Annotated in this window: 55 protein-coding genes (2 of these 55 only partly in view); 34 read left to right on the forward strand and 21 right to left on the reverse strand. The window is 61.6% G+C overall.

What is annotated here, in order from left to right; translation table 11 throughout:
* The 20 genes from PVV54_RS12410 to PVV54_RS12505 all read left to right on the forward strand — a co-directional run.
* On the forward strand, positions 1-987 hold the 3' portion of the coding sequence (locus tag PVV54_RS12410; protein WP_274910221.1) for a major capsid protein. It extends 18 nt beyond the left edge of the window; 987 of the gene's 1,005 nt are visible here — the last part of the coding sequence; its start codon lies beyond the left edge, outside the window; the stop codon is at positions 985-987.
* A 10-nt stretch (positions 988-997) separates the two neighbouring features.
* Complete coding sequence (locus PVV54_RS12415; protein ID WP_274910222.1) at positions 998-1,456, forward strand: Bbp16 family capsid cement protein; 459 nt, start codon at positions 998-1,000, stop codon at positions 1,454-1,456.
* Between the two features lie 10 nt (positions 1,457-1,466).
* Positions 1,467-1,646, forward strand: coding sequence for a hypothetical protein (locus PVV54_RS12420; RefSeq protein WP_274910223.1), 180 nt, complete (start codon positions 1,467-1,469; stop codon positions 1,644-1,646).
* A gap of 56 nt (positions 1,647-1,702) precedes the next feature.
* Complete coding sequence (locus PVV54_RS12425) at positions 1,703-2,338, forward strand: hypothetical protein (protein ID WP_274910224.1); 636 nt, start codon at positions 1,703-1,705, stop codon at positions 2,336-2,338.
* Positions 2,338-4,659 carry a hypothetical protein gene (locus PVV54_RS12430; RefSeq protein WP_274910225.1) on the forward strand — a complete coding sequence of 774 codons (2,322 nt, stop codon included), beginning with the start codon at positions 2,338-2,340 and terminating at the stop codon, positions 4,657-4,659. Before PVV54_RS12425 ends, PVV54_RS12430 begins: the two co-directional genes overlap by 1 nt.
* Positions 4,640-5,116, forward strand: coding sequence for a hypothetical protein (locus PVV54_RS12435; RefSeq protein ID WP_274910226.1), 477 nt, complete (start codon positions 4,640-4,642; stop codon positions 5,114-5,116). Before PVV54_RS12430 ends, PVV54_RS12435 begins: the two co-directional genes overlap by 20 nt.
* Entirely contained in the window at positions 5,104-5,577 is a 474-nt protein-coding gene (locus PVV54_RS12440) for a virion core protein, T7 gp14 family (protein ID WP_274910227.1), read from the forward strand. The genes PVV54_RS12435 and PVV54_RS12440 overlap by 13 nt, the downstream gene beginning before the upstream one ends.
* A gap of 4 nt (positions 5,578-5,581) precedes the next feature.
* Positions 5,582-7,687 carry a hypothetical protein gene (locus tag PVV54_RS12445; protein WP_274910228.1) on the forward strand — a complete coding sequence of 702 codons (2,106 nt, stop codon included), beginning with the start codon at positions 5,582-5,584 and terminating at the stop codon, positions 7,685-7,687.
* Positions 7,684-9,438 carry a hypothetical protein gene (locus tag PVV54_RS12450; protein WP_274910229.1) on the forward strand — a complete coding sequence of 585 codons (1,755 nt, stop codon included), beginning with the start codon at positions 7,684-7,686 and terminating at the stop codon, positions 9,436-9,438. The genes PVV54_RS12445 and PVV54_RS12450 overlap by 4 nt, the downstream gene beginning before the upstream one ends.
* On the forward strand, positions 9,438-12,017 hold the full coding sequence (locus PVV54_RS12455) for a hypothetical protein (protein ID WP_274910230.1): 2,580 nt from the start codon (positions 9,438-9,440) through the stop codon (positions 12,015-12,017). Before PVV54_RS12450 ends, PVV54_RS12455 begins: the two co-directional genes overlap by 1 nt.
* 422 nt (positions 12,018-12,439) lie before the next feature.
* On the forward strand, positions 12,440-12,730 hold the full coding sequence (locus PVV54_RS12460) for a hypothetical protein (RefSeq protein ID WP_274910231.1): 291 nt from the start codon (positions 12,440-12,442) through the stop codon (positions 12,728-12,730).
* A gap of 8 nt (positions 12,731-12,738) precedes the next feature.
* The gene (locus PVV54_RS12465) at positions 12,739-13,137 is read left to right on the forward strand and encodes a hypothetical protein (RefSeq protein ID WP_274910232.1); all 399 of its coding nucleotides are present in this window, start codon (positions 12,739-12,741) and stop codon (positions 13,135-13,137) included.
* Positions 13,134-14,171, forward strand: coding sequence for a hypothetical protein (locus PVV54_RS12470; protein ID WP_274910233.1), 1,038 nt, complete (start codon positions 13,134-13,136; stop codon positions 14,169-14,171). Before PVV54_RS12465 ends, PVV54_RS12470 begins: the two co-directional genes overlap by 4 nt.
* A gap of 63 nt (positions 14,172-14,234) precedes the next feature.
* Positions 14,235-17,078 (forward strand): tail fiber domain-containing protein, encoded by a 2,844-nt coding sequence (locus PVV54_RS12475; protein WP_274910234.1) that lies wholly within the window; start codon positions 14,235-14,237, stop codon positions 17,076-17,078.
* Between the two features lie 125 nt (positions 17,079-17,203).
* The gene (locus PVV54_RS12480) at positions 17,204-17,707 is read left to right on the forward strand and encodes a glycoside hydrolase family 24 protein (protein ID WP_274910235.1); all 504 of its coding nucleotides are present in this window, start codon (positions 17,204-17,206) and stop codon (positions 17,705-17,707) included.
* The gene (locus PVV54_RS12485; RefSeq protein ID WP_274910236.1) at positions 17,704-18,216 is read left to right on the forward strand and encodes a DUF2514 family protein; all 513 of its coding nucleotides are present in this window, start codon (positions 17,704-17,706) and stop codon (positions 18,214-18,216) included. The genes PVV54_RS12480 and PVV54_RS12485 overlap by 4 nt, the downstream gene beginning before the upstream one ends.
* 589 nt (positions 18,217-18,805) lie before the next feature.
* The gene (locus PVV54_RS12490; protein WP_274910237.1) at positions 18,806-19,537 is read left to right on the forward strand and encodes a zeta toxin family protein; all 732 of its coding nucleotides are present in this window, start codon (positions 18,806-18,808) and stop codon (positions 19,535-19,537) included.
* The gene (locus PVV54_RS12495; RefSeq protein WP_274910238.1) at positions 19,534-19,725 is read left to right on the forward strand and encodes a hypothetical protein; all 192 of its coding nucleotides are present in this window, start codon (positions 19,534-19,536) and stop codon (positions 19,723-19,725) included. The genes PVV54_RS12490 and PVV54_RS12495 overlap by 4 nt, the downstream gene beginning before the upstream one ends.
* Before the next feature lie 233 nt (positions 19,726-19,958).
* Positions 19,959-20,333, forward strand: a complete 375-nt coding sequence (locus PVV54_RS12500) for a hypothetical protein (protein WP_274910429.1) — start codon at positions 19,959-19,961, stop codon at positions 20,331-20,333.
* Positions 20,334-20,451: 118 nt separating this feature from the next.
* A complete protein-coding gene (locus PVV54_RS12505) occupies positions 20,452-20,787 on the forward strand; it encodes a hypothetical protein (RefSeq protein WP_274910239.1) in 336 nt (111 codons plus the stop codon).
* 17 nt (positions 20,788-20,804) lie between these two features.
* Here the strand turns inward: PVV54_RS12505 and PVV54_RS12510 are convergent, their stop codons facing one another.
* A complete protein-coding gene (locus PVV54_RS12510; RefSeq protein ID WP_274910240.1) occupies positions 20,805-21,002 on the reverse strand; it encodes a hypothetical protein in 198 nt (65 codons plus the stop codon).
* A 321-nt stretch (positions 21,003-21,323) separates the two neighbouring features.
* Here PVV54_RS12510 and PVV54_RS12515 point away from each other — a divergent pair, with 321 nt between their 5' ends.
* The gene (locus PVV54_RS12515; protein WP_274910241.1) at positions 21,324-22,112 is read left to right on the forward strand and encodes a lipopolysaccharide biosynthesis protein; all 789 of its coding nucleotides are present in this window, start codon (positions 21,324-21,326) and stop codon (positions 22,110-22,112) included.
* Positions 22,113-22,198: 86 nt separating this feature from the next.
* Complete coding sequence (locus tag PVV54_RS12520) at positions 22,199-22,711, forward strand: methylated-DNA--[protein]-cysteine S-methyltransferase (protein WP_274910242.1); 513 nt, start codon at positions 22,199-22,201, stop codon at positions 22,709-22,711.
* On the opposite strand, the gene PVV54_RS12525 is transcribed toward PVV54_RS12520, so the two are convergent.
* The 3 genes from PVV54_RS12525 to PVV54_RS12535 form a co-directional block, all read right to left on the reverse strand.
* Positions 22,704-22,946, reverse strand: a complete 243-nt coding sequence (locus PVV54_RS12525; protein WP_274910243.1) for a hypothetical protein — start codon at positions 22,944-22,946, stop codon at positions 22,704-22,706. The genes PVV54_RS12520 and PVV54_RS12525 overlap by 8 nt on opposite strands.
* Positions 22,943-23,686 (reverse strand): carbon-nitrogen hydrolase family protein, encoded by a 744-nt coding sequence (locus PVV54_RS12530; RefSeq protein WP_274910244.1) that lies wholly within the window; start codon positions 23,684-23,686, stop codon positions 22,943-22,945. The genes PVV54_RS12525 and PVV54_RS12530 overlap by 4 nt, the downstream gene beginning before the upstream one ends.
* Positions 23,687-23,762: 76 nt before the next feature.
* A complete protein-coding gene (locus PVV54_RS12535) occupies positions 23,763-24,278 on the reverse strand; it encodes a DUF3016 domain-containing protein (RefSeq protein ID WP_274910245.1) in 516 nt (171 codons plus the stop codon).
* Positions 24,279-24,352: 74 nt separating this feature from the next.
* Here PVV54_RS12535 and PVV54_RS12540 point away from each other — a divergent pair, with 74 nt between their 5' ends.
* Positions 24,353-25,078 (forward strand): metallophosphoesterase, encoded by a 726-nt coding sequence (locus tag PVV54_RS12540; RefSeq protein WP_274910246.1) that lies wholly within the window; start codon positions 24,353-24,355, stop codon positions 25,076-25,078.
* Here the strand turns inward: PVV54_RS12540 and PVV54_RS12545 are convergent.
* Together PVV54_RS12545 and PVV54_RS12550 are read right to left on the reverse strand one after the other, a co-directional pair.
* Positions 25,026-25,640 (reverse strand): LysE family translocator, encoded by a 615-nt coding sequence (locus tag PVV54_RS12545; RefSeq protein ID WP_274910247.1) that lies wholly within the window; start codon positions 25,638-25,640, stop codon positions 25,026-25,028. The genes PVV54_RS12540 and PVV54_RS12545 overlap by 53 nt on opposite strands.
* Before the next feature lie 64 nt (positions 25,641-25,704).
* A complete protein-coding gene (locus tag PVV54_RS12550) occupies positions 25,705-26,547 on the reverse strand; it encodes an AraC family transcriptional regulator (protein WP_274910248.1) in 843 nt (280 codons plus the stop codon).
* A 334-nt stretch (positions 26,548-26,881) separates the two neighbouring features.
* Between PVV54_RS12550 and PVV54_RS12555 the strand changes: the two genes are divergently transcribed.
* A complete protein-coding gene (locus tag PVV54_RS12555) occupies positions 26,882-27,283 on the forward strand; it encodes a hypothetical protein (protein ID WP_274910249.1) in 402 nt (133 codons plus the stop codon).
* Positions 27,284-27,313: 30 nt separating this feature from the next.
* Entirely contained in the window at positions 27,314-27,937 is a 624-nt protein-coding gene (locus PVV54_RS12560) for a LysE family translocator (protein WP_274910250.1), read from the forward strand.
* On the opposite strand, the gene PVV54_RS12565 is transcribed toward PVV54_RS12560, so the two are convergent.
* The 12 genes from PVV54_RS12565 to PVV54_RS12620 all read right to left on the reverse strand — a co-directional run bounded on the left by PVV54_RS12565 (position 27,934) and on the right by PVV54_RS12620 (position 42,505).
* Entirely contained in the window at positions 27,934-30,261 is a 2,328-nt protein-coding gene (locus tag PVV54_RS12565) for an autotransporter family protein (protein ID WP_274910251.1), read from the reverse strand. The two genes, PVV54_RS12560 and PVV54_RS12565, sit on opposite strands and share 4 nt — an antisense overlap.
* Positions 30,262-30,399: 138 nt before the next feature.
* A complete protein-coding gene (locus tag PVV54_RS12570; protein ID WP_274910252.1) occupies positions 30,400-30,675 on the reverse strand; it encodes a peptidylprolyl isomerase in 276 nt (91 codons plus the stop codon).
* A gap of 34 nt (positions 30,676-30,709) precedes the next feature.
* On the reverse strand, positions 30,710-32,668 hold the full coding sequence (locus PVV54_RS12575; protein ID WP_274910253.1) for an acetoacetate--CoA ligase: 1,959 nt from the start codon (positions 32,666-32,668) through the stop codon (positions 30,710-30,712).
* Between the two features lie 38 nt (positions 32,669-32,706).
* Positions 32,707-33,180 (reverse strand): serine protease inhibitor ecotin, encoded by a 474-nt coding sequence (eco, locus tag PVV54_RS12580; protein WP_274910254.1) that lies wholly within the window; start codon positions 33,178-33,180, stop codon positions 32,707-32,709.
* 55 nt (positions 33,181-33,235) lie between these two features.
* On the reverse strand, positions 33,236-34,006 hold the full coding sequence (hbdH, locus tag PVV54_RS12585) for a 3-hydroxybutyrate dehydrogenase (protein WP_274910255.1): 771 nt from the start codon (positions 34,004-34,006) through the stop codon (positions 33,236-33,238).
* Positions 34,007-34,018: 12 nt separating this feature from the next.
* Positions 34,019-35,410: a GntP family permease gene (locus tag PVV54_RS12590; RefSeq protein ID WP_274910256.1), complete on the reverse strand. Its 1,392-nt coding sequence runs from the start codon at positions 35,408-35,410 to the stop codon at positions 34,019-34,021.
* A 263-nt stretch (positions 35,411-35,673) separates the two neighbouring features.
* Entirely contained in the window at positions 35,674-37,050 is a 1,377-nt protein-coding gene (locus PVV54_RS12595; RefSeq protein ID WP_274910257.1) for a sigma-54 interaction domain-containing protein, read from the reverse strand.
* A 20-nt stretch (positions 37,051-37,070) separates the two neighbouring features.
* Positions 37,071-38,087 (reverse strand): ABC transporter permease, encoded by a 1,017-nt coding sequence (locus PVV54_RS12600; RefSeq protein ID WP_274910258.1) that lies wholly within the window; start codon positions 38,085-38,087, stop codon positions 37,071-37,073.
* Entirely contained in the window at positions 38,087-39,145 is a 1,059-nt protein-coding gene (locus PVV54_RS12605; RefSeq protein ID WP_274910259.1) for a microcin C ABC transporter permease YejB, read from the reverse strand. Before PVV54_RS12605 ends, PVV54_RS12600 begins: the two co-directional genes overlap by 1 nt.
* Positions 39,142-41,070, reverse strand: coding sequence for an extracellular solute-binding protein (locus PVV54_RS12610; protein WP_446731462.1), 1,929 nt, complete (start codon positions 41,068-41,070; stop codon positions 39,142-39,144). Before PVV54_RS12610 ends, PVV54_RS12605 begins: the two co-directional genes overlap by 4 nt.
* 10 nt (positions 41,071-41,080) lie before the next feature.
* Complete coding sequence (locus tag PVV54_RS12615) at positions 41,081-41,362, reverse strand: peptidylprolyl isomerase (RefSeq protein ID WP_054884552.1); 282 nt, start codon at positions 41,360-41,362, stop codon at positions 41,081-41,083.
* 81 nt (positions 41,363-41,443) lie between these two features.
* Positions 41,444-42,505 carry a 3-deoxy-7-phosphoheptulonate synthase gene (locus PVV54_RS12620; protein ID WP_274910261.1) on the reverse strand — a complete coding sequence of 354 codons (1,062 nt, stop codon included), beginning with the start codon at positions 42,503-42,505 and terminating at the stop codon, positions 41,444-41,446.
* Between the two features lie 644 nt (positions 42,506-43,149).
* On the opposite strand from PVV54_RS12620, the gene benA reads away from it, so the two are divergent.
* The 9 genes from benA (at position 43,150) to PVV54_RS12665 (ending at position 53,199) form a co-directional block, all read left to right on the forward strand.
* Positions 43,150-44,508 carry a benzoate 1,2-dioxygenase large subunit gene (benA, locus tag PVV54_RS12625; protein ID WP_274910262.1) on the forward strand — a complete coding sequence of 453 codons (1,359 nt, stop codon included), beginning with the start codon at positions 43,150-43,152 and terminating at the stop codon, positions 44,506-44,508.
* The gene (benB, locus tag PVV54_RS12630; RefSeq protein ID WP_261940019.1) at positions 44,505-44,990 is read left to right on the forward strand and encodes a benzoate 1,2-dioxygenase small subunit; all 486 of its coding nucleotides are present in this window, start codon (positions 44,505-44,507) and stop codon (positions 44,988-44,990) included. The genes benA and benB overlap by 4 nt, the downstream gene beginning before the upstream one ends.
* A gap of 72 nt (positions 44,991-45,062) precedes the next feature.
* The gene (gene benC, locus PVV54_RS12635) at positions 45,063-46,073 is read left to right on the forward strand and encodes a benzoate 1,2-dioxygenase electron transfer component BenC (RefSeq protein ID WP_274910263.1); all 1,011 of its coding nucleotides are present in this window, start codon (positions 45,063-45,065) and stop codon (positions 46,071-46,073) included.
* 184 nt (positions 46,074-46,257) lie between these two features.
* On the forward strand, positions 46,258-47,019 hold the full coding sequence (locus PVV54_RS12640) for a 1,6-dihydroxycyclohexa-2,4-diene-1-carboxylate dehydrogenase (RefSeq protein WP_274910264.1): 762 nt from the start codon (positions 46,258-46,260) through the stop codon (positions 47,017-47,019).
* 54 nt (positions 47,020-47,073) lie between these two features.
* A complete protein-coding gene (locus PVV54_RS12645; RefSeq protein ID WP_274910265.1) occupies positions 47,074-48,396 on the forward strand; it encodes an MFS transporter in 1,323 nt (440 codons plus the stop codon).
* Positions 48,397-48,429: 33 nt separating this feature from the next.
* On the forward strand, positions 48,430-49,332 hold the full coding sequence (gene catA, locus PVV54_RS12650; protein ID WP_274910266.1) for a catechol 1,2-dioxygenase: 903 nt from the start codon (positions 48,430-48,432) through the stop codon (positions 49,330-49,332).
* Positions 49,333-49,442: 110 nt separating this feature from the next.
* Positions 49,443-50,642, forward strand: coding sequence for a benzoate/H(+) symporter BenE family transporter (locus PVV54_RS12655; RefSeq protein ID WP_274910267.1), 1,200 nt, complete (start codon positions 49,443-49,445; stop codon positions 50,640-50,642).
* 53 nt (positions 50,643-50,695) lie between these two features.
* Positions 50,696-51,946: an OprD family porin gene (locus tag PVV54_RS12660; RefSeq protein ID WP_274910268.1), complete on the forward strand. Its 1,251-nt coding sequence runs from the start codon at positions 50,696-50,698 to the stop codon at positions 51,944-51,946.
* Positions 51,947-52,131: 185 nt separating this feature from the next.
* On the forward strand, positions 52,132-53,199 hold the full coding sequence (locus PVV54_RS12665; RefSeq protein ID WP_274910269.1) for a metal-dependent hydrolase: 1,068 nt from the start codon (positions 52,132-52,134) through the stop codon (positions 53,197-53,199).
* A 148-nt stretch (positions 53,200-53,347) separates the two neighbouring features.
* Here PVV54_RS12665 and PVV54_RS12670 read toward each other — a convergent pair whose 3' ends face one another.
* The 3 genes from PVV54_RS12670 to PVV54_RS12680 form a co-directional block, all read right to left on the reverse strand.
* Positions 53,348-54,697, reverse strand: a complete 1,350-nt coding sequence (locus PVV54_RS12670; protein WP_274910270.1) for a hypothetical protein — start codon at positions 54,695-54,697, stop codon at positions 53,348-53,350.
* Between the two features lie 172 nt (positions 54,698-54,869).
* Positions 54,870-56,003 (reverse strand): MFS transporter, encoded by a 1,134-nt coding sequence (locus PVV54_RS12675; protein ID WP_446731463.1) that lies wholly within the window; start codon positions 56,001-56,003, stop codon positions 54,870-54,872.
* A gap of 160 nt (positions 56,004-56,163) precedes the next feature.
* Positions 56,164-57,009, reverse strand: the 3' portion of a protein-coding gene (locus tag PVV54_RS12680; protein WP_274910272.1) for an APC family permease. Its footprint extends 534 nt past the window's final position; the window shows 846 of its 1,380 coding nt (coding positions 535-1,380); its start codon lies beyond the right edge, outside the window; its stop codon occupies positions 56,164-56,166.

Consider the following 57,009-nt stretch of genomic DNA (forward strand, 5'->3'; position numbering starts at 1 on the left):
ACCCTTCCTACGCTGCTCGATGTAGCGAAACGACTGAACCCGGATGGCGGCGGCATCATGCCGATTGCAGAGCTGCTGTCCCAAGAAAACGAAATGCTGCTCGACATGCCCTGGTACGAAGGCAACTTGCCGACCGGCTCGCGCATCACCACCCGCACCGGCCTGCCGGATGTGATCTACCGCAAGCTGAATGCCGGTGTTCCGCCGAGCAAGTCGACTACTGCGCAGGTGGACGAGGCTTGCGGCATCCTCGAAGCTCGCGGCCAAGTGGACGTTGACCTGGCGATGCTCAACGGCAACACCGCCAGCTTCCGCCTGTCCGAATCGCGAGCCTTCATGGAGGCGATGAACCAGGCAATGCAGCGCGGCGTGATGTACGGCAATACCGATGTGACTCCCGAGTCGTTCACCGGCATCTCGCCGCGCTTCAACACTGTCAACACCGCGACCGCAGCCACTGCAGCAAACGTGATTGACGCCGGCGGCACCGGCTCGTCCAACACCTCCATCTGGCTGATTGGCTGGGGCGAGAACACTGTGCACGGGATCTACCCGAAAGGATCGCAGGCAGGCCTGGTGCACAAAGACCTGGGCGAGGGCGATGCTTTTGACGCCAGTCAGAACCGCTTCCGCGCTCTGATGGACCAGTACCAGTGGAAGGCCGGCATCGCGGTCAAGGACTGGCGCTACATCGTGCGCATCGCGAACATCGATGTGACCACCCTGACCAAGAACGCCGCTTCTGGCGCCGACATCATCGACCTGATGACTCAGGCGCTCGAACTGATTCAGGGCCTGACCGGTGTAACTCCGGTGTTCTACGTGTCTCGCCGCATCCGTTCGTTCCTGCGTCGCCAGACCGTCAACAAGGTTGCGGCCAGCACCCTGACCTACGAGAACGTCTCGGGCAAGCCTGCCCTGATGTTCGGCGAAGTCCCGGTGCGTCGTGTCGACGCCATCCTCAACACCGAAGCCCGCGTGGTTTAAGGAGCCGACCATGTACGTCGACAAGCAAGCCGAGTTCTCGGACAGCCAGGCGGTAACCGCTACCGCTGTTTCCACCAACATCTACGACCTGTATCCGCGCGGAAACGCCGTCAATACCAACGTCACCCGTGACATTGGCGTTGGTGAGGATATCTACCTGGTCGTTCAGTGCGACACCACCGCGACCGCCGCCGGCGCAGCGACCGTCACCGTCACTCTCGAGTCGTCCTCGACCGCTGACCTGGCGACCACGCCAACCGTGCACTTCGCATCGGCTGCGCTGGCCCTGGCCAACCTCAGTGGCGGCACCACGCTCTTGGCGATCAAGCTGCCGGCTGGCAGCTACAACCGCTACGTTGGCGTGCGCTACACCGTCGCCACTGGCCCTCTGACTGCCGGTGCGTTCTCCGCCTTCCTCGCCAAAGACATCCAGGCGTTCCGCGCCTATGTCAAAGGCTACAACTTCTGAGGATTGACGCATGGCCAAGAAAGCAGAACCGCAGAAAACCAGTACCGCAAAGCTGTGCGAGGTACTGGAGATCAGCTACATCAACGACCGCCTGTGCCAGCCGGGCGAACAGGTGATGTACGACCCTGGCGAGGATGGCCAGATCGGCAACAACCTGCGCGTCATCGAGGAAGAAGACAGCGCAGCCTGATCCGCACGCAAAACCTCAAGGGCCCTTCGGGGCCCTTTTTCATTGGAGCTTCGCCCATGTCGTCGGTGATTGAAATTTGCAACATGGCACTGTCCAACATTGGTGCCAGCAGGCGTATCGACGACCTGGATGAAGATAGCCAGGAAGCCGAGCAGTGCAGCCTGTTCTATGTGCATGCCAGGGACTTCGTGCTGCGCTCTGATTGCGAATGGGCATTCGCTACAGCCTTTGCTGCGCTTGCAGAGGTGGCGGATAACCCAGACCCCGTATTCCCCTATGCCTACGCCATGCCGAACGACTGCATGCGCATCCGGCGCATCGTCAATCCAGTGCTGGATGCCAGCTACTTCACCCGCATCCATTGCTACGGCAATCCACCGCAGATACCTGAGATCAAATTCCGTGTGGTCAATGGATCGAGCCAGCGCTTGATTACCACCATGGAGCCTGCCGCAACGCTGGAGTACACATTGAAGGTCGAGTCATCTGAGATGTTCGATCCCGTATTTGTGTCCGCGCTCTCTTGGTACCTCGCGTCGAAGATTGCCGCGCCCTTGGCCAAAGATACATCAGTCACCGCCAACTGCTACGCCCAGTACCAAGCCGACGTTCTGCGAGCCGGCGCCGCCGCCCTTAACGAGGGCTCAGGGCCTGAGCAGCATGAATCCATCTTCATCTCGGGGCGCAACTGATGGCCCAGATCCTACAGCCTTCCTTCAGCGCCGGAGAGTTGGCCCCAGCCACCGCAGCCCGGGCAGACCTGAACCGCTACTTCACCGGGCTCAAGACATGCCGCAACTACATGATCATGCCCGAGGGCGGCGCCCGTAACCGGTCCGGCTATCGGTTCTTGGCTGAAACAAAGATCAGTGCCCGGGTATCCAGGCTGATCCCGTTCCAGTTCAGCACTGAGCAGACCTACGCCATTGAGGTCGGCCACCTGTACATGCGGTTCTACACCAATGGTGGCCAGCTGCTGGATGGTGGTGTGACCTATGAAATCAGCACCCCCTACGAAGAGCAGCACCTGTTTGAGCTGAACTTCACCCAGTCAGCGGATGTGCTGACCATCGTGCACCCCAGCTACGCCCCGATGGAGTTAAAGCGCCTGGGCGCGACGAACTGGACTTTGACGGCCATCAGCTTCATGCCGAGCATTGCCGCTCCTACAGGGCTCACGGCAACGCCACTGTCTGGCGGCAGCGGCGACACCACGGAGTTCCGATATGTCGTCACTGCTGTTGCCGCCGGAGAAGCTGCCGAAGAATCGGTTGCATCGGCTCCAGCATCCGTCGACGCATGGGATGACAAGTCAGGGGCAGACCTGACCTGGACTGCCGTTGCCGGGGCAGACCATTACAACGTGTACAAGGAGAACAACGGTTCTGGCATCTTCGGCTTCATCGGCATGGCCACCGGCACCACGTTCACCGACCTGAACATCACAGCCGAGAAGGATGACACGCCGCCCACCTATGCCAATCCATTCGAAGACGGCAACAACCCGGGCGTGGTTGGCTACTACCAACAGCGGTTGACCTTCGCCGCAAGCGCTTCGAAGCCGCAAACGATGTGGATGAGCAAGGTGGGCGCCTTCAACAACTTCGGCTACTCCCAGCCGCGAAAGGATGACGATGCGATTGAGCTGACCATCGCGTCCAACCAGGTGAACCGGATACGCGCCTTGGTGCCGCTCAAGGAGCTCTTGGTGCTGACCTCTGGTGCCGAGGTCACCATTGCTGGCGATGCCACCGGCATCAAGCCGACCAACATACGCGCCATCTTCCAGAGCTATATCGGATCAAGCCCGGTTCCCCCGGCGGTCTACGGCAACACCGCGCTTTACGTTCAGGCCCGCGGCCAGAAGATTGCCGACCTTTCCTACTCGTACACCAGTGACGGTTTCCAGGGGCAAGACCTGACCGTGCTTTCTTCCCACCTAGTGCGCGGTTACGAGATCAAGGCCATGACCTTGGCCCAGGTGCCGAACAGCGTGCTTTGGTGCGTGCGTAATGACGGCGCCAAGCTGGGCTTCACCTACCTGCCGGCGCAAGAGGTGTTCAGCTGGCACCGGCACGACACGGACGGGGCTTTCGAATCTATCGTATCTATCCCGGAAGGCGACGAGGACGCGGTCTACGCCATCGTTCGGCGGGTCATTGCTGGCACCACCAAGCGGTATGTCGAGCGCCTGGCATCCCGCGAGCTGCGCCGTTACGGATCAGGCGAGTACTGGTTTGACCGGGCATTCTTTGTGGACAGCGGCCTGACCTACGACGGCAGGCGCACCGGTACCGCCACGTTGACCGGCGGCACTGACTGGGCGTTCCCGAACCCGCTGACGCTCGGCACCTCGGAAGCAACGTTCGACGCTGGAATGGTTGGCCGCAGCGTCATCATGTACGGCGACGGAACGCTGACCAGTGCCGGGGATATCCTCACGGTCAAGATCCTTGCCTATGTGTCGCCAACAGTCGTCAGCGTTGAGCCTCAGACCGTTGTACCGGCATCGCTGCGTAGCGTGTCGGCAACCCGTTGGGGCATTGCAGCCTCCACGGTATCTGGGCTTGGCCACCTTGAGGGGAAGACGGTCAGCATCCTGGCTGACGGCAACGTCGCACCCCAGCAGGTGGTTACCGGCGGGGCGATCTCTCTGGACAGCCCGTCGTTGGTCGTGCATGCAGGCCTGCCCATTGAGGCCGACTTCGAAACACTCGATGTCACGCTGCCAAACAACCCGGCGTTCCTGGGCAATCGCAAGCGCACCAATGAACTGGTCGTGTTCTGCGAAGAGAGTCGTGGCTTGTTTGCTGGGCCCGATGCCCAGCACTTGCGCGAATTCAAGCAGCGGTCCACCGAGAACTACGGCGAGCCGATCACCCTGCTGACTGGCCGGGCAGAGATCCTGATCAATTGCACTTGGAATGACTCTGGCCGCGTCTTCATTCGGCAATCCGATCCGCTGCCCATCACCATTCTGGGGGTCATGCTCAATGTGCAAGCAGGCGGCTGATCTCGTCCCGGTACGGGAGGCGCATATTCAGTCGTTGCTGGCCGACATGCGCCCAGCGGACCAACTGGAACTGCAGGCAATTCGCGGCTGGACGGTTGAGCGAGAGGTGCGCCACGCCATAGCCAGCGCCTCTCACGCGGCAGTGTGCGTCGTTGAGGGTAAGGTCGTGGCGATCTTCGGCGACAGCCCGCATGACGCTGTATACGGTCTTCCTTGGATGGCCAGCACGGTCTGGATCAATCAATACCGTCGCCAGTTCCTGGCTGAGTGCCGCCCGGTCATCGAGGGAATGCGCAGCCGTCACCAGGTGTTGCTGAATCTGGTCGATGTGCGCAACACCCTGGCCATCCGCTGGCTCAAGTGGCTTGGATTCCAATTCCTGCCAGCGGTGCCCTACGGCATCAATGGCGAACTCTTCTACCCATTCCAGATGGAGGGCACAGCATGTGCGCAGTAGCTGCTATTCCATACGCGGCCATGGCCGCATCGGCGTTGCTCAGTGCTCAGCAGTCACAGGCGCAAGGCGAGGCTTCGGCGCAGGCCAGCCTGCAGAACGCGGCCTTCGCCGATGCCTCGGCGGCTGATGCCCTGAAGCGCGGCGAGTTCGAATCTGACCAGCAGCGCCTGGCCACCCGCGCTGCCATTGGCACCCAACGTGCTGGCTTCGCTGGCAACGGCATCGATGTGAACAGCGGTTCCGCCGCCGACATCCAGGATGACACCGCCGCCTTGGGCGAACTTGATGCCCTGACCATCAAGAACAATGCAGCCCGGGAAGCTTGGGGCTACCGGACGCAGGCTCAGCAAAGCCGCCTGGCGGCAGCCAACGCGACGAAGTCAGGTCAGGCTGGCATGTTTGGCTCCTTGCTCTCCGCTGGCGCCAAGGGTGCGCAGGCTTACGGCGCAATGAGAGGGTAAGGCAATGGCAACAGTCCCAACCTATCAGCGCCAAGTCTCGCTGCAGGGCCTGCCGCAAGTGCGCGTTTCGCCGCAGATGGTCGATACAAGCGCCATTCAGCAAGGCCTGGATGCTGTTGGCAACGTTGCCACCGACATGGCAGTCAGGCAGCGGCAGGAGGCCGACACCACGGCGATCATCAACGCCGACAACAAGCTGACTGAGTGGCAGAACAACACCTTCTACAACCAGCAGAACGGCGTCTACACCCGAAAAGGTCAGAACGCGCTGGACGTAACCGGGCAAACACTGGGCGATTTCGACAAGTTCCAAGAAGAGCTTGGCGCCGGTCTGGCCAATGACACCCAGCGCAAGCGCTATGCCCAGCTTGTGGCGCAGCGCCGGCAGTCCATGTCGAACGACCTGAACCGCTATGAGTACGGCCAGCACCAGCAGTACATGAACGATGTCGACGACGCCTCGATCAAGCTTTCCACTGATTCTGCGGCGTTGAACTATGGCGATCCGAGCAAGGTTGGTCTGTACCGGCAGAAGGCTCTGGATGTCATTGAGTCACAGGCTCAGCGGAATGGTTGGTCGCCCGAGAAGACGGAGCTGGAGAAGATCAACGCCAGCAGCCGCCTGCTCACTGGCGTGATTGCCCAAATGGCCGACAGTAATCCGCAGCGCGCCCAGCAGTATTACGAAGCATCCAAGGACGGCATGAATGCTGAAACCCAAGTTCGGGTAAGCAACATGATTGACCAGGGCATTCGCCGGCAGCAGGCCGAGGCAAGGCAGCGCCAGGTCGAGGCCCGACAGTTGCAGGCCATCTCCAGGGTTGAATTGCAGTCCAGGGTTCAGGACGCGCAGTCGGCCTACTTGCAAGGGCTTGAGTTCGAAAATCCACCGTCGCGTGCGGACTTCGATGCGGCATATGGTGACAAGGGTGGCCAGGCCTATGAGTCATTTGCGAAGGTTCAGGCTGTGGCACCCGCAATGCGTGAACTGGCCACTGCCGGGCCAGAGGACCGTCAGAAGATTCTGGATCAGTTCAATCCTGCAAGCGGAGGAAAGGCAGGAGAGGGCTTCACTCAGGACGAGCAGCTTTATCGACGCCTACAGACGGTTGACGCCGGACTGATGAAGCAGAGACAAACTGATCCAGCGGCTTACGCAGCTACTTACAGCGCACCAGTCCGAGAGGCTTTCGCTGCGGCACAGCAAGCCGGAACCCCTGAAGCTTATAGGGCATATGCCGATGCAACTTTCGCTGAGCAGCGCCGTCTGGGCGTGCATTCGCCGAAGCTGCTGCCAGATGCTGCAGCCGACCAGATCGCGGCAGGCTTCAATGCTCGAGTTGCCGGAGGCGAAAATGCGGCAACTTTGATCGAGCAACAGCAGGCGCAGTGGGGAAACAATTTCCCAATGATCGCCCAGCAACTTGGAAAGAAGTTGCCGTCCGAGGCCCAGGTGATTGCTACGCAGTTGCCAAAGGACTTGGCCGAGCGCATGGCCGCCGTGGCAAGCCTAAGTGAAGATGACCTTAAAAAGGGGCTTAGTGAAGGCGTTTCGAGCAATGTCGCATCCGCCGTGCAAACCGCAATGGGTCCATTTGGGCAATCCTTGCAAGGGCAATCAGGCGGAATTGAAACATTCAACACCATGTACAACGCGGCTTACAAAACAGCGCTTGCCTACGTTCGCCAGGGTGATGACCCGCAAAAAGCTGCGCAGCGGGTCGTGAACGGCATGGTGAACGACAAGTACGACTTCTTTGATACCTACCGGGTACCCAAGTCACTGAACACGGCCGCGGTTAAGCGTGGTGCGGACCTTGCTTTGGAGAGCATGGCCGCCGACGACTTCATGCCAATGCCCGGCATTCTCGGCGTGACCGATAGCGCGAACGCCGAGCAGCTGCGCCAGGCCGTCGTAGATGGCGGGCAGTGGGTACCGAACAACGACGAAAGCGGCTTGAGCCTCACGATCAATGGTTACCGTCTGCTGGACAAGGACGGCAAGCCGATCACGCGCACTTGGGATGAACTCACCACCAGAGGGCTGAGCCAGCCTGAAAGCAACGCATCACGGATTGGTCGCGTGCGCGGCCTGGGGATCAACAATTGACCATTTATGCGGGCGATGCCCCGGCGCTTGATCGGCGCACGCTTCTGGATATTCCGGCTGATACTGGCGATGTCTTCGGCGCGGCGTTCGACGAAGCGTTCTCGACCAACCCGAGCACGTCGGCCTATCGACTGGAAGAGCTGAACCAGCAGGAGCTTGGCCGGGCGGTGGTTGCCGGTCCGGAGTCGTACCTTGCTCCTAACGCTGGGCGGCTTGAGCCTGACACCCCACTGATAGGCGCTGAACAGGCGCGTGAGCAGGTTGCGGGGGCCGGCCTTGATATCAAGATTCCGGACCAAGGAATCCGTCAGGGTGCTCTCGACATACTCATGCAGCGTCATCAGGAGCAGCTGGCGCGTCAACAGATCATGGCTCGTGCCAACGGCGGGTCGCTGCCCACAACGATTGCCGGAAGCTTGGCGGCCTCTCTGCTTGATCCGCTCAACATCGCGTCGGCGTTTGTGCCAGTGGTGGGGGAAGCGCGTTATGCCCGGCTGCTGGCCGGCGCTGCTACCCCACTTGGCAGGGCCTCGGTGCGCGGTGGTGTTGGTGCGCTGGAGGGGTCGGTAGGCGCCGCGATCTTGGAGCCGCTGCCGTTGCTGGCTGCCCAGCAAGATCAGACCGAGTATGGGCTGTCCGACTCGCTGGCCAATATCGCCTTGGGCGGTGTGCTGGGCGGCGGACTTCATTCGGTTGGAGGCGCCGTCAGCGATGCGCTGCGCCGGCGGCTGGCAACCGAATCTCCAGTCGTTGAAACCTCTTTGAGCGTGGGCGCTGCGCCTCGTCCAGCGGATGCAGGTCGAAGCATTGACCTTGGCCGTATGTTCGATGAAGACCCGGACCTTGCGCTGCGCGCCGGGCTCTCAAGGCAATTGGAAGCAGACCAAGCAACGCTGTATCGCTCGGCAGAGCAGCAAGCTCTGGACGAGATCCGACCATCTTTGACCGGCGAGCGTGTCGGCAATGTAGCGGACCTCAAGGCCGAGCGCGTTGGGCTGGTGGCGCAAGACATGGCGCTTGACGCTACGTACCGCGACCGTGCCAAGGCCTTCCAGGCTCAGCGCATGAGCCGCAAGCAGGCGGAACGTGCCGCACGGGACTCTATCGCTACGGAGCGCGAGCAGATCCGTGCCCGTACCAGCGAGATCGACACCACGCTGGAGCGCAATCGCGCTGGAGAAATTGACCGGCGGGACTTGGGCTTGATCGAGCGTGGTCAGGTGCCAGAGCGCTTGCAGCCTCAGATTCAGGCCCGCGCCCGGCAAATTATGCAGGGCTACCAGCAACGCCCGCTGGGTGCGGCGATTCGCACCGCCCGGGAGACTGCGGAGGGCGCCGACTGGACTATTCGTGATAATGCCCTGCGCACTGCTGTGGCCCAGGCTATGAGCGGGCGCGATATCGATGTGGCCAAGCTGTTCGAACTGGACGAGCCGGGAAAGGCCGCCAGCGCGCTGGAGTACCTCAAGCGTCCGCAGACCAGGCGCGTCGACCCAGAGGGCCAGGCCGAAAGCCGGCGCATGGACGGGCAGGGTCAGGTTGTCGACGATCTGGAGGATGCCCGCGCAGCCTTGGCAGAGGACGAAGCGCTTGCACGCGAAATGCTCGATCAGTTGCCCGAGGATCAGCGCGCTCAGGTTGAGGCCTTGGGCCGCGATGAAATGGCGGCAGCTGATGCCGAGGCCGCGAAGGCCCAACAATACGCCAAGGCCTACCGGGCTGCGGCCATCTGTGAACTGGGGAGAGGTTGATGGCACTTCCATCGGGCATCAGCCCATGCGCTGACGCGGTGCGAGCCGCCGCCGGCGACATGGAGTCGAACGAAATTCAGGAAATCTTCCAACTGCTGCGATCCCGGGCGCAAGAAATCATGGCTCGCGAAGGCGCATTGGGTAGCGAGCAAGCCGCTCTGCGCGCCGCCGACGAGCTGGCAAAGCAGGCCGAACATGCTGCCATCATCGAGAGGCGCAACGCGCTAATCAACGTTCGCGCCCGCGCCCGCCTGGTGGCGTTCGTGCGTGATCAGTTCTCCGACCGTCCAGATCTGGGTGTCGAATCTTTCCTTGTCGGTACCAATCTTGCGCGCCAGGGCTCGCGGTTGTCGGTCGCGGCCGAGCAGAAGGCTCTGGGAGATGCATACATCGGCGGCATGCTGGCCGACCTGGACCGTGCCGATCTGACTGCCGTGCTTGCGCGGGGCGACTCTGACCAGGACATAGCCGATGCTCTCTGGCGGATCGGCAAGGACCAGGACACCAAAGACCTGAATCCACAGGTCGTGGAGATCGCCAAGATCATCCAGAAGTATCAGGAAGGCGCCCGCATTGATGCCAACCGAGCAGGGGCCAGCATCGGCAAGCTGCCGGGCTACATTGCTCGGCAAAGCCACGACAGCGAGAAGATCGGCGCAGCTGGTTTCGATCGCTGGGCAGAAGAGATCCTGTCGCGCCTAGACCCTGCAACGTTCCGCGAAGGCGGCGACCCCATGACCTTCCTGAGGGGTGTGTACGACGGACTGGTCTCTGGTGACCATTTGAAATCGCCAAGTGGCCAGCAGCCCAACGGCTTCCGTGGCCCTGCCAACCTGGCCAAGAAGCTCAGTCAGGAGCGGGTGCTGCACTTCAAAGATGGCGTGGCCTGGCATGAGTACAACCAGCTGTTCGGCACCGGAAACCTGCGGGAGGCTGTGCTGCGCGGCCTCGATCTTTCCGGGCAAAACACCGCCCTGATGCGCCGCCTTGGCACCAACCCAGAAGCCAATTTGAACATGGCCATGGATGTCATCAAGGAAGATGTCCGAGCCGGTGGTGATCCAGCCGCTTTGGCCAACTTCAACACTGCCCGCCGTGGCGTGATCGACAACCGCTTCAAGGAGGTAAGCGGACAGACCCGAATTCCTGGCAATGCCACCCAGGCGCGCGTGGCGGCCAACGTCCGGGCCTGGCAGTCCCTGTCCAAGCTCGGTGGCGCGCTGCTTTCCAGTTTCACCGACCTGCCGGTGGCCGCCAGCGAAATGCGGTACCAGGGCCAGAGTTTCCTGGGCAGTCTGGCGGAAATGGGCGCGGGCTTGATGAAGGGCAGGGGTAGTGCTGAACAGCGCCAGATCCTGTCGGCCTATGGCGTGTACGCCGACTCAATGCGCGGCGAGATCATGCGCCGGTTCTCTGCTGACGACTCCGTTGGGGGCAAGATGTCCCGTGGCATGAGTCATTTCTTCCGCCTCAATGGCTTGTCTTGGTGGACCGATGCCAACAAGGCCAGCGCCGGATTGATGATGGCTCACAACTTGGCGCAGAACAAAGGCAAGGGCTGGGGCTCGCTGAACAGCGACTTCAAGCGTGCCCTGAGTCTCTACGACCTCGACGCAGGAAAGTGGGAATTGCTGCGCGAGATGGACATGCGCATGGCTGATGGCCGTGATTACATGACGCCTGACGGCATTGAAGCCATCAGCGATGAACGCATTGGCCAGTACTTGTCCGAGCGCAACCGACCAGTATCCGCCGGCGCAATCCGCGAAACACGACAGGACCTGGAGCGAAGCCTGCGCGCCTACGTGAACGATCGCGTGACCTATGCCGTGCTGGAGCCGGATGCGCGCACCCGCTCGATCATGAACCAGGGTACTCAGCCTGGAACCGTGCCCGGCGACCTGCTGCGCTTCGTCACTCAGTTCAAGAGTTTCCCTGCCGCCTACATGCAGAAGACTCTGGGCCGGGACCTTTACGGGCGCGGATACACGCCCACGGCGCTCGGCAATAACTTTAGAGGCATTCGAGATGCTGGCATTGCACTGAAGAACGCACTGATGAATGCGAACGGTGAGCGTGCAGCTCTGGCGCAGTTGATGTTGTGGACGACGGCGTTTGGATATCTATCAATGGCTTCTAAGGATGCGGCAAAAGGTCGAGAGCCTCGTCCGGCAGATGATCCAAAGACATGGTTGGCGGCAATGGTTCAGGGTGGTGGACTGGGGATATTTGGTGACTATCTGTTTGGCGAGGCCAATCGATTCGGTAATACTGCCTTGGAGTCTGCGGCCGGCCCAACACTTGGCACGGCCGCTGACCTAGTCAATCTCTGGGCGCGAGCAAAAGAGGGAGATGATACTGCGGCTTCGGCTTTGCGACTGGCCCAGAACAACACCCCATTTTTGAACCTTTTCTACACGCGCATAGCCTTAGATCACCTTTTCCTTTACTCCGTTCAAGAAGCTCTTAGTCCAGGCTCTCTACGCCGGACTGAGGAACGCATTCGACAGCAGAACGGACAGGAGTTTTTGATAAGGCCTTCTCAGAGTTATAGTGACCCACTGGGAATATCACGATAGGCTGATGGTTGATGAAAAGGATTCTTGCTTGCTTCTCGATGGCGTTTTCTATTGGGGCGGTCGCATATGACGACTTAGGAAACTTAGAAGGAAAAACGGTCATAGCCTCCGGGGATGTAGAGTCATTGGATTGCCCAATAAATGGTAAATACAACTGCGCTACATGGCCTGTTGGACTGTTGCGTTTTCAGTACAAAAATATTTGTTTCACCTCGATCACAGCAAGCTGCCCTTACTTTTGCAAGGGCTTAATTGCCATTGGGCAGGACAAGACTCCATATTTTTACACGCTTGGCTCGATTGGAAGCGATTTCAAAGAGAATAGGATTGATCTATTCAAATGCCCCGATGTGCTCTGAATCCTAACACATAGATTAAATAAGCCCGCCATGTGCGGGTTTTTTATTGCCAAGGAGAAAGCGATGCCCCAGTTCTTCAGTTCCAACACGCCAACCACCTCGTTCGTGCTTTCCCTCAACGGATTCAGCCGACCCTCATTCCAGCTTTCTGTGGAAGGCGCAGGCGCAGTCGCTGCGCAGGCGATTGTAGAAGGCGGCCATGACGGGCGCGGGTGGATTCCGATTGCAACCATTACCGCAAGCGGAAACGTGTATGCCACCGACGGTGGTCCGGTCGAAACCAACTGGCCGCTCATGAGAGCTCGTCTCCTGTCGGTGAGTGGCGGCACCGCGACTCTGAACTTCTCGTTGTGAGGTAGGCCATGGAACGACACGACAACGGGATATTGAAGAACGGCTTCATCGACCAGGGCGACATGGAGGCGTTGGCGCAGCAGGCGGTGGCAGATGCCATGGCGCAGTTGGTGGTTAACCAGGCCGTGATCGAAGGACAAACCGTGACGCTTCCCGACACCAATCAGGACATAACCCTGAACCTGCTCACCAGTGGCGCGGCGCTCAACCAGGTGAACGTCACACTCCCGGGCAACAGCGACGGCCGGGTAGGGCAGCGCATCTTCGTGAACTCTGACGGCCAGATTGCACTGGCCCACTTCACCAGCGTCATTGCCGTGAACGGTGGCGACTACATGTTCAACCCTGGCGACAACTGCGTGTTCTACCGAAACCGCCCAGCCATCCTGTCGAGGATCACCGCATGAAGCACCTGATCGCCGCCTTGCTCCTTCTGCCACTGCTGGCCTTCGGCGCGGCCAACGATATTGTCACCAGTCAGCGCAACGCCACTGATACCAGCAGCATCCCGCGCACGGTGGCCAAGCCGCCCGGCACCCAGGATGGCCTGATGGGGTTCAACGGGACCACTGTACTGCCGGTGCACTGGACCATCGGCCAAGGCCTTGTCATCAGTTCCGGAGCGCTGGTGGCGCTGCCGCAGGCCTGGGCCGACATAACCGGAAAGCCAGCCTTCGCCGCCGTGGCCACCACCGGCGCATATGCGGACCTGACTGGAGTGCCGAGCACCTTCGCCCCGGCGCCGCACACCCATGCGGCCGCAGATATCGTGTCCGGCACCTTGGCCACGGCCCGGCTGCCGGCGCTGGCAATCAGCCAGACGACCGGGTTGCAGGCGGCGCTCGATAGCAAATTCGCCACGCCGACCGGCACAACTGCTCAATACCTGCGGGGCGACGGCAGCCCGGCCACTTTCCCGGCTATCCCCGGCGGCACCGTTACCAGCATCACCGCCGGCACCGGCCTGGCGGGTGGAACCATCACTACCAGCGGCACCATCAGCATGCCGAACACCGGCACGGCTGGCAGCTACGCCAACGTCACCACGGATGCGCAGGGCAGGGTGACCGCCGGCACCAACCGCAGCCAGGCGGCAGCAACCCGAGCGCTGAACACGGCGTTCCAGATCAGCGCAACCCGCGATGCCTGGGTCAGTTACAGCGTGCAGATCACCGTCACCGCCTCGATCGCCGGCGGCCAGAACGGTGACGTGATCTTGGAGATTGCCAGCGACAGCGGCTTCACCGCCAACGTGCAGACCTTGGCCATCAGCGGCCTTGGCCAGACGTACACCCTTGCAATCGCACTCCAGGGCGTGCAGCCGCAAACCGGCGTGGTCACCGGCTACGTCCCGGCCGGCTTCTACACCAGGCTGCGCACCGTGAACACCACTGGAACGCCGGCATTCGCCTACCGCGCCGGCCAAGAAGTCCTGCAGTAACCCATCAGCAAGCCAGAGAGCCCCGCCAAGTGCGGGGCTTTCGCATTTCTGGAGCATTGAAAATTGACCGTATCGACCACTGATAGCGTTATCGAATACGTATCCGGCGGCCCGGCGTACCCAATCCCGTACCGGTTCCTGCAGAACTCCGACATTCAGGCCGTGCTGGTGAAGCAGGATGGAACTTCTGAAACCCTGGTGCTGGGCACGCAGTACACGCTGACTGGCGCAGGGGCGCAAAGCGGCGGAACGCTGACTTCGGCTTATGCGGCTCTTTACCTGGCCACGCCAGGCGCCACGATCACGATCTCCCGCGTAATGAGCGCAGTTCAGCCAACGGACCTGCGAAACCAGGGGCGCTTCTTGGCTGAAACCCACGAAACGGTGTTCGACCGTCTGACGATGCTAATTCAGCAGGGGATATCGAATCTTCGTCGCGCCCTACTTCGCCCAATTGGGAGGAACTACTACGACGCTGAAGGGCGGCTGATCAAGAACCTTGCGGATGGCGGCGATGACCAGGATGCGGTGAACATTCGGACTATGCGTTCGTATGTTGATGCCGCAATCGCTGGGGTTGTTGGTGGATTTGGTTGGTTCCTGCAATCGGGCATGGGAGCAGTGTTTAGAACCTTCCAGGACAAGATGCGGGATTCGATTTCAACCTCAGACTTCGGTTCCATCGGTGATGGTACGTATCACCCATTGTCGGAGAGGTTCGGAACACTTTCAGAGGCTCAGGCCCAGTACCCATTTGCCACATCGCTTTCCCAGTCAATCGACTGGGCCGCGTGGCAGGCGGCTTGTAATGCCGCAGATGGCAAAGGCGTACAGCTTCGCGGGAAGCTGGTCCCCACAGACACGATTGATACAGCGTCTGCCCTGTTCATTCGAGGGGATTGTGCCGGGGATTGGACTCCAGGCTATAACGAGTTGATCTCAGACGCTGGAACTCAGGCCTTGTTTTACGGAACCGGGCCGAAGGTTCATACGGTTGACCACATAAGCGACCGATCAACCGCTGGCGGGGTAATCGCAAACCCATCGGCTGCTGATCCGTACACCGCCAATGCACCGGCCCCGCTATACAAGTTGCTTAACTTCACCAATGGAGATGCAGTAGGCGTAACCAAGGCGACGCTGAAGCCTTTTTCGGTAGGAATCTACAGGCGCAAAGGATGCCGCTTTGAAAACTTCCGTATTGCCCCATACTTTAATGGGGTCGCAGGCTATCAGGATTCAGAAACTGGAGGCCTTGGGTCGAATTGGGATGTCGGAGTTTGGGATGAATCTGCACGCGCAACAAGCGATTCCAATTTCCAGGCAGTTGGCTATTGGCGAATTGCAGGGATGCTCAAAACCTGCAGCCAGGCATCGCCTTTGATTGCCCCGGTTGCAGAAACATCTGCGCATTACAGATCAACCTTCCAAGGATTTCGCGGCGTTGCTATTCGTGCGAATGACGTTTACCGAGTCACAGCTGTTACTTCGAACACTATTGAGATCCCATGGAGTCCATCGCATCGGTTCAATCTCACAGGGACCGTGCGCGTGCTTGGGATTGAGTACTCTTACACAGGCCTCAGCTTTGCCTCCGATAAGCTGACGTTCACCGGGGTTTCTCCTGCAAGCGGGTCAATTACTTTAGGATCTGAACTGAGAGTTGGGGGGTCTAATTTTGGCACATCCGGCTCTAACCTAGATGATTGCTACATCACAGGGCTTGAGCACTCAAGCCGCATGCTAGCGACGTGCAACGAACTCGAGTCACCTTTCGATAGTCCTTCAGCTGCGATTGAAATTGACGGAAGCCCGGTAAGGGCGATTCAATTGCCCAACTCTACCGTAATTACTCGCGAAGACATTTTGGTCTTTGCTACCAACATCGGAGACTTGGTATACGGAAATACTTATTTCGAGTCTCAAGCAGGTCGATCATCGCTCTCTGTTGGGATTTTCACTGGAGATATACCTGCAGGCAGCCGGATGATCTACCAGCGCGCTTCTACATCTTTGCGGTCGCCGTATCCTGCCGGCGGCACTGTTCGCTTAATAGCCGGTACTGGCACTGTATACGGACCAGGCGTTGATCGTCGTCCAGATTTTGCATCTTCGGCTACTCCGTCACGCTATGCCAGCGGCTCTGGTCTTGCTGAGGCTCGCGATTACGTAGACTTCACAGGTTCATTCCCAACAACATCTGACGGCGACATCACCATGGAGGCGCCGAATCGGCATGTCCGTATTCGCCCAACACCTGGCGGTTCAGTATTCTTGGGCCCAACATCGGGCGATGCCGATGTACAAAGCGCTGTTGGCTCTTTGAACCTTCGTTCTGGTCTTCGAGTTAGGATAGGGCCAGCGGGTAATGGAACCACCTACTGGTATCTAGGTGATTCGGCAAAGTGGACTCCAACCGATGACAATTTAAAGGCCCTGGGGCAGCCAAGCTCTCGATGGTCTGTCGTTTACGCCGGCACCGGAACCATCAACACCTCAGATGCTAGGGAGAAGACTGAGGTTCGCCCTCTGTCTTCAAATGAGATCAGCGCCGCAATTGATCTCGCAGAGCAGATCGGGGCATACAAGTGGCTCGCCGCAATTGAAACCAAGGGCCAAAACGCCCGGGAGCACATCGGTATGACTGTGCAGAAAGCTATTGAGATTTTGGAGTGTCACGGCCTGGATGCATTCGGCTTGGGCTTCATCTGCTACGATGAATGGGGCTCAACGCCTGAAGAGCTGGATGCTGACGGCTTTGTGACTGGCCCGGCAACTGAAGGGGGTGACCGGTTCAGCTTCAGAATGGATGAGCTTTACGCGTTCATTGTTTCAGGCCTTTACTGGTCATTTCGGAAAATGAACGAAGATTTCGAATCTCGAATAGCAAAGCTTGAGGAAAAATAATGATCAATCCTAATAAGAAATTTTTCTGTGCTTCTATTTGAGACACCGAACTACTCTTTGTAAATAATTGTATTCCTCTTGAGCCCGCCAAGCGCGGGCTTCTTTTTTGCCTTAAGGAAATGAATATGGCCCGACTCACCGAATCCCAGGCCGGAGGCGCGAACGTGCTCCGGTTTCTAGATCTCATCGCCTTCTCGGAAGACACGTATCGGATCGGAAGCCAGGATGGCTACGACGTAATCGTGACCGGTATCGATATGAAGCCTGAAACCTTCAGCGACTTCAGCGACCACCCGTTCGCCAAGGGGCGCAAGTCCAAGAAAATCAATTCCAAGGGGCTGACCAGCAACGCGAGTGGACGCTATCAGTTCATGCTCAGGGACTGGGCGCACTACCGCGACCAGTTGAAGCTTCCCGACTTCGGGCCGTTGAGCCAGGACAGGTGGGCAATCCAGCTGATCCGCGAGCGCCGCGCTTTGGAAGATATCAAGGCTGGCCGAATCGCCGAGGCCATCGCCAAGTGCTCGAACATTTGGGCCTCGTTTCCAGGGAACAACTACCAACAAAACCCGCACAAGGTCGAGAAGCTGCTGGCTCATTGGCAGAAGCTCGGCGGGACGCTGGTATGACCTGGCTGGGCGCGGTGCCGGCTTGGTTCTGGTGGTTGATCGCGCTGGTGCTGGTCGCCGGCGGCCAGCAGTACCGGGTCGTCGTTGCCCAAGGCGAAACTGCATCTGCACGCAGTGGACTCGCCAGCTATCGCCTGGAAGTGGCCGAGCGCGACCGGCGCGCTGCCTCGCAGGCCAGAACAGAAGAACAGCGCCGCCAGAAAGTGGCGGATGAGGAGGGGAAGAGTGCACGACAGAAACTGGAACTGGCACAAGGCCGCGCCATTGCTGCTGAGTCTGCTGCTGGCGGGCTGCGCGGGGAGATCGACCGACTGCGCGACGGCCGCCGAGCAACCTGCGATACCATCGCTGCCCAGCAGCGCCAGGCAGGAACCTCTGCCGTCGTGGTGCTCGGGGGATTGCTTGAAGAGTCTGACCGAATGGCGGGAAGCTGCGCAGCAGCGCTTGAGCGAAGCCGAATAGCCGGCCTTGCGTGCGAGTCGGTGGTAGATCGAATAAAGGGGGAGTAGGTTGGCAGAACGCCATAGGAGGGATTACGTGTTATGCATATTCGGCATAGGAGCCGGCTATTGATCCTCGGACCACTTTGCGAACCATCGGTTGTGTTTTCGTGAGTGGTCTAGGGTGGTTTCGCCTAGCAAAACCTACACATATCCACCCGCTAAACCCCATTGCATAGCGCATCGTGATGTTGGCGGTAGAGATCAAGAGCTTGTCCTGCGGCAGTTCCAAAGGTGTATTGAGGCCCGTTCGTCTGTTTTTGGACCAGTTTCGGTCAACGCGACGCGGGGCGGCAGCTTCTCCAGCTCCCCCTGTTCGAGGAGGAGCTGATCCGTTTCGCTCAGGTGGTAAGCGACATCTCAACACTGTAGCCGTGCCGATTCGCGACGAACAAAGCGTTCATCCCGAGCATCAGACGCAGGTTGGCAGAGGTGTGGCGGGTGACTTGCTGGCGGCGTATACGGATGCTCAGCGCCTCAGGCGCTGATTAGCAGCGGGGGATTGTATCACTTGGTGCGTTGATCCACAGCCCGGGTTTGCGCTATTGGGACAGAAATGGGTTAATCGGAGGGCTGATGACTATGCCGGGGAGGGAAAATGACACCCGAGGAACAGGACGTTTCGGGGCGTGCGCTTGCATTCGCCAAGTTGCATCGAACTCGAATTGCGCGGGAAGTGGCATGCTTAGGCAAGTATCCGAGCGATGAGTGTCCCGTTTCCGTTTTCATGGCTTGCTCACCAGGTGCGGGTAAGACGGAAGTTTCTCGTGCACTGATTGCGGCGATGCAGGCTGGCGGCTCAAGTGCGTTGCGCATAGACCCGGACGATTTTCGGGATTTTTTCCCTGAGTACACTGGACGCAATTCAAACCTCTTCCAGCGAGCGGTTACCACGATCGTTGAGCGTACACTTGACCTCGTCTACCAGCAGCGTCAGTCATTCTTACTTGATGGCACGCTCGCGAACGTCGAGGTAGGCCGGCGAAATATCTCGCGTGCCCTCAACAAACCGAACAGGTCTGCCCAGGTCATTTACGTTTATCAGCGCCCCGAACTGGCTTGGGAGTTCGTTTTGGCGAGAGAGCAGAAGGATGGAAGGCACATTCCTTGCTCTGAATTTGTCAGGCAGTTTTATGCCGCGAAGGCGTCGGTATGTGCGCTCAAGCGCGACTATGGCAGTGCTCTGCAGGTAGATGTGATTGTCAAGGACAACGATGGGCAGAATGGGGACATTGGCATCGATCTCTCAGCTGACGAAATTGACGTATTTGTCAACCAACCCTATGATCACAACCAGTTGGTACGTATTCTGAGCGGAGAATCCCTATGAAAGACGAGAAGGTAGACGTTTCGACCAAGCCCCAAGGGGCGGTGTCGATGTCTGATTTTTTCCGTCACGGGTCCGTGGAGGAAAAACGGGCGATGTACCTTTTGGCGGCTCGTGCAGCTATTGACGAGCAGCGAGATGTCATCCGCTCTGTGAAATCTGGCGAATTCGTCACTGCAAAATGTAAGTAATTCTGCGTCTTTTGAGCCCGGCCATGTGCCGGGCTTTTTGCATTTCAGGGGTTCATCAGGGCGGGTATTGCAAAATGGCATACCCTTCAGCCCAGCTTCACGATCCGATATTGCCAATAAGCATTAGCTCAAGCGGTACCGAGGCCTATCCTGTAATGGCCGAAGCGCTCGCCGAGAGCGTGTGGCCACAGAACAAAAAAGGGCTGTACCGTTCGCAACTCTTCAACTTCTCAATGAGGGGGGCAGGAGCGTGTAGCGTGAAGAGCTCTCTTTTGGTCCCGATACTTTCGGCCTTGCTCATGGCCGGGTGCGCACAAAACCCCGATATCCGTGATGGCCATGGTTCTACCTCCGGCACAACGGCCAGAAGCGCGCCCGATTATCTGGGGTGCGTGAAGGGTGAACTGCAAAGCGGTTCCAAGACGTATCTGATTGACGACAACGGCTCGGCCAAGTTGTTCGTGGACAGCACAGACCCGAACACGGCCGGTGGTTTGGTGGAAGTACAAGGTTCGGGCAGCCAACGGCAGTTCACCGCGTATCAACGCGATGCTTGGTACGACCATGGCCGGCTGCTGGACGCGGCACTGATGTGCAAAAAGGCATGAGTGCTTGTCTGTGCGCTGACAGGGCCGCTCGGCGGCCCTTTGGGCAGCGTCCACGACTTATGTCCATTGGTATGCAGTATCAATCGCGGCTAAAATGCGTCACATCCATGATGGTTGAATGCAAATGCCAACTTTTCGCATCTTTTTCGCTGCTGCACTGGCGGTGACGCTTTGCGCCTGCGCCAACCCCGGTAAACCTACCGGCAGCAAGACCACCCACAAAGCCCCTGCCGATTACGCCGCCTGCGTACTCCCCAAATGGCAAGCACTGGCGCCGCAAACCACCCAGAAGTCCATCAGCCATGGCTACAGGCTGACTGCACCCAGTGCAGTGACCTCTGATGAAGTGCTCGAGGTGGTCGAATACCGCGACGGTAGCCGCGCTACTTTTTACAAGGGCAGTTTCCTGTCCAGCGACAAGCTACGCCAGGCGGCACGGGAGTGCCTGGAGTAAGCGTTTCATCACCCGGGCTAACCCTTCAGGTTCATCTGCCTGCACTGCATTTCTGCATCTGTTCTGCTCGGGTAGCTGGGCTTGAGCCGCTCCTTCGCCTCGTTGTCATAAATGTCAAAACCGCCGCAGGCAGTGGCCGCGTAATAGCGGCTTCCAAAGCGGAACGACTCCTTTTCGATCGGCACCGCCGGAACGATCACGAATCTTGGTTGCATGGTGCGCGCCTCCCCAGGCAGAGACTTAAGTATTAGTCCGCTTGTGGGTGACCATCAAGCTGGCTCATGGATAAATGCCTAGGGTGAAAGCGCCATATCCTCGGGTAAATGCCGCCTTTTCGGCTGATTGAATCCACACATGCTGAACATAATGCTGGCTGTGGCAGAGAACTGATTCCCCAGAACGTTGTCTGTCACGCCCAGGACACAAAAACGGCTCAGGCTCATCCGGGCCAAGTTTGTAAGTGTTATGTAAAAAGGCGCGTCGTGTACGCGGGGGGCAGTATTCTGATTGGTATCGTTACAACCGATGATCGCGTGATGAACACACTTCCGTCCCAGCTCAACGCTGAACGCGGGGCGTTCTCCAGTTTCGAGGCGTGTCGCAATACTCAAAAAGGGCCGGTGGTTATCCTTGCCTCCGGGGCTTCTGCCAAACAGTTTCCGCTGGGCGAGTTCGCCCACCTGCCGGTGATTGCCATGAACGGTTCGGTGTCATTGACGGCAGCCTGTGGTGTGAAACCGTTCTTTTACGTGTGCACCGACAAGAGCTTTCGCGAACAGCAGCCCGAGCTGTTCGCCATTGCCCTGCGCGACAGCCAGCGCCTGGCGTTATGGCCCGAGCAGTTCGCCGGGGGCGACATTCCTGCTGGCACTGAATGTTACCCACTGCACAAGGCGGGTAACCCAGGCATGCTCGATGGCTTGCGCGGGCACGGTGACAGCTATGTATGCCACCGGGCACTCTGGAGCAAGCGGGCGCGCTCGATTGCGTTCAGCAAAGACATGTCCAGTGGCTATTACGATGCCCGCACCGTCGCCTACGTGGCACTGCAGCTGGCGTATCACCTGGGGTTCGAGCAAGTGCTGCTGGTAGGCGTGGACCTGGACCAGACGGCGGGCCGTTTTTATGAAGACGGCAGCGGCGAGCGTTCCCCTTGCGGCCTGGATCAGCATTGGGACAGCCGCATTTTGCCGTCACTGACGTTGATGGCCGAGCAGGTGGTCAACGAGCATTTTCGCGTATACAACCTGTCGCCGACCTCGCGTATTCCCGCGACGCTCATCCCCCGAATCGACCTTGCCGAAGCGCGCCGCATAAGCGCCTGACAATTACCTGCGCAAGAAAGCGGATGCGCAGGTAGCCGGCCGGCATTAGAGTGCCCTGAAGCTGGCCCTTTTAGTGGAGACGTCCCATGCCCTGTGCATTCACCCTGATGCAATCGCCTGTAGGCACCCTGACGCTGGTGGCTCGTGGTGAACGGCTGGCTGCCATTTTGTGGGAAGAGGAGCGCGAAAACCGGGTGCGCCTGGGTGAGTTGCAGCGCGACGATGAGCACCCAGTGCTGCGCGAGGCAGCCCGCCAATTGGGCGAATACTTTGCCGGCACGCGCCGCACGTTCAACCTGGCACTGGATTTTGCCGGTACCGATTTTCAACGCCAGGTGTGGGCGGCATTGCTGACCATTCCGTTCGGTGAAACCCGCAGCTACAGCGATATCGCCCGGCAAATCGGCAACCCCAGCGCGGTGCGTGCCGTGGGCGCTGCGAACGGGCGCAACCCGATTTCGATCATTGCACCGTGCCACCGGGTGATTGGTGCCAGTGGCGGGCTGACAGGCTTTGCCGGTGGATTGCCCGCCAAGCAGTACTTGCTGGCGCTGGAGGGGCGGGAGAGCCTGGCACTGGATTTTCAACCCGTCAGCTGAGCCACCACGCCAGCAGGCAAACCGCCAATGCCACCACCGAGCCGGCCATCACTGTGTACTGCCGGTGGGCACGCCGCGCATGAGGCTGGACTTCGCGCATGTATTGCCCGGGGGGTGGGGCGTCTGGCCGATGCCGAAGGCCCTCGGCGATGTCCGCAAGCTGGCCCCTGATCAGCAAACCCACGACATACCAGGTGGAGGCATAGCAGCCAACGGCCAACACAATGTACTTCATGCCGCGGTTGCATCCAGCGGCAGTGCGACGGCTGTGCAGGCCCCGATATCCAGCAAGAGCATGCCTTCTTCGTGTTCGCCGAGCGTGGCCAACAGGTTGCCCTGGTCATCCCATGCTGTTGAGCCTCCGGCGCCGACGAAGGTGTCGGCCGGCCCGACGCAGTTGGCCATCAGCACCGGCATGGCCAATGTCCTTGCGACTTGCGGGTAATGTTCGTAGCCTTCGCGGATGCCTTTGGCGGTTTTCGCCACGCTCACCAGATACAGCTGCGCACCCAGCGCTTTCGCGTGTTCGGCATGCTCGATGAACATTGATTCGTAGCAGATGGCAGGCGCCACCTGCAGGCCATCCTGGGAGAAGACCAGTGGCTGGTCACCGGGCGCGAAAAAAGGCAGTTCATCGGCGTGCAGGCGTTGCTTGGCATACACCTGCCGTGGTTGCCCGGGGCGCAGGATCAGCATGCCGATCTGGATGCCTCGAGCGGTCGCCAGCGGTAACCCGACTGCAGCCGTAATGGCCAGCCTGTCACATTGCCCCTGCAGCGGATGCAGCCACTCGGAGCCCGCCGGCAACGCCAGCTGACGGGCGAGGGTAGGCTCGTATCCGGTCAGCGACAGTTCGGGGAACACTACCAGCTGCGCGCCGTGGGCCGCAGCCTGTTCGATGCACTGCTGGTGCCGGGTGAGGTTGCCTTGCAGATCACCTTGGCGCGATGCCAGTTGTACAGCACACAGTTTCATGGAGAGCCCATCCCTGGTTCAGGTTGAAGGGCCGAGCATACTACCGGCACCTTCGTCTGCACCAGTGAAGGGTTGATCAGGAGGCCGGGCGTGCAGCGAAACGCGTGCGGAACCATTCGTCCAGCATGGCTTTTTCGGCGTATAGCCGGTCATTGCTGCTGGCGGCGCGTCCCGGACGGCTGAGGTACATCTTGTCGCTCACATGCTCCTGCGCCACTACGGCGGGTTTACCGGGCTGGTTCAGGGTGTAGGTGAGGTCGATGCTGGGCCAGGTGATGTCACGCATGAAGCGCACGTCGTAAGCCCGGCTGTGCCAAGGCTCGAAACGGCCGGCCAGGTCGATGTCGCGGATGTCGATAACCAGTTGCTGGCCGGGCGGTAAGTAGCGCTGGCCAAGTTTCTGCAAGTACTGGGTCAAGGTTTTCATCACGTAATCGTCCGCGCCCCGTTCATAGCCATTGCTGTCGAGGCTGGCGTCACGGAATTTTTCCGGGTGGTCGAAACGCACCTCGACCTGCGCAGGCGCGGCGCCTTGTGCCATGCTGTTGACTGACAGCGCCATGAGCACGGCACACATTAATGGGTTACGCATGATGCACCTCCGGGGCGGGCTGCGTGTTCGCCCATTTTACGCCTGCCAGCGCGCGGCAGCAGAGGAACATTGTAATGAGCCGGTTCCGGCGGGTAGCCGCCAACAGCAAGGGGCGTGACCTGGCCGTGGGCGATATCCACGGGCATTTTCGGCGCCTTGAGCAATGCCTGGCCGCTGCCGGGTTCGACCCGCGTGTCGACCGCCTGTTCAGCGTCGGTGACCTGGTCGACCGTGGCCCGCAGAGTGAAGAAGCGCTGGCATGGCTGGCCGAGCCGTGGTTTTACGCGGTGCAGGGCAACCACGAGGCATTGGCGGTGACCTGCCTGCGCGGTGGGCGGCTGGATCTGGAGATGTACCGCAGCGCCGGGGGCGGCTGGTTTCTGGATTTGCCCGGGTGGGCGCAGGAACGTTTTGCCGGGCATTTCGCGCAATTGCCGATCGCAATGGAAGTCCAGACCGACGCTGGTTTGATCGGCCTGTTGCACGCCGACAGCCCGTTCCCGCGCTGGGATACCTTGCGCACCTGGCTTGAGCTGGACGATGACCCTGAAGTGCGCGAGGTCTGCCAGTGGTCCAGGCGGCGCCTGAAGGAAGGTGATACCCAACCGGTGGAAGGTGTGCGCGCATTGCTGGTTGGCCACACGCCCGTGGTGCAGGCAAAAGTGTTGGGCAATGTGTGGCACCTGGACACCGGCGGTTGGGCTGCCGGCCATTTCACCCTGATGGACATGGCCTCGCTCACATTGGTCAGCCCGGCAACAGGTGCACCAGCAATGCAACGGCCAACGCCATCAGCATGACGCCCGTTGCCCGCTCCAGCCAGGGCAAAACGCGTGAAAACCGACGCAACAGGCGCGGGTGACCGATGGCCACGGCCACCAGCAGGTCCCACAGCATTACGATGCTGAACATCCAGGCCCCACAGGCCCATTTCCAGGCCGCGCTGCTGCTGGCCACCATGCTGGCGAGGCTGGCATAAAACAGCGCGTTCTTGGGGTTCAGGATACCGGACAGAAAACCCGCCCCCAGGCCCCGCCACCAGCCGCTCACCGCCCGCCCAGAGGTGTGCGCCGCCAGGTCTGATTTGCCGGCATGGCGCAGAAACAACTGGCCTATATAAAGCAGGTAACCCGCACCGGCCAGTTGCAAGCCAATGAACAAGGTGCTGCCTTCGCGCAGCACGGTGAACCCGGCAAAGGCCATCGCAATAAATAGCCCATTGGCCAGGGCGATGCCCAGGCAGGCACCGCTGGCAATGCGCCAGCCAGCATGGATGGAGGAACGCGCAATCAGGAAAAAATCCGGGCCAGGCGATAGCAGGGCGAGGAAGTGGGCGAGGGCAACTAGCAGAAACGGTTCCATGGGGTGGGCTTTCTCGGAAGGGAAAGCCGCAGTCTGGCTACAGACCTTGCGCAGGTATTGAAGATTATTGCAGCGCGCCTTGTCGGTATTGCCCTGGCGTTACCCCCACATGGGCTTTGAACACTCGCTGGAAGTGGCTTTGATCGGCAAAGCCCAGTTGGTAGGCAACCTCCGCAAGGGGCTGGCCACTGCGCAACAGTCGACGCCCGTGGTTGACCCGGGCGTTGACCAGATAGGCATGCGGGGTCAGCCCGGTGGCGCTGCGGAACGCGCGGATCAGGGCGTAGCGGCCAAGGCCTGCTTGCCGGGCCAGCGTGTTCAGATCGAGCGTTGCGGGGTCGTGTGCGTCGATGTAGCGGATCAAATCATTCAGTGCCGAGCGGCCCAGCACAGGTGCGCAGGGGATGGCAGGGTGCGTGCAGAAGTCATGATCGCCCAGAAAGGTCACCAGCGCGGCTTCCTTTTCAGCGCAACTGGCGGTGGAAAACAGCAGCGCGTTCAGGGCACTGAACTGTTGGTACAACGCAGGTTCCTGGCTGACCCGGGCAGGCGCGTCGGGTTCGGCGGCGCTCAGGCCTGACTCCAGGCGCATCTGCCCCAGCCAGTCGGCATCGATGTGCAACATCTGATAACTCCACGCCTGGCCGGGGTCCGGATTGCACGCGTGCACCCGCTGCGCGGGTACCAGCACCACCGTGCCCGGGGTCAAACGGGTTTGCCCGGTGCCGGCGCCGGTAAACAGGCTGTAACCGGCATCCACGGCACCGATGGAAAAGGTGGGGTGGCTGTGGGCTTTGTAGCAGGCCCGGCTGTGGCAGGCGCGGCGGCTCTCGACCCAGGGCAGGGCCGGGTCACGCCAGAGGGCGCTTGAGGCGGCTGGCCGGGCCAGGTCAAAACATGCTGTCATCAGTCTGCCGTTGCTCAAAACAGGGGTTAGGCTTAGCATTGACACCATAACCCCTTGGGAGGGATTCAGATGCTTGTATACAGCAATTCGAAAGCCTCGGGTAAGCCGAAACCAAAACGCCGTGCGCACAAGGACGATATCGATCCGGTCGCAGTGGTGTCGGAGGCAGCTCGCGTAGGCGATTCGCGCTTCCAGCACTTTGTCGAAACCGGGAAGCTTCAGCGCACCTCCAACACGCACAAGGCATGCCCAGCCGTGCGCCGGGAATGGCAGGGGCCATCTCTCTAAGTGAGGCTGTTTGCAATACGCAAGGATTCTTGTAACACCCGAGTTCATGGAACTACCTACGTGGTTCGAGCTCTTCGTCGATTTCTACAACTTCAAGGTTTGCGGCGACCACCCTGCATATTGGGGGCGTGACGCTACCCTCTATCAAAAGCCTCTGGGCAAGGTTCAACTCACCGATTCCCAGGTAGTGCTTCAGCGTTGGAAACACATTTCCGACCCTTTCTATCGAACCGTCAAGATATCGGAAGGTGAGCACGATCTGTGGCTACTCTATGCCTACGATGCTTTCACCAACCGTTATCTCATGCTTGATGTCTTTGGGCCGAATGCACACCAGCACCCCAAATTCCAGGCGTATGTTCGCGAGCTTCAGGACAAAATTGTCCAACCTTGGATCAATGGCCGATACGATGGCGTTTTCGAGCCGCCGGAAGACTACGAACCCTAAGAACTTTGGGCTGATGACAAGGAGAACACCATGGAGCTGTCCAGCCTGCTGCTATTCATCCCGGCCTGTTTCGCCCTGAACATGGCGCCGGGGCCGAACAACCTGTTGTCGTTGCACAATGCCAGCCGATACGGTTTGCGCACGGCGTGCGTGGCCGGGGGCGGGCGCATCGTGGCATTCAGTGGCATGATCGCCTTGGCAGCGATGGGGCTGGCGGTGGTGCTGCACACCAGTGAATACCTGTTTTTGGCAATCAAGGTGGTGGGGGCGGCCTACCTGTTCTACATCGCCTGGCAACTGTGGCGTGCGCCGGTAGGCGAGGCTGTGATGGCAACCGAACAGCCACGCGGTACCTGGCGGCTGGCGCGTCAGGAGTTCTGGGTGGCGGCGGGTAACCCCAAGGCGATCCTGATTTTCACTGCGTTCCTGCCGCAGTTTGTGTCGGTGAGCAGTGCAACACCGGTCAGCGAGCAGTTCCTTGGGCTGGGCGTTTTGTTCCTGTTGCTGGAATGGGCCGCCATTGCCCTTTACGCCGGCCTTGGCGCCTACCTGCAACGCTGGTTCAGCCAGCCGGGGCCACGCCGGGTGTTCAACCGGGTGAGTGCGTCCTTGCTCGGGTGTGCCGGCCTCGGGTTGCTGGCGGCACGCCGCTAGAATTCCCAGCGTACGCCCAGGTTCACACCGCTGGCTTCCTGCTGGCGGCTGTCGAGGTTGTGGGTGTATTGCACACCGCCGTGCAGGCTCAGGGTTTCGCTTACCTGGGCTACCACGCCCGCTTCCAGTTGTGCGGCGGTGTAGCGGTAGTCGGTCTTGATCTTGTCCACGCCATCGAAGGTCAGTGTGTCGCGCCCGCCGTCGCCGTGCCACAGGTTGACTTGCCCATAAGGTTGCAGCAGCTTGCCGCTGGTGCCTGTGAACGCGCCTTCAAGGCGCACGCCGAGCCGGCCGGTAAGCTCGACCTGAGCATCATGGCTGATGTGGGAAATGCGGTCGTTGGTGCTGTCCAGCGAGACCTTCTGGGCAATCAGCTGGGCCTGCGGCTCGAAAGTCCAGCGCTCTGAAACCCGAATCGGGTAACCGGTCTCCAGTGAACCGGTCCAGGCATTGCCGTTGACGTTGATGCGGTTGCCACGGTCGGAGCGGGCACGGCCATCCAGGTCGGTATACTGCAGCACCGCGTCCACATACCACTGCTGTGGCCCGATCAGTGTCCAGTAGGCGCCGGCGCTGTCGCCATCGATGCGCAAATCGCCCACGGCGCGGTCTTCCTGGGCCAGGGCAAACCCTTTCACGTCAGATTCCATCCGGCTGTGGCTTACGTAGATACCGGCGTGCTGGCGATAGCCGCCGTCGGAAACGGCTGCATACAGGTCCTGGCCGACCTTGAAACCATACAGGTCGCCATCCAGGCTGGGGCTGACCGTGCCGCTCCATTGCTGGCGCAACGTGCCGCCATACGCCTGGCCCCACGATGCCGAAAGGCCGCCCTTGTTGGTCAGCAGCAGTTGGTCACCCTGGCGTTGATGGAAGGTGCCCAAGGCCTGACGGGCGATGATGGCGGCGCCCCGGGGGGCTGCCGCATACACGGGCACTTCCGGGCGGTAGATCGGCACGCTCAGGCCGGCCACGGGCGCAGGCAGGTCGGGCTGGCCTGGTGCAGGGGCCGCGACCGGTGGTGTGGCTGCCGGTTCGACCGGCGGGGTGCCGGGTACCTCGGCTGGCGCTGCTGCGGGCGTGGCCACCAGCGTCGAGCGCAGGTACCAGCTATTTTCGCTGCCCGCGGTGACCCCGCCTTTGAACAGCCGGTAATCGTATGCGCCGGCCGACAGGGTCTGGGTTTGCACGAACGCGGTAGCGGTGCTGGTGGCCCCGTCACGGGCTTCGACCACCTGAATGCCGTTTTGCGTGGTGGCCGCGCCCGCGCCGCCCAGGTTGTTGACCAACAACTGTGTGCTACCCGAGATCGCGCCCTGACTGACGATCAGCCGGTCGGAGGCAGCGTCATCACCTGCCAGCACACTGTTTACCCGCAATATGCCGTTCTCGCCTTCGTAGTCGCCGTTGATCGTCAGCCTGCCTTGGCCGTCGTTCCCGGTACTGAGGTCGAGGGTGCCGGCATTGCTCACGATCACGCCCTGGCCAGGGGTGAAGGCGGTGACCGTGCCACTGCTGGACACCACCGAGCTTGAACTGTCGATGAGCAAAAAGCCGCTGCCGGTGCCGGGGGCGTCGGGTGTTCCGGCACCGCCATCGCCGAGTACAAGGGTGTCATTGAGGGTGACCCGGCTGTTGTCCAGCAGCTCGATGGCCTCCCAGTTCACGTAGCGCTCACCGCCATTGAACTGGCTGTTGCGAAAGGTCAGTGTGTCGTTGCCTTGGCCGCCATCCAGTGCAGTGATCAATGTGCCGGCAGAGAGATTGGTGATGCTGGCGACGTCGTCGCCCAACCCCATGTCGACGCGCCCCCGGATGATGCCGCCGCTCCAATTGAAGATATCGTTACCCACACTGGCCAGCACACTGCCGCGCAGCGTGCCACCGCTGATGGTGATTTGGTCAATGCCACCGCTGACGCTGATATTGCCACCAATGCTGCCGCCGCGAAGGATGATGGTGTCATTGCCAAAACCGCTGACCAGGTTACCGTCAATCAAGGTAGGGGTCGCCGTGTCCTGTGACATCTCGAAGAAATTGTCGGCAAGTTTCAGGTCGACCCGGCCGATTTGCCCACCCGAGAAGGTGGCATTGTCACCGTCTTCGAACGCATCGATGATGCGCCCGTCGCTCATCGTGAAAACGTCGTAGCTCTCGCCCTGGTTCAGCGACTGGATCGTGCCGCCGCTCATGGTAAAGGTGTCGACGGCCTGGGTTTGCACCACCGCCCCCAGGGTTTCACCGGGCAAAACCGTCAAGTCTGCCGCGTGGCCAATGAAGGGCAGCACCGCAAGTGCAGCAGGGGCAAGGCGTGCATGACGCATAGGGAGTTCTCCAGGTCGTGGTAAAAGGGACCACTACCTGGAGCTATATCGAAAGGGTTATTACTCCGGCCCTACTTTAGTTGTAGGTAACCGCGATATTCTTGGCAACTGTCAAAAATACCAGGTGGCGCGGTGCCATCAGTCGCGATAGAAAACCTGCACCAGGTGATACCCGAACTTGGTCTTGATCGGCCCATGCACCACGCGCAACGATTTTTTGAAGATCACCTGGTCGATTGCCCCCACCAGTTGCCCTGGCCGCACCTCGCCCAGGTCGCCGCCGCGTTTGCCCGACGGGCAGGTGGAAAATTTCTTCGCCAACACGTCAAAAGCCTCACCGTTGGCGATGCGCTGCTTGAGCTTTTCGGCTTCATCAGCGGTCTTGACCAGGATATGGCGGGCTTGAGCTTTCATGGTTCACCTGTGTTTCGGGGCAAAAAAGGCGCCATTATGCCTGATCGCGCAACTCCGTGCGGTCGCGGAATTGATCCAGCGCCTCGGGGTTGGCCAAGGCATCGGTGTTCTTGACCGGCAAGCCGTGCACCACATTGCGAATGGCCAGTTCGACCAGCTTGCCGCTGATGGTGCGCGGAATGTCGGCCACCTGCGCGATCACCGCCGGTACGTGGCGCGGGGTGGTGTACTGGCGGATCACCTGGCGAATGCGCTCGCGTAGCGCCTCATCCAGTTGCAGGCCGTCCTGCAGGCGCACGAACAGCACCACGCGCACATCGCCGTGCCAGTCTTGGCCGATGGCCACGCTTTCCAGCACCTGCTCGACCTTTTCAACCTGCCGGTAGATTTCTGCCGTGCCGATGCGCACACCGCCGGGGTTCAGTACGGCATCGGAGCGGCCGTGGATGACCATGCCGCCGCTGTCGCATTGCTCGGCGTAATCGCCTTGAGCCCAGACACCGGGGAACTGGCTGAAGTAAGCGTCGCGGTAACGGCTGCCATCAGTGTCATTCCAGAAGCCCAACGGCATCGACGGGAAGTTGCGGGTGCACACCAGTTCGCCTTTTTCGCCGGTGACCGGCTGGCCGTGTTCATTCCAGACCTCCACGGCCATGCCCAGGCCCTTGCAGGCAATTTCGCCACGGCGCACGGGCAGTGTCGGGTTGCCGAGCACGAAGCACGAGACGATGTCGGTGCCACCCGACATCGAGGCCAGGCGCACATCGGCTTTGATCTTGCCGTACACATAGTCGTAGCTGTGCGGTGACAGCGGCGAACCGGTCGACAGAATGGCCCGCAGGCTCTCCAGGCGGTGGCTGCGCGCTGGTGCGAGGCCCGCCTGTTCCAGTGCGGCCAGGTATTTGGCACTGGTGCCGAAGACGTTGATGCCCTCGTTGTCGATCAGGTCCAGCAAGCGCTCGGGGCCAGGGTGAAACGGTGAGCCGTCGTAAAGCACCAGCGTGGCACCGACTGCCAGGCCACTGACCAGCCAGTTCCACATCATCCAGCCGCAGGTGGTGTAGTAGAACAGCACGTCGTCGGCCTTCAGGTCGTTGTGCAGGCCGTGTTCCTTCAAGTGCTGCAGCAACACGCCTCCGGCGCGGTGGACGATGCACTTGGGCACGCCAGTGGTACCGCTGGAGTAAAGGATGTACAGCGGGTGGTCGAAGGGCAGTGGAGTAAACGCGGGTTCGCCGCCAGCCTGGTAGTAATCCCCCCAAAGGCAGACGTTGGCTGCGTTGAATTCGTCAGCCCGCGTTTGTGTGCGGGTGTAGGGCACGATGATCAGCTGTTGCAGCCCTGGCAACTGGCTGCACACCTGGTTGATCTTGTCGACCTGATCGATGGTTTTGCCCGCGTACTGGTAGCCCGCGCAGGCAATCAGCACTTTTGGTTCGATCTGGCCGAAGCGGTCGATGATGCCGTGCAGGCCAAACTCCGGTGAAGACGTCGACCACACCGCGCCCAGGCTGGTGCAGGCCAGCATGGCCACCAGGGTTTGCCAGGTGTTGGGCATGACGGCGGCGATGCGGTCGCCGGGTACGATGCCGGCGCTGATGAACGCTTGCTGCAAACCCGCCACTTCAGCGGCCAGTTGCGCATGGCTGAACGCACGGCGTGTGCCGTCTTCCTGCACGGCAATGAATGCCGGGCGGTCGTCGCGGCGGCGCAGCAAATGTTCGGCAACGTTGAGGGTGGCGCCGGCGAACCACTGAGCTTCGGGCATGGCGCTGCCTTCGCTGAGGACCTGGCTGGGCTGTGCATGCCACAGCACATCGAAGTACTCGGCCAACAGCTGCCAGAAGGCGCCGCGCTCAACGATGCTCCAGCGATGGAGCGCCGCGTAGTCGTTGAGTTGCAGGTTGTAACGCAGGTTGGCCCGGCGGCGAAAGGCATCCATGCGGCTGCCCTCGACTTGAGCGGTAGTGGGGCACCAAAGCACATCGTTCATGCGATACCTCTCGATTCATCGCCGGGGCAGGGGCCGCTTTACTCCACTTTAGCCTTTTGCACGTCTGCCGACGCCGACCACACGCGGTAACGCACCTCCACACCCTCCGGCACATACACCACCACCGGCAACTTGCTGTTGTAGCGCAGCATGAAGCCTTGGCCCACCACTGGCACGAAGGTTTCGGTCTTCTTGCCGTCCGGGCAAGCCATTAATGTGCTGGCGGGGCCGCCGACTTTTTCCAGGCGGTAATAGCTGTAGCCCCAGCCTTGCAGGGTGTGCCGTTCCAATTTGCCAGCCAGGCGCTGGCGGTTGCAGTCCACCTGCAGGGTTTTACCTGCCAGAATTTCCAGTTGGTGGGCCGATTCGTCGGTTTGCGCCGGCAGGTGGATGACCTGCCGGGTAAAGCCTGTTTCCGCTTCGGGGTAGGGGGCAACGTCCTTCAGGCTGGCCGCCACTACCGGTGTGGCAGCGGCCAGGGCCAGGAAGGCGGTGATCAGGGTTGGGCGCATAGGGCCTCCTTGCAGATGATCGAATGCGAGCGCTGCGCCAGGCCCAGGCCACCCCTTACTGGGCCAGCCAGCCACCGTCGACGTTCCAGGCGGCGCCGCGGACCTGGCTTGCGGCCTCGCTGCACAGGAAGAGTACCAGTTCTCCCAGATGCTCTGGTGTGACGAACGCCAGCGATGGCTGTTTCTCGGCCAGCAAGTCGTGTTGTGCCTGTTGCGGGTCAACCCCTTTGGCGGCGCGGTCGTCGATCTGTTTTTGCACCAGTGGCGTCAGTACCCAGCCTGGGCAGATGGCATTGCAGGTGACATTGCTGGTGGCGGTTTCCAGCCCCACCACTTTGGTCAGGCCGAGCACGCCGTGCTTGGCGGCCACGTAGGCGGCCTTGCCGGTGGAGCCCACCAGCCCGTGCACCGAGGCGATGTTGACGATACGCCCCCAGTTGCGCGCACGCATGCCCGGCAGCGCCAGGCGCGTGCCGTGGAACACCGCCGACAGGTTCAGGGCGATGATCTTGTCCCAGCTTTCCACCGGGAACTGCTCCACCGGCGCCACATGCTGGATGCCGGCATTGTTGACCAGGATGTCGACACCGCCGAATTCTCGCTCGGCCATCGCGAACAGTGCTTCGATCTGCGCCACATCAGACAAGTCTGCCGGGTGGTGCACGGCCTTCACACCTAGCCGGGTGATTTCGGCCAGTGCCGGGGCCGGGTCGCCAAAGCCGTTCAAAACAACGTTGGCGCCGGCGCGGGCCAGCACCTGGGCAATGCCCAGGCCGATGCCGCTGGTGGAACCGGTGACGAGTGCGGTTTTGCCGTTGAGAGACATGCCAAAAGCTCCTTAGACGATGCCGGTGGCGTAGAACGTGGCGATGACCACGAATACCGCCAGGGTCTTGATCAGGGTAATACCGAAAATGTCTTTGTACGCTTCGCGGTGGGTGAGGCCAGTGACCGCGAGCAAGGTAATGACCGCGCCGTTGTGCGGCAGGGTATCCATGCCACCGCTGGCCATCGCGGCCACCCGGTGGAACACTTCCAGCGGGATGTTGGCGGCATGGGCGGCGGCAATGAACGTGTCACCCATGGCCGCCAGGGCGATGCTCATGCCACCGGAGGCGGAGCCGGTAATGCCGGCCAGCAAGGTGACGGTGATGGCTTCGTTGACCAGCGGGTTGGGGATGCCGCGCAGCGCATCAGCCAGCACCAGAAAGCCCGGCAGCGAGGCAATCACCGCGCCAAAGCCATACTCGGAGGCCGTGTTCATGGCAGCCAGCAGCGCACCGCTGACCGCGCTTTTGGTGCCTTCGGCCAGGCGCGTACGGATGGCGCCGAAGGCGCACACCAACACCATGAGGATGCCCACCAGCAACGCGGCCTGCACTGCCCAGATGGCCGTAAGTTTGGCCACGTCACTGTTCACCGGCGCGCTCATGCCCGGTAACTGCAAGCTGTGGCTGGGGCCGTACCAGTGCGGGATCCAGTGGGTGAACAGCAAGTTCATCACCCCCACCAGCACCAGCGGCGCCAGGGCCAGCCAGGGGTTGGGCAGTGCCAGGTCCGGGGCGGTTTCCGGCTCGTTGCGCAATTCGGTGCCGTAGCCTTCGCCCGCGCGCTGGGCCTTGTTGCGCTGGCGTTGCAGGTAGAGCATGCCGGCGCAGAACACGAACACCGTACCGATCAACCCCAGCCAGGGCGCAGCCCAGGCGGTGGTATTGAAGAAGGTGCTGGGGATGATGTTCTGAATCTGCGGGGTGCCGGGCAGCGCGTCCATGGTGAAGGAAAACGCGCCCAAGGCGATGGTGGCGGGGATCAGCCGCTTGGGGATGTTGCTCTGGCGGAACATTTCGGCCGCGAACGGGTACACCGCAAATACCACCACGAACAGCGACACGCCGCCGTAGGTGAGCAGGGCGCACACCAGCACGATCACCAGCATGGCCTGGCGGGTGCCGAGCAGGCGGATGGCGGCGGCTACGATCGAGCGCGAAAAGCCCGACAGGTCGATGAGCTTGCCGAACACCGCGCCCAGCAGGAACACCGGAAAGTACAGTTTGATGAAGCCGACCATCTTCTCCATGAACACCCCGGTGAAGGCGGGTGCCACGGCGGCGGGGTCGGTGAGCAGTACCGCGCCGAGGGCGGCGATGGGGGCGAACAGGATTACGCTGTAGCCGCGGTAGGCGGCCAGCATCAGCAGGGCCAAAGCGGCCAGTGCGATGAGCACGGTCATCGGGGTGAGTCTCCTGGGTGGGTCTTGTTTTTATCGGTGACCGGGAGATAGCGGGAATCGTGCCAATTTTTAAGTTATTGATATATATAGATATTCCTTAATCGAACTGTTTCTGATTTGAGATTGTTGGGGCCGCGTTGCGGCCCATCGCGGCTAAAGCCGCTCCTACACAGGCGACGCGTTCCCCCCTGTAGGAGCGGCTTCAGCCGCGATCGAGGGCGCAGCCCTCGCAACAATCTCAAAATGGAAACCAAAATCTCCAATCAGAGACCAAGCGCCACCATCTTTTTATACAGCGTCGAGCGCCCCAACCCCAACGCCTTCGCCGCCTCCGGCACATTCCCCCCGTACTCAGCCAACGCACCCCCAATCAGCTTGCGTTCAAACTGAGCACAAGCCTCCCGATAACTCAGCCGCTCGCAAGCAACCGGCGCCAACGGCCCCAACGCTTCGCGCAATTCTTCGGCCCCAAGCCGCGGCTGGTCCGCCAGCAGCGTCGCCCGTTCCAGCACATTGCGCAGCTCACGGATATTGCCCGGCCATGCATGCCGTACCAGCAACTGCAACGCATCTGGCTCCAGCTCGAACTGGCTACCCAGCTCGGCCAGGATCGCCTCGCACAATGCCGGCAAGTCTTCGGCGCGCTCACGCAAGGGCGGCACGGCAATCGGCAGCACGTTCAGGCGGTAATACAAATCCGCCCGGAACGCCCCGCGCGCCATGGCCGCCTGCAAGTCGATGGACGTGGCCGCGATAATGCGCACGTCGCTACGCAGCATCTGGTTGGAGCCGACCGGTTCGTACTCCTTTTCCTGCAGCACGCGCAGCAGCTTGCTCTGCAGGGCCAGTGGCATGTCGCCGATTTCGTCAAGAAACAGCGTGCCGCCCTCGGCCAATTGCAGCTTGCCGCTGCGCCCTTTGCGGTCAGCGCCGGTGAACGCTCCGGGCGCGGTGCCGAAAAACTCGGCCTCCAGCAGGTTCTCGGGGATGGCCGCGCTGTTGATGCTGACAAACGCCTTGTGCGCCCGTGCCGATGCCGCATGAATGGCATGGGCCAGCAGTTCCTTGCCCGTGCCGGTTTCGCCCAGCAGCAGCACCGGGGAGTCGCTGCCGGCGCCGCGCCGGGCGCGGCGTTTGGCTTCCAGGCAGGCCGCGCTGCTGCCGACGAACTGGGCGAAGGTGTACTTGGCCTGGCGCGCGCGCAGCTGCGAACGGGTGCTGGCCAGTTCCTGCTGCATGCTCGAATAGCGCTTGAGCAGCGGCGACAGGCTGCGCAGTTCGTCGAACAAGGCAAAGCCGATGGCACCGATCAGCTTGCCCTGGGCGTCGTGGATGGGCAGGCGCATGACCACCAGCGGCTCATTGGGGGTGTCGAGCATGTCCAGCAAGATGGGGCGGCCATTGCTGACCACATCGCGCATCAAGCTGCCCGGGATCACCGCCTCGCATGGCTGGCCGATGGCGCTGGCCGCGTCGGCCAGGCCAAAGCGCCGGGCGTAGCGCTCGTTCATCCAGACGATGCGGGCGTCGCGGTCGACGATGATGGTGCCTTCGCTGGACTGCTCGATGATTTCGAACAGCGAGCGGATGGCCAGTTGCCGGACCTGGGGGTAGTCCTTGAGGTGGTTGTTGTCGTGCATGGTTTGTGGGCCTTGAATACCTAACCTCTGGGGTCGAACGCCTGGCGCAAGGCATCCCCGATAAACACCAGCAGCGACAAAATCACCGCCAACGCAAAAAACGCCGTGAAGCCCAGCCACGGTGCCTCCAGGTGCTGCTTGCCCTGGGTCACCAGTTCCCCCAGCGAAGCACTGCCAGCCGGCATGCCAAAACCGAGGAAGTCCAGCGCGGTCAACGTGGTGATTGCCCCGGTCAGCATGAACGGCACAAAGGTCAGCGTGGCATTCATGGCGTTGGGCAGGATATGGCGCAGCATCACCTGGCTGTCTGGCAGGCCCAGGGCGCGGGCTGCCTTGACGTACTCCAGGTTGCGCCCGCGCAGGAACTCGGCGCGCACCACATCGACCAGTGCCAGCCACGAGAACAGTGCCATGATCCCCAGCAACCACCAGAAGTCCGGCTCGACGAAGCCACTCAGGATGATCAGCAGGTACAGCACCGGCAACCCCGACCACACTTCCAGCACACGTTGCCCAAGCAGGTCGACCCAGCCGCCGTGGTAACCCTGCAAGGCGCCGGCGACTACGCCGATGAAAACGCTGATCACCGTCAGGGCAAAGGCGAACAGCAGGGACGTGCGTGTGCCATACAGCACCCGGGCCAGCACGTCGCGGCCCTGGTCGTCGGTGCCCAGCCAGTTACTGCTGCTTGGCGGGCTGGGCGTGGGCACCTGCAGGTCGTAGTTGGGTGTGTCGGCACTGAACGGGATGGGCGCAAACAGCATCCAGCCACCCTGGTCCTCGATCAGTTGGCGCACGTAGGCGCTGCGGTAATCCGGCTGGAACGGCAACTGGCCACCAAACTGCTGCTCGGTGTAGCGCTTGAGCGCCGGCGTGTACAGCTCGCCCTTGTAGCCGAGCAGCAGCGGCTTGTCGTTGGCCACCAGTTCCGCGCCCAGGCTCAGCAACAACAGGCCGGCGAACAGCCACATGGACACCCAGCCAAGGCGGTTGCCACGAAAACGCTGCAGGCGGCGGCGCGAAACGGGCGATAGCATCAGTGCGCCCTCGCGTCGAAGTCGATGCGTGGGTCCAGCAGCGTGTACGACAAATCGCCAATCAGGCGTATCAGCAACCCGGCCAGGGTAAAGATGAACAAGGTACCGAACACCACCGGGTAATCGCGGGCCACCGCGGCGTCGTAACTCATGCGCCCCAGCCCATCAAGGGAAAAAATCACCTCGATCAGCAACGAGCCCGCGAAGAACACCGTGATCAGTGCCTGTGGCAACCCGGCCAGCACCAGCAGCATGGCATTGCGCAGCACATGGCCATACAGCACCCGGCGCTCGCTCAGGCCTTTGGCCCGGGCGGTGACCACGTACTGGCGCGAGATTTCATCGAGAAAGGCATTTTTGGTCAGCAGCGTCAGCGTGGCAAAGCCGCCAATCACCAAGGCGCCGACCGGCAGCACCAGGTGCCAGAAGTAATCGGCCACCTTGCCCAGCAGGCTGAGCTGGTCGAAGTCTTCCGAGACCAGCCCGCGCACCGGGAACCAGTTGAGCGACGTGCCGCCGGCAAACAGCACGATCAGCAGCACGGCAAACAGGAACGAGGGCAGGGCATAGCCGATCACGATCAGTGCGCTGCTCCAGGCATCGAACCGGCTGCCATGGCGCACCGCCTTGCGGATGCCCAGCGGGATGGACACCAGGTAAGTGATCAGCGTGGCCCAAAAGCCCAGTGACAGTGTCACGGGCAGCTTGTCCAGAATCAGGTCGGTGACCTTGGCCCCGCGAAAGAAGCTTTGGCCGAAATCCAGCCGCGCGTACTGGCTCAGCATCAACCACAGGCGCTCAGGGGCAGACTTGTCGAAACCGTACTGGCGTTTGATTTCTTCGATCAGCTTGGGGTCCAGGCCTCGGGTAGCCCGCGATTCGCCATGCACCACCTCGGCTCGTGCACCGGGCGCGCCGCCGCCGATGCCCTGGAGCCGGGCCACGGCCTGTTCCACCGGGCCACCGGGGGCCGCTTGAACGATGGCGAAGTTGACCAGCAGGATCGCCAGCAACGTGGGGATGATCAGCAGCAAGCGCCGCAGAATGTAGGCGGTCATGGCGTGGCCTTCAGCCGTTCGGCCATCTGGGTGTTGGTCAGCGCGTCCGGGCTGGCTTCCCACCAGCTGTCCAGGCCTTCGTCATAGGCCGGCTGCACCTTGGGCAGGCCGAAGCGGTTCCACCACACGGTCGAGCTGCCGGGCGGGTAATAGTTGGGGATCCAGTAGTAGTTCCATTGCAGCACCCGGTCCAGCGCATGGGCATGGCGCAGCATGCCGGCCTGGGTGTCGGCGCGCACCAGGCCGTCGAGCAGGGTGTCCACGGCCGGGTCCTTGAGCACCATCAGGTTGTTCGAACCCGGGTCGTTGGCTGCCGCTGAGCCAAAGTAGTTGTACAGCTCGGCGCCGGGCGACAGGGTAACCGGGTAGCCCGTCACGATCATGTCATAGTCCCGGGCCATCAAGCGGTTGACGTACTGGGCCGAATCGACGTTGCGGATGTTCAGGCTCACGCCGATCTGCGCCAGGGTGCGCTTCCACGGCAGCAACAGGCGTTCCATACCCGACTGGCCGTTGAGGAAAGTGAACGCCAGCGGTTCGCCATCGGCATTCACCAACTGGTCATCCTTTGGCTGCCAGCCGGCTTGCTGCAGCAATGCCAGAGCCTGGAGCTGTTGCGGGCGAATGATGCCCGAGCCGTCGGTCACCGGCGCAGTGAACACCTGATTGAAGACTTCATCGGGCACCTTGCCGCGCAGTGGTTCCAGCAGTTGCAGCTCGCCCGCGTCGGGCAGCGCCCGGGCGGCCAGCGGGGTGTTGGAGAACACGCTTTGCTGGCGGATGTACATATTGCGCATCATCTGCCGGTTGCTCCACTCGAAGTCCCACAGCAGCGCCAGCGCCTGGCGCACGCGGCGGTCCTTGAACTGCGGGCGGTCGAGGTTGAACACAAAGCCCTGGGCGGTTTGCGGCTTGGCCGGGCCCAGGTGCGCGCGCTGCAGGCGGCCGTCGTCCAGCTGGGCGCCGTTGTAACCGAGGGTGTAGGCGGTGGCGGAAAATTCGCGGTTATAGTCGTAACCGCCGCCCTTGAGCACCTGCCGGGCCACCTCGGTGTCGCCGAAGTACTCCATGCGGATGCGCTCGAAATTGTAGCGGCCCCGGCTTACCGGCAGGTCTTTGGCCCACCAGTCGGGGTCGCGTTCGAAGGTGATGCTGCGGCCGTTGTCGATGCGGCCGATGCGGTACGGGCCGCTGCCCACGGGCTTGTCGAACCCGGCGCCATTGGCGAAGTCGCGCTTGGCCCAATCGTGCTCGGGCATCACTGGCAAGCTGGCCAGGTCCAGGGCCAGGGTGCGGCCGTGGGGTTGCCGGAAGTCGAAGCGGATGCTGTGCGGGCCTTCGACCGTTACACCCGTCACATCCGCGTAAAGCGTGCGGTATTTGAGGCTGCCCTGGGTCATCAGGGTGTTGTAGCTGAAGCGTACATCCTCGGCCCTGACCGGTTTGCCATCGGCGAACGTGGCCCGCGGGTCGATCTCGAAACGCAGCCAGGCATCGTCCGGGCCACGCTCCATGCGCCGGGCGATCAGGCCGTAAACGGTGTAGGGCTCATCGAAGGAGCGTACTGCCAAGGGTGCGTACAGCCAGCCGTCGACCTCGCTCACGCCGATGCCTTTATCGATATAAGGCAGGATGTGGTCGAACTGGCCGATTTCGATGGCCGAGCGGCGCATCAGGCCGCCTTTGGGGGCGTTGGGGTTGGCGTAGTCGAAGTGTTTGAAGCTTTCGGCGTAGCGGGGCGCTTCGCCGTAGACGGTGAGGGCGTGGGTGGGCGCGGCTTGCGATAGCGCTGCCATACCCATCAGCAGCAGCCCCCCAATACACTGTAGGAGCGGATTTATCCGCGATGGCGTCGGCCCAAGCTTCGAGGTCGCCTGGGCCGACGCCATCGCGGATAAATCCGCTCCTACAAGTGGCATCATCAGTTGCTCAGGCTCAGTCCTGGCGGCTGGTCACTTCGAGCAGGTGGTAGCCGAACTGGGTTTTCACCGGGCCTTGCACGGTGTTGACCGGGGCGCTGAACACCACGGTGTCGAATTCCTTGACCATCTGGCCTGGGCCGAACGAGCCCAGGTCACCGCCCTGGCGGCTGGACGGGCAGGTGGAGTTGGCCTTGGCGATTTCGGCGAAGTCGGCACCGGCTTCGATCTGGGCTTTGAGTTCGTTGCACTTGTCTTCGGTGGCAACCAGGATGTGGCGGGCAGTGGCGCGTGCCATGGGTACTACTCCTTGGGGTGAAAAGCGCAAGCCTAGCGCACTTGTTTGGCAAAAGTCTCGCCAGGCTTGCAACCGGGCCGCTTACAAACGTGCGGCCGCCTCGCGCAACAGGTTCTCGGTGGCGCTCCAGCCCAGGCAGCCATCGGTGATCGACACGCCGTATTTCAGCGCGCCCTTGCCCAGCGCCTGGCAGCCGTCGAACAGGTGGCCTTCAAGCATCACGCCGACCAGCGACGAGTCCCCCGCCAAGCGTTGTGCCAGCACGTCTTCGAACACCGCCGGCTGGCGGGCAGGGTCCTTGCCGCTGTTGGCGTGGCTGCAGTCGACCATGATCCGGGCCTGCAAACCGGCCTTGGCCAACCCTTGGCGCGCCAGTGCAACGCTGTTGGCGTCGTAGTTGGGGCCCTTGTGGCCGCCGCGCAGCACCAGATGAGTGTCCGGGTTGCCCAAGGTTTCGATGATCGCCGGGTAGCCTTGCGCATCCATGCCGAAGTGGCGGTGTGCGGCGGCGGCGCTGCGCATGGCGTCGGTGGCGATGGCCACGCCGCCGTCGGTGCCGTTCTTGAAGCCGACCGGCAGTGCCAGGCCGCTGACCATTTCACGGTGGATCTGCGATTCGGTGGTGCGCGCGCCAATCGCCGCCCACGCCAGCAGGTCGTCGAAGTAGCCCGCGGCCATCGGTTGCAGCAACTCGGTGGCAATCGGCAGGCCGCGTTCGATCATGTTCAGCATCAAGCCACGGGACAGGGCGATGCCGGCATGCATGTCGTCGCTGCCATCCAGGTGCGGATCGTAGGCCAGGCCTTTCCAGCCGACGGTGGTACGGGGTTTTTCCACGTAGGCGCGCATCACCAGCAGCAGTTTGTCGTCCACCTCGCGGCTGAGGGCGGCCAGGCGGTCGGCGTATTCCAGCGCCGAGCGTGGGTCGTGGATCGAGCACGGGCCGACAATCACCAGCAGGCGCGGGTCGCGGCCTTCGAGGATGGCGCGGATGGCCTGGCGGTGGGCGTGTACTTGCTGGGCGTGTTCAACAGAAAGCGGCATCTGCTGCTTGAGCAGGTGCGGGCTGGGCAGGCGCTGGCTGACAGTGGTGTTGGCCGCGTGCGGTTGGGTCAGGGGCAGGGCGAGGTTCGAGGCTTGCATGGCATGGCTTCCCTGGGCGGACGGCGGGTTCTTTCCCGCGCGGTCGGCCCTATTCAGGTGTTCGACTGTTCGTTGATTGATTGCGTGCAGCATTGCCACCGGAAAGGGACCGAACGGAGGCGGCAGGCTGGCCCGAACGGGATTGGCTAAATCGCCAGGCAGCGGTGCTTGGGTAGTAATAGGTGGCGTAGTTCATGAATCTGTCCTCAATGTGAAGCGGTAATGTTTGAAAGGCCTGAAAAGCAAAACCCCCGGTCGGGGAGCCGACCGGGGGTTGAGTATTCTCATGTTCGGCGGCCCCTCGAAGGTGGGCGCCGTGTGGGTATCGGCGCCTAGTGGCTAAACCAATACCCAAAATAAAAGCCGACAGCAGCCTTGCAGCCAGCAACGGCCAGCACAGGGCGCGCGGTGCGACCGGTGGTGTTGGCGTGGTTGCGGGTGTGTTTCGGCATGTTGCTCTCCAGTGAATGAGCCCGAGCTTACTTCAGGTGGTGCACGCCGTTCAATGGAAAAGTGCTATGGGCACGATTAATTGCGGGTGGCCCTGCACAAAACGGATAGCACTCTGCACGAAGCGGATATTGCCCCATCCCCGCAGTCCCTAACCTGACCCGGCCTGAACAATAACAATGGAGGCCCTGGCCATGTCCCTGGGATTCGACTACCTCAATGCCATGCTCGAGGACGACCGCGAAAAGGGCGTCTACCGTTGCAAGCGTGAAATGTTCACCGACCCGCGCCTGTTCGACCTGGAGATGAAACACATCTTCGAAGGCAACTGGATCTACCTGGCCCACGAAAGCCAGATCCCCGAAAAAAACGACTTCCTCACCCTGACCATGGGGCGCCAGCCGATCTTCATCGCGCGCAACAAGGACGGGGAGCTCAACGCCTTCCTCAATGCCTGCAGCCACCGCGGCGCCATGCTGTGCCGGCACAAGCGCGGCAACCGGTCCAGCTACACCTGCCCGTTCCACGGCTGGACGTTCAACAACAGCGGCAAGCTGCTCAAAGTGAAAGACCCAAGCAACGCCGGCTACCCCGACAGCTTCAACTGCGACGGCTCCCACGACCTGACCAAGGTGGCGCGCTTCGAGTCGTACCGGGGTTTTCTGTTCGGCAGCCTCAATGCTGACGTGAAGCCGCTGGTCGAGCACCTGGGCGAATCGGCCAAGATCATCGACATGATCGTCGACCAGTCCCCCGAAGGCCTGGAAGTGCTGCGCGGCGCCAGCTCGTACATCTACGAAGGCAACTGGAAGCTCACCGCCGAGAACGGCGCCGACGGCTACCACGTCAGCTCCGTGCACTGGAACTACGCCGCCACCCAGAACCAGCGCAAGCAGCGTGAGGCGGGTGACGAAATCAAGACCATGAGCGCCGGCGCCTGGGCCAAGCAGGGCGGTGGCTTCTACTCGTTCGACCACGGCCACCTGCTGCTGTGGACCCGCTGGGCCAACCCCGAAGACCGCCCGGCCTTCGAGCGCCGCGACCAGCTGGCCGCCGACTTCGGCCAGGCCCGCGCCGACTGGATGATCGAGAACTCGCGCAACCTGTGCCTGTACCCCAACGTGTACCTGATGGACCAGTTCAGCTCGCAAATCCGCATTGCCCGGCCGATTTCGGTGAACAAGACCGAAATCACCATCTACTGCATCGCCCCCAAGGGTGAAAGCAGCGATGCCCGCGCCAAGCGTATCCGCCAGTACGAAGACTTCTTCAACGTGAGCGGCATGGCCACCCCGGACGACCTGGAAGAATTCCGTTCATGCCAGACCGGCTACGGCGGCGGCACCGGCTGGAACGACATGTCCCGTGGCGCGCAGCACTGGGTTGAAGGCGCCGATGAGGCGGCCAAAGAGATCGAACTCAAGCCGCTGTTGTCGGGCGTGCGCACCGAGGACGAGGGCCTGTTCGTGCTGCAACACAAGTACTGGCAGGACACCATGCTCCAGGCGCTCAAGGACGAACAGCAACTGATCCCCGTGGAGGCCGTGCAATGAGCCTGCATGACACCGTGCGCGACTTCCTCTACCGCGAAGCGCGCTACCTGGACGATGCCCAGTGGGACCAGTGGCTGGAGCTGTACGCCAGCGATGCGACCTTCTGGATGCCATCCTGGGATGACGACGACACCCTGACCGAAGACCCTCAAAGCGAAATTTCGCTGATCTGGTACGGCAACCGTGGCGGCCTTGAAGACCGTGTGTTCCGCATCAAGACCGAACGTTCCAGTGCGACCGTGCCCGACACCCGCACCTCGCACAACATCAGCAACATCGAGATCGTCGAACAGGGCGAGGGCAGCTGCCAGGTGCGCTTCAACTGGCACACCCTGAGCTTTCGCTACAAGACCACCGACAGCTATTTCGGCACCAGTTTCTACACCCTCGACCTGCGCGGTGAACAGCCGCTGATCAAGGCCAAGAAGGTGGTGCTGAAAAACGACTACGTGCGTCAGGTCATCGACATCTACCACATCTGAAACAGGGTTTTGCGAGCACTGCCCGGTGCGTCATGCGACGCGCCGTGGGCCGGCTCGCCCGCGAGGTGCAACATGAGCTTCCAGATCGCGCTTAATTTCGAAGACGGGGTGACCCGCTTCATCGAGGCCACTGGCCAGGAAACCGTGGCCGATGCTGCCTACCGCCAGGGCATCAACATCCCGCTGGACTGCCGCGACGGCGCCTGCGGCACGTGCAAGTGCAAGGCCGAATCCGGCCGGTATGACCTGGGCGACAACTTTATCGAAGACGCCCTGAGCGAGGACGAAATCGCCGAGGGCTACGTGCTCACCTGCCAGATGCGCGCCGAAAGCGATTGCGTGGTGCGCATCCCGGCGTCTTCACAAGTCTGCAAGACCGAACAGGCCAGCTTCGAGGCGTCCATCAGCGACGTGCGCCAACTGTCGGAGAGCACCATTGCGCTGTCGATCAAGGGTGAAGCCCTGAGCCGCCTGGCGTTCCTGCCTGGGCAGTACGTGAACCTGAAAGTACCGGGCAGCGAGCAGAGCCGTGCCTATTCGTTCAGCTCGCTGCAAAAGGATGGCGAGGTCAGCTTTTTGATCCGCAATGTGCCGGGCGGGCTGATGAGCAGCTTCCTCACCAGCCTGGCCAAGGCCGGTGACAACATGAGCCTGGCCGGCCCGTTGGGCAGCTTCTACCTGCGGCCGATCCAGCGCCCGTTGTTGCTGCTGGCGGGCGGCACCGGCCTGGCCCCGTTCACGGCGATGCTGGAGAAGGTCGCCGAGCAGGGCAGCGAACACCCGCTGCACCTGATTTATGGCGTGACCAACGACTTCGACCTGGTCGAGCTGGACCGCCTGCAGGCACTGGCCGCGCGCATTCCCAACTTCACCTTCAGCGCCTGCGTGGCCAACCCGGCCAGCGAGTACCCGCAAAAGGGCTACGTGACCCAGCACATCGAACCGCGCCACCTCAACGACGGCGATGTGGACGTGTACCTGTGCGGGCCACCGCCGATGGTGGAGGCGGTAAGCCAGTACCTGCGTGAGCAAGGCATCGCCCCGGCGAACTTCTACTTCGAGAAGTTCGCGGCGGCAGCCTGAGTTTCCTCGGGGCTGCCCGCATCGTGCGGGTGAGGGCGGCCTCCTTTTATTTCGAAGGCGATACGGTCGAGACCTGTAGGAGCGGATTTATCCGCGATACAGGCGACGCGATGGATGGCACCGGCTTCGCCGGTGATCGCGGCTAAAGCCGCTCCTACCTCGACCGTGTTGCCAGGGAGAATGTATGAACAACAGATTCCAAGGCAAAATCGCCCTGGTCACCGGCGCCGCCCAGGGCATCGGCCGTGGCGTGTGCTGGCGGCTCAAAGCCGAAGGCGCGCAGGTGGTGGCGGTGGACCGCTCCGAGCTGGTGCACGAACTGGCCGGCGAGGGCATGCTGACCCTCACCGCCGACCTCGAACAGCACGACGAGTGCCAGCGCGTGATGGCCACCGCCGTGGACACCTTTGGCCGCCTCGACATCCTGGTCAACAACGTGGGCGGCACCATCTGGGCCAAGCCGTTCGAGCACTACGACGCCCAGCAGATTGAAGCCGAAGTGCGCCGCTCGCTGTTCCCCACCCTGTGGTGCTGCCACGCCGCGCTGCCGTACATGCTCGAACGCAACAGCGGGGCCATCGTCAACGTCTCGTCGATAGCCACCCGTGGCGTTAACCGCGTGCCTTACGGCGCGGCCAAGGGCGGTGTCAACGCGCTCACCGCGTGCCTGGCCTTTGAAACCGCCGGCCGTGGCATCCGCGTCAACGCCACGGCACCCGGTGGCACCGAAGCGCCTCCCCGGCGCGTGCCGCGCAACAGCGCCGAGCAAACCCCGCAGGAAAAAATCTGGTACCAGCAAATCGTCGACCAAACCCTCGACAGCAGCCTGATGCACCGCTACGGCAGCATCGACGAGCAGGTGGGCGCCATCCTGTTCCTGGCCTCTGACGACGCTTCCTACATCACCGGTGTGACATTGCCGGTAGGGGGCGGTGACCTCGGCTGACCGATTCCCCAGGCAACGCTTTCCTCCACAAAAACAACAAGAGCGACAGATGCCATGCGAACCCTTGACGTACACCCGATCATCGACAATGCCCGCTTCAGCCCCTTCCACTGGATGGTCATGGCCTGGTGCGGCCTGCTGCTGATCTTCGACGGCTACGACCTGTTCATCTACGGCGTGGTGCTGCCGGTGATCATGAAAGAGTGGGGCCTGACCCCGCTGCAAGCCGGTGCGCTGGGCAGCTATGCGCTGTTTGGCATGATGTTCGGCGCACTGGCGTTCGGCAGCCTGGCCGACCGCATCGGGCGCAAGAAAGGGATCGCCATCTGTTTTGCCTTGTTCTCGGGGGCGACCATCCTCAATGGCTTTGCCAGCAGCCCCAGCGAGTTCGGCATCTACCGCTTCATCGCCGGGCTCGGCTGCGGCGGCCTGATGCCCAATGCCGTGGCGCTGATGAACGAATACGCGCCCAAGCGCCTGCGCAGTACGCTGGTGGCGATCATGTTCAGTGGCTATTCGCTGGGCGGCATGCTCTCGGCGGGTGTTGGCATTTTCATGCTGCCGCGCTTTGGCTGGGAGTCGATGTTCTTCGCCGCTGCCATCCCGCTGTTGTTGCTGCCGGTGATCCTTTACTACCTGCCCGAGTCCATCGGCTTTCTGGTACGCCAGGGCCGCACGGATGAAGCCCGCACACTGCTCAAACGCCTGGACCCGACCTGTGACGTGCAGCCTGGCGATACGTTGCAAGCTGTCGACCGCAAAAGCAGCGGGGCTTCGGTACTCGACCTGTTCCGCAACGGCTTGGCCATCCGCACCCTGGCCCTGTGGCTGGCGTTTTTCTGCTGCCTGCTGATGGTCTACGCGCTCAGTTCCTGGCTGCCCAAACTGATGGCCAACGCCGGCTATAGCCTGGGCTCGAGCCTGTCATTCCTGCTGGCCCTGAACTTTGGCGGCATGGCCGGGGCGATTCTTGGCGGCTGGCTGGGCGACCGCTACAACCTGGTCAAGGTGAAAGTGGCGTTTTTCCTGGCCGCTGCCGTGTCGATCAGCCTGCTGGGCGTGAACAGCCCGATGCCGGTGTTGTACCTGCTGATCTTCATCGCCGGCGCCACCACCATCGGCACGCAAATCCTGCTGTACGCCGGTGCCGCGCAGCTGTACGGCCTGTCGGTACGCTCCACTGGCCTGGGCTGGGCCTCGGGTATCGGCCGCAACGGCGCCATCGTGGGCCCGCTGCTGGGCGGTGCGCTGATGGGCATCAACCTGCCGCTGCAACTCAATTTCATTGCCTTTGCCATCCCTGGCGCGATTGCCGCGCTGGCCATGGCCGTGCACCTGGCCAGTGGCCGGCGCCAGGCCGTGGCGGCAACTGCCTGAACGTTCACTGACAACTACAAGAGGTAAACCATCATGACCGTGAAAATTTCCCATACCGCCGACGTGCAAACGTTCTTTGAAGAAGCCGCAGGCTTTGGCAACGACGACGGCAGCCCACGCCTGAAGCGCATCGTCCAGCGCGTGCTGCAGGACACCGCCCGCCTGATCGAAGACCTGGAAATCAGCGAAAACGAGTTCTGGCACGCCGTGGACTACCTCAACCGCCTGGGCGGGCGGGGCGAGGCCGGGCTGCTGGTGGCGGGCCTGGGCATCGAGCACTTCCTCGACCTGCTGCAGGATGCCAAGGACGCCGAGGCCGGGCAGACCGGCGGCACCCCGCGCACCATCGAAGGCCCGTTGTACGTGGCCGGTGCCCCAATCGCCCAGGGCGAAGCGCGCATGGACGATGGCACGGAAGAGGGCGTGGCCATGCCCATGTTGCTCGAAGGCGTGGTTCGCGGCCCGGATGGCCAGCCGTTGGCCGGTGCCACCGTTGACCTGTGGCATGCCAACACCCGTGGCACTTACTCGTTCTTTGACCAGAGCCAGTCCGAGTACAACCTGCGCCGGCGCATCGTCACCGATGCCGAAGGCCGCTACCGCGCGCATTCCATCGTGCCGTCGGGCTATGGCTGCGACCCGCAGGGGCCGACCCAGGAGTGCCTGGACCTGCTTGGCCGCCACGGCCAGCGCCCGGCGCATATCCACTTCTTTATCTCGGCGCCGGGGCATCGGCATTTGACCACGCAGATCAACCTGGCCGGGGACAAGTACCTGTGGGACGACTTTGCCTATGCCACGCGGGATGGGCTGGTGGGTGAGGTGGTGTTGCGCGAGGGGCGTGCCGAGCTTGCGTTCGACTTCCAGTTGCAGCAGGCGCAGGGCGATGCGCACGAACAGCGCAGCGGGCGGCCGCGGGCGTTGCAAGAGGCCTGATGTCCAGGGCCGCTCCTGCCGGATTGCGGTCCGTTTGTGGGAGCGGCCTCGTGTCGCGAAACGAGGGCAGTGCCCTCGCCAGCCAGACACCACAACCCCGGGAGGCCTAAATGAAAACCCTGATCAAGGACTGCTCCCTGTCCGCCGTCATCGCCGGCTGCATCGCCACGATGATCTCCTACGCCGGCCCCTTGGTGATCATCTTCCACGCCGCCGAAGCCGCCGGCCTGTCCCACGGCCTGTTGTCCTCATGGGTGTGGGCCGTGTCCATGGGCAGCGCGGTACTGGGCGCGTTGCTGAGCCTGCATTACCGCGTGCCGGTGGTGATCGCCTGGTCGATCCCCGGCTCCGCGCTGCTGGTCACCGCCTTGCCGACACTTGGCCTGGAACACGCCGTGGGCGCATACCTGGTGGCCAACCTGGTCCTGCTGCTGATCGGCATCAGCGGGGCCTTTGACCGCATCATCGCGCGCCTGCCGGGCTCCATCGCTGCCGGGATGCAGGCGGGCATCCTGTTCACCTTCGGCATCGAAGTGTTCCGTGCGCTGCCGGTGCAGCCGGGCTTGGTGCTGGCGATGTTCGTGACCTACATGCTGATGCGCAGGCTGCAACCACGCTACGCCGTGGCCGCGGTGCTGTGCGTGGGCGCGTTGGTGACCGTGGCCAGCGGCGCGTTTCGCAGTGAAGCGCTGGTGCTGGAGCTGGCCTCGCCGCAGTGGATCACCCCGCAATTCAGCCTGTCGGCAGTGTTCAGCCTGGCCTTGCCGATGGTGCTGGTGGCCTTGACCGGGCAGTTCATGCCGGGCATGGCCGTGCTGCGCAATGCCGGTTACACCACGCCGGCCAGCCCGTTGATCAGCGCCAGTGCCCTTGGCGGGGCCTTGCTGGCGCCGTTCGGTTGCCACGGGCTGAACCTGGCGGCGGTCACTGCCAGCCTGTGCACGGGGCGTGAAGCCCATGAAAACCCCCGCCGGCGCTACGTGGCGGCAGTGGCTGGCAGTGCGCTGTACCTGCTGCTGGGCATCGCCGGGGCCACGTTGATGTCGTTGTTCGCCGCGTTCCCGGCGGCCTTGATCGCGGCACTTGCCGGCCTTGCCCTGTATGGCGCGATCAGCGAGGCGCTCACCCGCAGCCTGGCCGAACCCGGCGAGCGCGATGCGGGGCTGTTCACTTTTTTGGTCACCGCTTCGGGGGTGTCGTTTCTTGGCTTGTCAGCCGCGTTCTGGGGGCTGCTGTTCGGCCTGCTGGCCCACGCGCTGGTGTGCCTGCGCCGGCCGCAAACCCGGGAGGCCTTGCGCCGAGCACCCTGAAATACCCGTTTCCAACGCTTTATCCATAACAACAAGATCAAGAGAGCTTCGGAATGAACCACACCCCTTGCGTCGCCATCGGGCTGACCCTGCTCAGCCAACCGTTGCTGGCCGCCGATAACGGCTTCTTCGAGGATGCCAAAGCCAGCCTCAGCGCCCGCAACTATTACTTCAGCCGCGATTATTCCGACATTGTCGGGGCCAACCAGCAGTCCAAGGCCGAGGAGTGGGCCCAGGGCTTCATCCTCGATTTCAAGTCTGGCTACACACCAGGGCCTGTCGGCGTTGGCGTGGACGCCCTGGGCCTGCTGGGCATCCGCCTGGACAGCAGCCCCGACCGGGTCAACACCGGTTTGCTGCCGGTGCACGGCGATGGCCGCGCGGCGGGTGAGTACAGCCGCATTGCCCCAACCATCAAGGCGCGCGTGTCGAAAACCGAACTGCGGGTGGGCGAGTTACAACCCAACCTGCCGGTGCTCACGTTCAGTGACATCCGCCTGCTGCCGCCGACCTATCAGGGCGTCAGCGTGAACACCGCAGAGCTGGAAGGCCTGACCTTGCAGGCCGGGCACCTGACATCCAGCCACCTGCGCAACGAAGGCGGCGACGGCAAGATGAACGCCATGCTTGGCCATGTGCCGCAACGCCAGGCCGAAAGCGATGCCTTCAACTATGTGGGTGGCGATTACGCGTTCAACGCCAACCAGAGCAGTGTCAGCCTCTGGTATGGCCAGCTCGAGGATATCTACGAGCAGGGTTTTGTCGGCCTGAAGCACAGCAAGCCGGTGGGGGACTGGGTGCTCAGTGCCAACCTGGGCTATTTCACGGCCCGCGAGGACGGCGATGCATTGCTCGGCAACATCGACAACCAGGCCTTCTTCTCGTTGCTCACGGCCAAAACGGGTGGGCACAGCTTCCACGTGGGCTACCAGGGTATTTATGGCGATAGCCCCTTCCCGCGGGTGTTCGCCAATATCTCGCCGCTGGGCAACGAAGTGCCGACCTACGAATTTGCCTACACCGACGAGCGTTCATACCAGGTGCGGTATGACTACAACTTCGCCGCCATGGGCATACCAGGCCTGACCGCCACCGTGCGCTACATCACCGGCAACAATGTCGATACCGGCCTTGGCTACGAGGGCAAGGACCGCGAGCGCGACCTGGACATCGGCTACGCCGTGCAAAGCGGGGTGCTCAAAGGGCTGGGGATACGCGTGCGCAACGCCATGGCGCGCTCCAACTACCGCACTGACATCGACGAGAATCGGCTGATCCTCGTGTACACCTGGCAACTCTTTTAAACCTTGCGCGGCCCGTGTAGGAGCGGATTTATCCGCGAAACAGGCGACGCGGTCGATGGCACCGGCTTTGCCGGTGATCGTGGCGGTCCGACGCCTCGGTAAATCCGCTCCTACCCACACCAGCAATTGCGCAGCAACCCCGGCAAAGGGTAGGTTTCCCGCATAGCCCTCAAGGAAACCACCCTTTGGACTCCATCACCCAAGCCGTCCTCGGCGCTGCCCTGCAGGGCACGGTGCTCGGCCGCATTCAGGGCCGTCGTTCGCTCATCTACGGCGCCGCACTGGGCACCTTGCCAGACCTCGACGTGGTCATCCGCTATGCCGACCCGGTGTCGCAGATGACCTATCACAGGGGCTTCTCCCATTCCCTGTTCGTGCTCACCGGCCTTGCACTGGCCTTGGCCTGGCTGGTTGCGTGGTTGGGGCGACGGCGCTGGCCCGACAAGGGCTACCGCATGCCCAGGCTGTTTCTGGCGTTCTGGCTGGTGCTGGTGACCCACCCGATTCTCGATTCGTTCACGGTGTATGGCACCCAACTGTTCTGGCCATTGCAGTTCACCCCGCAAAGCTGGGCAAGCGTGTTCATCATCGACCCGGTGTACACCGTGCCGCTGTTGTTGGCTGTGGTGTACGCGGCCATCAAAGGGCTTTCGGGCCGCGCGGTGCGCGTGTTGAGCGTGGCGCTGCTGTTCAGCACGGCTTACCTGGGCTTTGGCCTGGCCGGGCGCATGGCGGCGGAGCAACGCTTCCAGGCCGCACTGGATCAGCAGGGCATCGTGGCCAGCGACGTGCGCGCCGTGCCGATGGCATTCAACAGCCTGATCTGGCGAGTGATGGCCAAAACGCCGGAGGGCGACTACTACGAAGGGGTCAGCAGTGCCTTCGACCGTACGCCGCCGGAAATGCAAAAACTGTCGCTGAACCTGCCCGCCGCCCAAGCCCTGGCCGGATCACCGTGGCTTGCGCGTTTGCGCTGGTTCACCGATGACTGGCTGCGCTACGACGTGGTGGGGGATGCGCTGGTGGTCACCGACCTGCGCATGGGCATCCCCGGCAACTACACCTTCCGCTTCAACATGGCCCACCGCGACAGCCAGGGGCACTGGGTGGTCGACACCCCGTCCACGTGGCGAGGCAGTGGGCCGGGGTCGATGTTCAGCGGGGATGACTTGCGCCTGATCTGGCAGCGCATCTTCGACCAGCAGCCGCCGTTGCCACTGGCCGCCTGGACGGCCAGGACACTGGGGCGTTAGGGATTTTTCGTTCAAGTCAGTACAGGCCGAACGAGCTGTGCAGATGAAGTTTATGACTTCGCCTGTCTTGAGACGCAGGTCAGGCAAGGCCAAAACAGCTGAGGAGCGGTCGGCGTCGCGCTCCACTGTACAGGCCCGCCGTTATGGCTCAAGCCACATAGCGTGCGAGCATCTCGTAAATCTGGCCAACGGGTGGCATGGATGTAAGTACGCGAATGTCCCGCCCATTTACAAATAAACCGGTGGTTTCCCACAGGTAAGGGTGAGGCGCGGTAAAACCTCCCTCACCAAAGTTGCTGTCCAAGTCCCCATCTGGGGTAAGGCGTGCTACATGAATTTGCGCATGAACCATATTTTCATGGTCAGGAAAATAAAAGCGATGTCCGGCCAGGATCAATCGATCTTCGGAATCGAAAGCAATCCACGGAAGCGCCAGATTCCCATTATCCATCGAAAAGGATCGTGTAAATTTATCGATCGGCAGCCCCTCATGGTTGAACCCATACAACTCGGTATCGTCTGGAAGGGCGGCATTCCAGTTTGCACTGGTCGTGAACACGACTGAATCCTCGCTGACGGCCAATCCGGCCCCCGAACCGGAAGGACGTGTGATGTAACCTGTTCCATTGGCAAACGTAAGGTCCAGTTCGGCATTGCTCTGGAAACGAAGAAGATGGATGCGCTGGCCCGTTGTTGCGAGCAAATAGAAGCTACCGTCACTCAAGAAGGTACAGCGCATGACACGTAGCGTATCACCTTGAATTTCAGGCAATTTCAGTTGGCTCTTGTCCTGCTCCTGACCTAAGCCGAAGGCAGGTTCACCTGTTTCCGGTTTGAACAGTGCGCACCACACTTCGCTAGTGTCGTCAACAGGGTTATAGAACGTATAAACCACCCTGATCAGGTTGTTAACCAGCGCGACTTGTGGAGTAGCTATGTAGTATATTGCTTTCGGTGAGAGAGCACCTGCCGGATCAGATGTAGGTTTTGGGGCGGCCGGTGCAGGCACGGATGGCGAAGACGCGCTCATTTTCAGCGTGTGTGCGATACCATCGTCACCAAAATTCTCCCAAGGGCTAAAATTCCGGTCATAACGTCCAACTGCAACGCCACCTTCATATAGCTCCCCATCAAATTTATATACAAATCCGGCTGTCAGATAGCCATCGTCGGGATTGCTTGATGTTTGAACCAACGTTGAAAATTGTTCAAATCCATCCGGCATTGGGTTTTGCTGATTTTTTGAGAGAGGCACATAGCCTGTCTCTGCATCCCACGTGCCATCCGCATTGATTCTTCCGAAAAAATTATATTCGCGATCAGGATCATCCGGGTTGTTTCCATATATGGCAACTGACCCATCGCTTCCTCCTGCACTGGGTAAAATCTGAAATGACCGAGCATCGGGATTCAATTGGTTTTGAGGCGGGATCCGGGCGATACCATCGCCTTTGGTACCATAGTTGATGTCCAGATCACCAGGACGTACTTGAGACATGATGCACCTCTGAATCCAGTTATTGGAAACACGAGGCTAATGTACTTTCGAAGTTCGAGAAACTGGCAAAAATGCTAGGTTCAGAGGCAGACGGAAGGTATGGCCATATTTCAGCTTCCGAAGGGCGCCAATTGAGTTTCTCGGCTTTTCGTACAGAGCCTGGGGGCGGTGATCAATGCCCGCCTTTCATGCGCCGGGCAATCAGATAAATACCCAGGCCCACCATCGCCGTTGCCGCGCCAATGTAGCCAGTGCTGGTCCAGCCCAGCCCGGCGCTGATGGCGATGCCGCCCAGCCACGGGCCCAAGGCGTTGGCCAGGTTGAACGCCGCATGGTTGGAGGCTGCCGCCAGGCTGGGCGCTTCGTGGGCAATGTCCATCAGGCGGATCTGCAGCGGCGCGGCCAGGGCGATCATGGTGCCAACCAGGCCGATACCCAGCAGGACCGTCCACAGCGAGTGGGCCGCGAAGGTGAAGAACAGCAGCACCGCCGCCGACCACACCAGCACAATGCCCACGGCACGGAACTGCAAGCGGTCGAACAGCTTGCCGCCGGCCAGGTTGCCGATGATGCCGCCGGCGCCGAATGCCGCCAGGCCCAGCGGGATCCATTGTGGCGAAACCTGGGTCACCTCCAGCATGGTCGGCGCCAGGTAGCTGAACACGCAGAACATGCCGGCAAAGCCGATGGCGGCGATGCCCAGCGCCATCCATACCTGGGGTAGGGTGAAGGCTTGCAGCTCCTTGCGGGGGTCGCTGCGCGGTTCATCCTTCGGCTGAGGCACGAACCGCCAGACCAGGGCAATGGTGCACAGGGCAATGAACCCCACCAGCACGAACGCCGAGCGCCAACCGAAGTATTGCCCCAGGAAGGTCGCCAGCGGGTTGCCCAGCAGCATCGCCAGCGTCAGGCCCATCATCACCCGCGCCACGGCACCGGCGCGCTGGTCGCTGGCCACCATGCTCGATGCCACCACCGCCGCGATGCCGAAATAGGCGCCGTGGGGCAGGCCGCTGATGAAGCGGAAGGCCACAAGGCCTGCGAAGGAGGGCGCAAACGCGGTGGCCAGGTTACCGATGGCATACAGGGCCATCAGCAGAAGCAGCATGTGCTTGCGCAACAACTTGGCACCCAGAATCGCCAGCGCCGGGGCGCCGACCACCACGCCCAGGGCATAGGCGCTGATGGCATGCCCCACCTGCGGTTCACTTAACTGCAGGTTGCTGGCCACATCGGGCATCAGCCCCATGATCGCGAATTCGCCGGTGCCAATGGCAAAACTGCCCAAGGCCATGGCCGCCTCCATCCTGGCTACTGTGCCTTTGGAGTGGACGGCAGGTGGAGCTTGTAGAACAGACATTAGGATCCTTGTTGAAACATGCTGAAACGTTCAACGCGGGATCATAGACAATCAGCAGCCGCGACGTCGAGTGAACGCGCTGTGCGGTGGCACGGCGCGGCGCCCGTCAGTCGGCCATTTGCAGCTCGGGCAATTGCACCCGGAAGGCGCGCGTGAGGCACAGCAGGCACACGAACCCGGCGCCCATCCAGCACAGGCCGATGGTGAACGACAGGCTGGTCAGGCTGGTCCACAGCCAGATCGTGCTGAGAAAGCCCAGCGCCGGAATTGCGCCATACAACAGTACGTTGCGCGCTCCGCGCAGTTTTTGATCGACCAGGTAATGCTTGACCACCGCCAGGTTGACCGCCGAGAAGGCGAACAGCGCGCCAAAGCTGATCATGTTGGCCACCGTGTCCAGGGTAATGAACAGGGCAATCAGCGACAGCAGGCTGACCAGCATGATAGCGGTGGCCGGTACGCGCTTTTTCGTCACCAGCCGGCCGAACACCTGCGGCAGCGCGCCGTCGCGGCCCATGGCGAACAGCACCCGCGACACGCTGGCCTGGGACACCATGGCCGAGGCAAAGCACCCGGCCACGTAGGTGGCGGTGAAAGCGGTGACCAGCAGCTCGCCGCCCACCCGGCGCATCACGTCCACCGACGCCGAGTCCGGGTCGGCGAAGCTGGCCCAGTCCGGGAACACCATTTGCGCAAAGTACGACACCAGCAGGAACAACAGCCCGCCGATCACCGACACTGCCATGATTGCCATCGGGATACGGTAGGTCGGGTTGCTGGTTTCTTCGGCCATGGTCGACACCGCATCAAACCCCAGAAACGACAGGCACAGCACGGCGGCGCCAGTCATGATCAGCGGCATGCTGAAGCCTTCATGGTGAAACGGCGCCAGCCACGACACCGCTTCAGCCTGCCCACCCAGGTTGCGCAGCGATAACGCCACGAACACCAC

Source organism: Pseudomonas sp. PSKL.D1 (assembly GCF_028898945.1).
In the GTDB taxonomy this organism is placed as follows: Bacteria; Pseudomonadota; Gammaproteobacteria; order Pseudomonadales; family Pseudomonadaceae; genus Aquipseudomonas.

Coding starts and splice junctions, on each gene's coding strand:
- PVV54_RS12415 (WP_274910222.1), top strand. CDS start 998: ATGTACGTCGACAAGCAAGCCGAGTTCTCGGACAGCCAGGCGGTAACC.
- PVV54_RS12420 (WP_274910223.1), top strand. CDS start 1,467: ATGGCCAAGAAAGCAGAACCGCAGAAAACCAGTACCGCAAAGCTGTGC.
- PVV54_RS12425 (WP_274910224.1), top strand. CDS start 1,703: ATGTCGTCGGTGATTGAAATTTGCAACATGGCACTGTCCAACATTGGT.
- PVV54_RS12430 (WP_274910225.1), top strand. CDS start 2,338: ATGGCCCAGATCCTACAGCCTTCCTTCAGCGCCGGAGAGTTGGCCCCA.
- PVV54_RS12435 (WP_274910226.1), top strand. CDS start 4,640: ATGTGCAAGCAGGCGGCTGATCTCGTCCCGGTACGGGAGGCGCATATT.
- PVV54_RS12440 (WP_274910227.1), top strand. CDS start 5,104: ATGTGCGCAGTAGCTGCTATTCCATACGCGGCCATGGCCGCATCGGCG.
- PVV54_RS12445 (WP_274910228.1), top strand. CDS start 5,582: ATGGCAACAGTCCCAACCTATCAGCGCCAAGTCTCGCTGCAGGGCCTG.
- PVV54_RS12455 (WP_274910230.1), top strand. CDS start 9,438: ATGGCACTTCCATCGGGCATCAGCCCATGCGCTGACGCGGTGCGAGCC.
- PVV54_RS12460 (WP_274910231.1), top strand. CDS start 12,440: ATGCCCCAGTTCTTCAGTTCCAACACGCCAACCACCTCGTTCGTGCTT.
- PVV54_RS12465 (WP_274910232.1), top strand. CDS start 12,739: ATGGAACGACACGACAACGGGATATTGAAGAACGGCTTCATCGACCAG.
- PVV54_RS12470 (WP_274910233.1), top strand. CDS start 13,134: ATGAAGCACCTGATCGCCGCCTTGCTCCTTCTGCCACTGCTGGCCTTC.
- PVV54_RS12480 (WP_274910235.1), top strand. CDS start 17,204: ATGGCCCGACTCACCGAATCCCAGGCCGGAGGCGCGAACGTGCTCCGG.
- PVV54_RS12485 (WP_274910236.1), top strand. CDS start 17,704: ATGACCTGGCTGGGCGCGGTGCCGGCTTGGTTCTGGTGGTTGATCGCG.
- PVV54_RS12490 (WP_274910237.1), top strand. CDS start 18,806: ATGACACCCGAGGAACAGGACGTTTCGGGGCGTGCGCTTGCATTCGCC.
- PVV54_RS12495 (WP_274910238.1), top strand. CDS start 19,534: ATGAAAGACGAGAAGGTAGACGTTTCGACCAAGCCCCAAGGGGCGGTG.
- PVV54_RS12500 (WP_274910429.1), top strand. CDS start 19,959: ATGAGGGGGGCAGGAGCGTGTAGCGTGAAGAGCTCTCTTTTGGTCCCG.
- PVV54_RS12505 (WP_274910239.1), top strand. CDS start 20,452: ATGCAAATGCCAACTTTTCGCATCTTTTTCGCTGCTGCACTGGCGGTG.
- PVV54_RS12510 (WP_274910240.1), bottom strand. CDS start 21,002: ATGCAACCAAGATTCGTGATCGTTCCGGCGGTGCCGATCGAAAAGGAG.
- PVV54_RS12515 (WP_274910241.1), top strand. CDS start 21,324: ATGAACACACTTCCGTCCCAGCTCAACGCTGAACGCGGGGCGTTCTCC.
- PVV54_RS12520 (WP_274910242.1), top strand. CDS start 22,199: ATGCCCTGTGCATTCACCCTGATGCAATCGCCTGTAGGCACCCTGACG.
- PVV54_RS12525 (WP_274910243.1), bottom strand. CDS start 22,946: ATGAAGTACATTGTGTTGGCCGTTGGCTGCTATGCCTCCACCTGGTAT.
- PVV54_RS12530 (WP_274910244.1), bottom strand. CDS start 23,686: ATGAAACTGTGTGCTGTACAACTGGCATCGCGCCAAGGTGATCTGCAA.
- PVV54_RS12535 (WP_274910245.1), bottom strand. CDS start 24,278: ATGCGTAACCCATTAATGTGTGCCGTGCTCATGGCGCTGTCAGTCAAC.
- PVV54_RS12540 (WP_274910246.1), top strand. CDS start 24,353: ATGAGCCGGTTCCGGCGGGTAGCCGCCAACAGCAAGGGGCGTGACCTG.
- PVV54_RS12545 (WP_274910247.1), bottom strand. CDS start 25,640: ATGGAACCGTTTCTGCTAGTTGCCCTCGCCCACTTCCTCGCCCTGCTA.
- PVV54_RS12550 (WP_274910248.1), bottom strand. CDS start 26,547: ATGACAGCATGTTTTGACCTGGCCCGGCCAGCCGCCTCAAGCGCCCTC.
- PVV54_RS12555 (WP_274910249.1), top strand. CDS start 26,882: ATGGAACTACCTACGTGGTTCGAGCTCTTCGTCGATTTCTACAACTTC.
- PVV54_RS12560 (WP_274910250.1), top strand. CDS start 27,314: ATGGAGCTGTCCAGCCTGCTGCTATTCATCCCGGCCTGTTTCGCCCTG.
- PVV54_RS12565 (WP_274910251.1), bottom strand. CDS start 30,261: ATGCGTCATGCACGCCTTGCCCCTGCTGCACTTGCGGTGCTGCCCTTC.
- PVV54_RS12570 (WP_274910252.1), bottom strand. CDS start 30,675: ATGAAAGCTCAAGCCCGCCATATCCTGGTCAAGACCGCTGATGAAGCC.
- PVV54_RS12575 (WP_274910253.1), bottom strand. CDS start 32,668: ATGAACGATGTGCTTTGGTGCCCCACTACCGCTCAAGTCGAGGGCAGC.
- eco (WP_274910254.1), bottom strand. CDS start 33,180: ATGCGCCCAACCCTGATCACCGCCTTCCTGGCCCTGGCCGCTGCCACA.
- hbdH (WP_274910255.1), bottom strand. CDS start 34,006: ATGTCTCTCAACGGCAAAACCGCACTCGTCACCGGTTCCACCAGCGGC.
- PVV54_RS12590 (WP_274910256.1), bottom strand. CDS start 35,410: ATGACCGTGCTCATCGCACTGGCCGCTTTGGCCCTGCTGATGCTGGCC.
- PVV54_RS12595 (WP_274910257.1), bottom strand. CDS start 37,050: ATGCACGACAACAACCACCTCAAGGACTACCCCCAGGTCCGGCAACTG.
- PVV54_RS12600 (WP_274910258.1), bottom strand. CDS start 38,087: ATGCTATCGCCCGTTTCGCGCCGCCGCCTGCAGCGTTTTCGTGGCAAC.
- PVV54_RS12605 (WP_274910259.1), bottom strand. CDS start 39,145: ATGACCGCCTACATTCTGCGGCGCTTGCTGCTGATCATCCCCACGTTG.
- PVV54_RS12615 (WP_054884552.1), bottom strand. CDS start 41,362: ATGGCACGCGCCACTGCCCGCCACATCCTGGTTGCCACCGAAGACAAG.
- PVV54_RS12620 (WP_274910261.1), bottom strand. CDS start 42,505: ATGCAAGCCTCGAACCTCGCCCTGCCCCTGACCCAACCGCACGCGGCC.
- benA (WP_274910262.1), top strand. CDS start 43,150: ATGTCCCTGGGATTCGACTACCTCAATGCCATGCTCGAGGACGACCGC.
- benB (WP_261940019.1), top strand. CDS start 44,505: ATGAGCCTGCATGACACCGTGCGCGACTTCCTCTACCGCGAAGCGCGC.
- benC (WP_274910263.1), top strand. CDS start 45,063: ATGAGCTTCCAGATCGCGCTTAATTTCGAAGACGGGGTGACCCGCTTC.
- PVV54_RS12640 (WP_274910264.1), top strand. CDS start 46,258: ATGAACAACAGATTCCAAGGCAAAATCGCCCTGGTCACCGGCGCCGCC.
- PVV54_RS12645 (WP_274910265.1), top strand. CDS start 47,074: ATGCGAACCCTTGACGTACACCCGATCATCGACAATGCCCGCTTCAGC.
- catA (WP_274910266.1), top strand. CDS start 48,430: ATGACCGTGAAAATTTCCCATACCGCCGACGTGCAAACGTTCTTTGAA.
- PVV54_RS12655 (WP_274910267.1), top strand. CDS start 49,443: ATGAAAACCCTGATCAAGGACTGCTCCCTGTCCGCCGTCATCGCCGGC.
- PVV54_RS12660 (WP_274910268.1), top strand. CDS start 50,696: ATGAACCACACCCCTTGCGTCGCCATCGGGCTGACCCTGCTCAGCCAA.
- PVV54_RS12670 (WP_274910270.1), bottom strand. CDS start 54,697: ATGTCTCAAGTACGTCCTGGTGATCTGGACATCAACTATGGTACCAAA.
- PVV54_RS12675 (WP_446731463.1), bottom strand. CDS start 56,003: ATGGAGGCGGCCATGGCCTTGGGCAGTTTTGCCATTGGCACCGGCGAA.